Genomic DNA, 57,671 nt, shown 5'->3' on the forward strand with positions numbered 1-57,671 from the left:
GGGGGATGATGCTGCGGCTGCGCCGCGTGGCGAGTCCGCCAAGGAACGGTGAACTTCCGCAGAAGAGTGACACCACTCGGCCTTGAATGTCATGCGCTGGTCAAATGATCGGCTTGAATTGACCATGCAGGGCAGGCAAATCGGACCGCACGACCCCCATTTCGGCCGTGTCCCGGACGGGACGAACAGCGGCAGCCGGCACCGCGATCCGCTCGCCTTCGCCGGCCACGTCCTCGATGACGAGCGGGGACAGGCCCGAGAACACCGTCCCCACCAACGCGCCGACATCCTCCGCACGAATGTCGCCGACGCCTTACGACGCTCCGCCACCACCTGACCCGACGCGGACCGGAACCCGGGCAGGACGGGAATCAGGACAGGGACGGCTCTGCGCACGTGTAGACCGTCAGGGACGGCTCGGGACGGTCGTGGAGCATGGCCATCGCCAGTTCCAGCCGCGACCGGTAGCCGGATCGGGAGAAGAGCCTGGTCAGCCGGGACTCGATGCTTCTCCTGCTGACACTGAGCAGCGCCGAGATCTGCTGGTTGCCGAAACCCTGGGCGACCAGCACCGCGAGCAGCCGCTCGTTCTCCTCCACGACCGCCTGGCGGTCGGGCACGGCGACATCGTGTTCCCGCATGAGCGTCCGCATCCGCGCCCGGGCGAGCAGCGCGTCGACCCGGCCCAGCGAGCCGTACGCCTCCCGGAGCAGCAGCGGGTCCGCCGCGCCGACCCGCACCAGGTGCTCGATGGCCACGGCCAGCTCGAACGGCTGGCCCAGCGCGCGGGCGGCGTTCAGGGCGGCGGGGCCGGAGCGCGGGTCGACGACGGCCCGGACGAGCAGGCTGTGCGTGATCGCGCGGTCCGTGCCGAGTTTGCTCGCGACCGCATCGGCTTCGCGCCGGCACATGTCGAGCCGGTCACGGTCTCCGGTCGCGGCGGCGAGCTGTGCGGACGCGAACCAGAGTTCGTCGGTGCCGACCACCGTGTCGCCGTCCGACGCGTCCGTGACGGCCTGGTCGAGGATCTGCCCCACGTGCCGGTGCTCGCCGAGTGCCATCGCGGCGCGTGCCTGCGGGACGGCGAGCAGATGAAGCAGCGGGGTACGGCCGGCGCCGTGACCGCGGTCGACGAGTTCGCCCGCCCTTCTCAACTGGCCGCGCGCCAGCAGGATCAGCGCCGCAGCCTGGATCATGCCGACCCGGCTCGGGTCCGAACTGGGCATCGCGCCGGGTGCGAGGCAGCGCCGGGTGAGCACCAGCGCGCGGGCGAAGTCACCACGGCGTGCGGCCAGTACGGCCTGGTCGGCGAGTGCCAGATCCTCGGAACGGCCGCCGCTTCGGGCCAGTGTCCGTTCGGCCGCGGTCAGCTCCCCGAGCGTGAGGAGCGCTGCGGTGTACGGGAAGCCCCGCTGGTCGGGGCGGGACAGGTGGCCGGTGAAGCGGTCGGGATCGCCCTGCCACAGCGCGGCGAGGGAGCGGAGGACCTCCGCGCGCCGGGCCGGGTCCCCGTGGTGCCCGGCCGGGTCCTGCGGCCGGCCGGAGGCGTCCTCGTGGCGCGGCATGCCGTCGAGGAGTTCGCGGACTTGCTGCCAGTGGCCGAGCGCGTACGACGCGCCCGCTCTGGTCACGGCCTGTACCGCCGGGTCGGGTGCCCAGGGCCATGTCTCGCCCCGGGCCAGCCAGTTGAGCGCGGCCCGGTTGCCGGTGGCGTGCAGCATCGAGATGCGGGCCAGGTGGATGTCGATCAGGAGGGGGGTGCAACCACGTTGCGTGGAGAGGTCGTTGAGCAGCGATTCGACGGTCGCCAGGCCTTCGGCCATCCTGCCCTGGGCGGCGAACACGCGCGCGGACTCCCAGAGTATGCGGACGCGTTCCGTCTCGTCCGAGGTGAGCTGGGCGGCTGCCCGCAACCAGACACCGGCGTTGGCACCGGAGCCCGAGCGGGAGCCGGAACCGGAGGTGAGAGCGACCCCGAAGCCGGGGCCGGGTCGCGAGCCGTAGCCCACGTTCCAGCGGGTGGACGCCCGTGCGTGTGCGAGGAGTTCCGCCTTCGCGCGTCGCTCGTCGAGCATGCGTCCGGCGCAGGCCTGCTGATCGGCGAGGAAGTCGGGGTCGGTGCAGCGGGCCCGGCCCGCCCAGACCGCCGTGACGGCGACCTCGGCGAGGCGGCGGCGTTCGTAGGGGCCGGTCTGGCCGGTCAGGATCCGCTGTACCAGCGGGAGCCGGAAGATCCAGCGTCCGCCGTCCCGCGTCTGCCGCACGATTCCGTTCGTGCGCAGTACGTGCAGGGCTTCCGTGACCTCGGCGTGCGGCAGGCCCGTTGCTTCCGCAACGAGTTCCGGCATGGCGTCGCCGAGTGGATTGAGTACCGCCGCGGCCTTTGCTACGGACCACTTGGCCGCGCCGAGGCCGCGCAGTTCCTGCAGGAGCCGGTGCTGGGGCCGCAGCGTCGGTACGGCGTCCGGGCGGACGAGATGGGTGCGCAGGTCGACGACCCGGATGCCGTCGGCGGCGGTCAGCGCGTCGATGGCGATGCCGACGGCCTTGGGTCTGTTCCGGGTGAGTCTGCCGACGTGGCGCACGAGTTCGGCGGTGGGTTCGGCGCCCGAGCGTTCACCGATCAGCGCGGCGAGTCCGGTGTCGTCGAGCGGTCGCAGCCAGACGACGTCGACGAGCCGGTCATCGACCAGTTCGGCCACCAGGTGGGGTTGGACGGTGGCCGGAACGTCGACCCGGACCGTGCACACGCAGCGCAGACCCGTGTCGGCCGAGGCGCGGACCAGCGAGGTCAGCCGTCTGATCGTGCCGGCGTCGACCCATTGCGCGTCGTCGATCGCGAGCACCGTGCTGGGCCGGTCGGACCGCTCCTTGGGGCGCAGCGCGCGGAAGTTGTTGAGCACGTTGCCGAGTGCGGAGTGCGGCTGCCTCGGCCGCGCGGGGACGAACCAGGTGCGGTCGTCGCCGAACTCCTGGCACACCTGCTTGAGCACGGTGCTCAGTCCGGTGCCGCCGGTGCCGAGGATCAGCACGGCCCTGGGCCCGGCGGGATCGGCGATGGCGTCGACGATCCCGCGTACGAGTTGGTCGCGACCGGATGGTAAGTGAGCGGGTCGGTGCCGACAACGATCCGGCGCTTCGGACGAATCGGAACCGCTTCCTTCTCTTTTCCCAGTGTTCATCGCAGAACTCTTCCATCCATGCAATCCGATACGAGGTATTCTTACTCACCAAGTGGACAACAATCTCTACTCGAAGAGTCATTTCCGTGTACGGAAAGCCCACCGCGCCCGACTTTGTACGGATGTGAAGCCATGATCTCCACCGATAAGAGACCGGTGCAGCTCGTCGAGTTCACCGCGATGCACGGTGTCCGATACAGCGTCACCCTCGGATACCTGAAGGCGGCATCGGTCGCCGACCCCACTCTTGACAACGCCTGCGATTTCCGTATCAGCGTGCGCGAACAGAGCGGCGGCGGGCAGGCGACGACGGAGTTGCTCGACTCGTGGGACGAACCGTTCGTCGTCGCGCTGACCGTGTTCTTCTGGAACCGCGCGCAGTCCCTGGAGTTGGCCCGCCAGGTGAAGGAGCGCTGGCCGAACTGCCGCGTGGTCGTCGGCGGCAACGACGTCAGCCACCAGCAGGAACCGCTGTTCGCCGAGGCTCCCTGGGTGGACGTCCTGGTGCACGGCGAAGGCGAACTGCGTTTCCGTGATCTGTTGCACTGTTTCCTGGCCGAAGGAGACCTTGCCACGATTCCCGGAATCAGCTATTGGGCCGACGGAAACCTCGTCACCAATCCCGATGCGGATCGCATTACCGATCTCGAGCAGATCGTCTCACCGATCCTCACGCCGGTGTATTCCGACGAGGAAATCACCGGCTCGTCCATGATCGTATACGAGACCAACCGCGGCTGCCCCTACCGGTGCGCGTTCTGCTATTGGGGCGGCGCGACCAACTCCAAGGTGCGCCAGTTCGACCTCGACCGGATCTTCGCCGAGCTCGACCGGCTGATCCGGCTGATGCCCACCGACGCCACGCTTTTCATCGCGGACGCGAATTTCGGGATCCTCGCCCGGGACCGGCAGATCGCCGAGCACATCGTCGAACTCAGCAAGCGCTACGACAAGCGGCTCATCGTCAGCACGAACTGGGCGAAGAACAGCAACGAGCGCATCGTGGAAATCGCGAGCATGCTGCACGCCGCCGACCTCACGGGCGCGATCACGCTCTCCGCGCAGTCCTTCGACGCCGAAGTGCTGAAGATCGCCAACCGCTCCAACATCCGCACCGACCACTACCGCCGGCTGCTGACCCGGTTCCGCGAACTCGACGTGCCCACCTACACCGACCTGATCTGGGGCCTGCCCGGTGAGACCTACGACTCCTACCTCAACGGGGTCGAGGAGGTGCTGAGCGCGGGCGGCTCGCCGGTGATCTATCCGCTGCTGCTGCTCAACAACACCGAATACTCACGGGAGTCCTTCCAGGACGAACACGCGCTCAAGACCCGCTGGATGCCCGGCGACATCACCAATCCCGAACTCGTCGCCGACGTCGTCGTCGCGCACGAGGCCATGACCCCCGAGGAGTGGGTCAACGGCATGGAGTTCCGGGTGGCCATGACGCTGTTCCAGAAGATCCTGTTGCGCTGCGCGCTGCGCGTCATCCACGCCACGACGGGTGTGCGCATGGTCGAACTGTGCACACGGCTGCGGTCGTTCCTGCTCGACGACTGCCCCGACCCGTTCCTGCGCGCCGTCGCCCGCAACATCGCCGTCGCCTACCAGGAACCGGCCGAGCTGGACATGCCGTTGCTGAAGACGGTCATCGGCGACCAGATCATCGTGCCCGAGGAGGTGCACTTCCAGGCGCTGCTGTGCCGTGCGGTCTCCACCGAACGCGCCACGGCGGACCTGCTCAACGCCGCGGTCGACCACCTGTGCGCGTGGTTGGCCGACTCCGGTTTCGAGGTCGACCGTGTGCTGGTCGACGGCGCGCTGTCGCTCGACATCGCGGCGACGACGATCCTGCGGGCGAGTCTGCGCGGCGAGCTCGTGGAGGCGGAGTTCGCGGTGCCGGAGCGGGGCTGGAACCTGCTGGTCGCGTCCGGTGACGTACCGTCGAGTCTCGACACGAGCGGACAGGGGAACACCGTGCGCGGGACGGTGTGGGCGCCGCCGCGCTGGGTGCACTACCCGATCAGCGTGTACGCGCTGTCGATCTGGCACGGAACCGGCCGCCCCCTGCACGACCTGCAGTTCGCCCTGCGCGACACCCAGTTCGTACTGCCCGACCGGCTCCCGGCCCTCGTCGGCTGACGAGGTGGCCACGGCCCGGGATCGGTCCGGCGCGCCGGACCGATCCCGGGCCGCTTCACGCCGGCCTAGAGCCAGCCGCGGGTCTGGGCCGTTCTGGCCGCTTCGGTCCGGTTGCGGGCGCCGAGCTTGGCCATGACGGTGGACAGGTAGTTGCGTACGGTGCCCTCGGCCAGGAACAGCCGGCCCGCGATCTCCGCGTTGCTCGCCCCGTCCGCGACCGCGCGCAGCAGTTCGCGTTCCCGCTCGGTCAGCGGATCGGCCGCGTCCCACGCGGCCATCGCCAGTTCCGGCGCGACCACCCGCTCGCCGGCGTACACCCGGCGCAGGGCCGCCGCCAGTTCACCGATCGGCGCGTCCTTGAGCACGTAGCCGGCCACCCCCGCGTCGACCGCCCGCCGCAGATAGCCACTGCGCGCGAACGTGGTCACGATCAACACCCGTGTGGGATCGCCCAGTTGGTTCAGATCCGCGGCCAGGTCGAGACCGGTGCGGCCGGGCATCTCGATGTCGGTCACCAGCACGTCCGGCCGGTGCTCGCGGACCGCGGCCAGCGCGTCGCCGCCATTGGTGGCGGTCGCCACCACCCTGATGTCCGGCTGCAGGTCCAGCAGGGAGGCGAACGCGCTCAGCACCATGCCCTGGTCCTCGGCCAGTACCACCCGGATCATCCGGCCGCCTCCACCGGCACCGTGATCGAGAGGGTCGTGCCGGCCGAGCCGGTGCGCTGCACCGCGCCGCCGAGTTTCGCGACCCTCTCACGCAGCCCGGTCAGCCCGGTGCCCTCCGGGGCCTCACCGCCGATCCCGTCGTCCGCGATCACCAACCGCACCCGTTCCTCGTCCGCGTCCACGCCGATGTGGCAGGCGGACGCGCGCGCGTGCCGGGCCACGTTCGTCACCGCCTCCCGCAGCGCCAGCCCCAGTTCGTGCTCGGTCGACGCGACGAGGATCAGCTTGTCGTCGTAGGCCACCCGCAGGCTCACCCCGGACCCGGCCAGCACGCGCCGCGCCGCCTCCAGTTCGGTGCGGATATCGGTCTGCCGCCAGCCGGTGACCGTGCTGCGTACCGCGGCCAACGCCTCCCGCGCATTGCGTTCCATCTCCTCGGCCTCGGCGCGCGCCCGCCGCGGGTCGGCGAGCACCAGCTCCTTGGTCAGCTGTGCGCGCATCACGACCGCGGTCAGCGAATGCCCGAGCAGATCGTGCAGATCACGTGCGATCCGTTCGCGTTCCGCGATGGTCGCGAGGAGTTCGACCTGCGAGCTGCGCAGCCGTTCGTTCTCCTGTTCCTGCCGCCGGTCGTGCTGCCTGAGTTCGAGCAGCCCGATCACCCAGATCAGGGCGAGCGGCGGCACGAAGCCCCACAGCCGGTAGGGCATCGGGACCTGCGACACCAGGACCGTGACGCCGTCCAGCGCGGTGAGACCGACGAACCACAAGCGGGCGGCATGCCGCGGCAGCGTGTTGCCGGCCGCGGCGGCCGCGTAGATGAACAACACGCTCGCGTTGGTGTTGAACGGCGTGGCCAGCGCGCCGACCAGGGCCATCGGCACGATCGACGTCCAGATCTGCCGCACGGACCGGCCCCGCAGCAGCGCCAGACCGTACAGCACGGCCGTGACCAGGCACACCGAGATCGCCAGCGGCCACTCCCACCAGTCGGGATCCGGTGTGAAGTACGGTTGCGCCAGCACGAACAGCAGGTAGCCGAGATAGACCCACTCCCAGGTCAGCAGCCGTTCGGCCACGGACCCGCGAGCGGAACCGGAAGCGGCGAAGGCCCCTGTGCCCGCACTCTTGTCTGCGACGGTGCTCATGTCCGCGACGGTACCCATGTCCGCGGCCGCGCTCATATCCGAGCGTGGCGATAGGACAGCGCGGCGACCCCCGCCGCCACGACCGTGGTGATCAGCAGGGCGAGGACATGGATCATGGTGGTGCCGTGGCCCAGCTGCGCGAGTCCGAGCTGGGCCAGGTGATAGGTGGGCAGGAACTTCGCGATCTCCCGTACGACCGAGGGCAGGAACTGGATCGGGACCCACAGCCCGGACAGCATCGCCAGGGGGAACAGCACCGCGTTGAGGAGCGCGATCGCCGCACTCGTACGGAACCGGAACCCGACCGCCACGCTGAGCAGCGTGAACGGGACGCTGCCCAGCAGCAGCACCAGCGCGACCCGCAGCAGCGCCCCCACCGAGGCATGCAGGGTGCCGAACGCGGCGGCCCCCACCCCCATGAGCAGCAGCACGCCCACCCCGTACAGGAGCGCGGCCGTGGCCTTCGCGACGAGGCTGATGCCGATCGGCACCGCGGACACCCGCTTCATGCGCAGCCAGCCGATGTCCCGGTCCTGCGCCACCCCGATGCCCGGCTGCATCGCGGCCACCGTGATCACTCCGTAGGTGCCGAACGTCGCCACCATCGCCGTACCGGCCGAAAGACCCTGCGTGGTGTCCTTCCCGTACAGCAGGTTGAACAGCACGAAGAGGCCGACCGGCATGAGGATGCCGAAGAACAGCGAGGTCGGTTCTCGCACGATCGCCCGTAGTTCGTCGCGCAGCTCGACCCCGAAGACCCGTCGCATCATCCCGCTCACGCGGCCATCTCCTCTTCGGCGGTCAGCGCGACCACGGCCTCCTCCAGGCCCGCGTCCTGCACCCGCAGCTCGGACAGTGCCGGGTCCCGGTCGAGCAGCACGCGCAGCAGGTCCTCGGGCGAACGCGTCTGGATCTCCACCAGGCCGTGCTCGTGCTTGACCGACAACACGTCCGGCAGCCGCTCCAGTTCGGCCCGGCCCATGCCGGTCCGGGCGGTCACCGTGCGGTCCGGCAACCGTGACACCAGCTCCTGCGGGGGCGCGTCCGCCAGTACCCGTCCGCGGTCGAGCACCACCACGCGGTCGGCGACGGCGGCCGACTCCTCGATCAGGTGCGTGGTCACGAGGACGGCGGTGCCCTGTGCGCGGCGGCCCGCCAGGATCTTCCAGAAGTGCCGTCGGGCCACCGTGTCGAGGCCGACGGTGGGTTCGTCGAGTATCAGCAGGGCCGGCTCGGTGACCAGCGCCATCGCCAGCTGCACACGCTGCTTCTGGCCGCCGGAGAGCTTCGACACCCGCCGGGGCGCAAGCTCGGTCAGCCCGAGCTCCACCAGGATCGGACCGGCGGCGGCCGCCCGCCGCCCACCGCGCACGGCCGCACCCGTCACCAACTCGCCGACGGTCAGGGTGTTGGGGAACCCGAGCGTCTGCTGGGCCACGCCCAGCCGCCGGCGGGTCGACGCGCGCCGCGGATCTCCGCCGAGGATCCGTACGCTCCCGTGCTGCGGCACGAGCAGCCCGACCGTGAGCGCCACCAGCGTCGACTTGCCGGCGCCGTTCGGCCCGAGCAGCGCGACACACTCGCCCGGGTCGACCCGCAGGTCCACGCCGTCCAGTGCGACCGTCTCCCCGTACCGGTACCGCAGCCCTTCGGCCGTCAGCACCGCCTGTGTGGTTCCCATGGTCACCAGACTCCCGTCCGGGGACCGTCGACCGCTAGTGATGTCCCGTCATGGGCCCGAGATGACAAATGTCAGCACCTGCGCCGACCGGCCGCCGCCCCCTAGGCACCGTGCCCTACTCATTGACAGATTTTTGCCGTACGGCCACGCGCTCGACGCAACGGGGCGCCCGGTCCTCCCCTCATGTGGAGGGGGACCGGAAACCGTGAAGGTTCGGTGGAGTTGTTCTCGCGATGAGGAGGAACGTTGTCCCGGGAGCGCGGCGGACTGATCGGCAGACACGAGGAACTGGCGGCCATCAGCGGACACTTGGGCAAACCCGTACCGGTCGTCGTACGCGGACCGCGGGGCGCGGGCAAGACCGCGCTGCTCGACGAGGTGGCCTCCGAATGCCGGGACCGCGACATCAGGACCATCACCGTCGAACTCACCTCGTCCTCGCCGGCGTCGTCCGACGAAAGCTGGGATCTGTTCGGTGTGCAGGCCGTCCTGAGGGCGCTTCGCGCGGGCTTCACCGACCTCGGCGGTTCCCGGCTCGCGACCGCGCTGGCCACGGTCAACCAGCTGTGCACACCCGCGTCCTACGATTCGCCCGCCGCACGCGGCCGGCTGTTCCACCAGTTCCAGCGGCTGTTCGACATCTTTCACGACGCGGCCGCGGCGGTCGTGCTGCTCGACGACGTCGACGCGGACCCGGCCACGGTCATCACCACGGCCTGCGCCGCGCTGCGGGCCGGATGCACGGTGGTCGTCGCGTGCGACGACGAGGCCGTGGCGCTCGAACTGACCGCCTTCGGCGACGTCGCCGGTCATGTCGTCGAGCTCGGCCCACTCGGCGACCGGTCCGTCGGTGAACTCATCGCCGCCGCGACCCGGCAGCAACCCGACCCGGCCGTCACGCCGGCGATCCAAGCGGCGCTCGGATCCCTGGCCGGGAATCCCGGCGCGGTACTGGCCCTGTGCGACCTGCTCATCGGCCAGGGCCGGCTGACCCCCGTCGGCGGCGCCCTGTGCCTGGCCGATCCGGACGCCCCGATCGCACTCCCGGCCGGCCACTGGCTCGTCCGGCTGATCGGGCGGACCCGTACGTTCGGCCTGCGACTGCTCGCGCTGATCGCGGACTCCGAGTGGTTCGGCATGGACGACGTGGTCGTCTTCGCCCACGCTGTCGACGGTGAGCCGGGCGAGTGCGGGCGCGCGATCGACGAGCTCACCGACCTCGGCGCCCTGCGCTGCACCCCTGACGGCGTCCTCACCCTCGCCTCCCCCGCCCTCGGCGCGGCAGCGGTCGACGCGGTCGGCAGGGACGGACTGCGCGCCCTGCACCTGGCCTTCGCCCGCCACCTCGTGGCCCTCGGCAGGGGCCCCGCCCATGCCCTGCTCCCCCTCGCCGACCACCTGGCCGCGGGTGCCGTCGACGGCACCACGGACATCGGCAACGTTGTCGGCATGGAGGCCGGAGGCTTCGGCGCGGCGGCGCTGCTGGAACGCGCGGCCCGCCGGGTCCGGACGGTGAACCCGACGCTCGCCGCGCGGTGGCGCCGAGCCGCACTCGCGCACTGCGCACCCACCGACCACGCACGCCTGCTCGACGCCCTGATACGGGAGTTGATACGGATCGGCCGGTACGACTGGCTGGGCGAGGTGGTCGCGGAGGCGAGAGCTGCGCACGGCGAGACCGCCGCCGGCCCGACAGTTGCCCGCGCCTCCCGCGAACTGGCCGCCGCGGCCTGTCTGGCCGCCCTGCACACCGGCATCCCGTCAACCGCGGGCATCGGTGACGCGCCGACCGGGCCGCCCCGGGCCGCCGGAGCGGCGGCCCTCATCGTCGGCCGTTGGTTCGGCACGAACGAGCCGTTCCGCACCTCGGACCTGGCGGCCGCCCTGGCCCCCCTGGGCACCACGTACGATCCGCCGGCGACCCGGCAAGCGCTGCCGGGCGACGGCTGGTTCGACCCGATCGGCATGTTCGAGTCGATCCTCGGACCGGCCTACGGCGCGCCCCGGCACGGCCCCCTCGCACTGTGCCGCCGGATCGTCGACGACTACCGGCGCGGGCAGTGGGACGACGCGCTGTCCGGCACCCGCACGCTGACGGCGACCTACCCGGCGGCGACCCCCGTCCACGAACTGGCGCGGCTGCTCGCCGCGGAGATGTGCATGTGCAGGGACGAACGTGAACTCGCCGAGGGCTGGTTGGGCGAACCCGACGGGCGCAGCGCGTTCCCCACGCTCCGCAGCAGGGTCGAGATGGGCCTGCTGGACCGCAGGGGCCAGGCCGACGCGACGCTCGCGTTCGGCCAGCGCGCCTGCGCGGCCGCCGTGCGAGAGGCAAAGGCCGGTGACACGACGGGCCTGCACCTGCTGATCACCCGGCAGGCGTTCGTGGCCTCGAGCTGCGGCGCCGGCGAGGACCTGGCGGAGGTCCAGGAGGCGGCCAAGGCGTGCTGCGCCCACTCCGCCGAACGCGAGCCCAGCGTCACCGACCTACTGGTGACCGCGATGGCGCAGAACTCGTTCCCGGCCGCCCGGGCGGCCGCCACCGCGCTGAGGGCGGGGGGCTACCGGACCGAGTTCGCGACCGCGTGCCTGGTCGCCGCGCGCACGTCGGACGAGCCACGCCCCTGGCTCAGCGCGGCCGACGAGATCGCCGAGCAGCTCGGCGACACCCGGCTGCGGACGTACATCAAGTCGCTCGCCCGTACACGCGGCGTGACCCTGCCCCGGCGCACCACGGGTTCGCGCTCCAGCACGGAGGTCGAGACACGCATCATCCAGCTGATCCGGCAGGGCATGACCAACAGGCAGATCGCCGCCGTCATCCGGTTCAGCGAGAAGAGCGTGGAGCGCCATCTCACCAGGTTGTTCGCGAAAACGGGCTGCCGTTCCCGACTGGACCTCGTCGCCGCGTACGAACGGGGGGTGCTGGCGGGCGCCTGACGCACACATGGTTCGAGGTCAGGGGCTGTTCGGGCCCGGTGCCCGGTCTGCGCTCCCGGCGGGCCGGGCATCGCGACCGGCCGGGCCCTGGCCGACATCGCGCTACCGCCGGCCCAGCGCCCGTGCCATGAAGCCCGTGATGCCGCACGCCGCGGCGAGCGCCAGGGCGAGCAGCAGCACCAGGGTGTCCGTCCACAGGGGAATCGTGTGGAGCCCGGGCAGGGTCGCGGCGCGCAGGCCCTCACTGACGTAGGTCAGCGGATTGACCGCGGAGATCACCTGGAACCACTTGAGGTGGCCGAGGGACGACCACGGGTACTGGACGGAGCCGGTGAACGTCAGCGGGGCCAGGACCAGGGAGAACGTCACGCTGATCCGTTCGGGCGGGACGACCGTGCCGAGCGCCAGTCCGATGCCGGCGCCCGTCGCCGAGCCGAGCAGCAGGATGAGCAGCACGCTCGGCCAGGCGGTGAGCGGCCAGCCCGTGGTGCCGAGCACGAGGAATCCCATCGGCGCCATGACCAGGCCGGCGAACAGGCCGCACAGCGTGCCGAACACCATCTTCGCGACGGCGACGAGGGGACCCGGCAGCGGGGCGAGCAACCGGTCCTCGATCTCCCCGGACCACGAGAAGTCCATGATCAGCGGCATCGCGGTGTTCTGCAGGGAGACGAGCAGCGCGTTGAACGCCATGACGCCGGGCAGCAGCGTCGCGCCGAAGTCTCCGTGGGTGTAGCCGGCCTCGCCGAGCACCTTGCCGAAGACGAAGAACAGCAGCAGTGGCTGGACGATCACCTGCACGAGGAACGAGGCCGGCCGGCGGGCCGTGGTGAACACATCGCGCCACAGCACCGCGAGGAAGGTCCGCGTGACGGGACCGACGTACTGCCACCGTCCCGGGACGGCGCTGTCGGGGCTTGGCTGCGGACCGGCTGGTTCGGTCAGGGTGGTCGTCGGGGTGGTCACCGCAGTTCCCTTCCGGTCAGGCTGATGAAGACGTCCTGGAGGGTGGGCCGGGCCATCGACAGGCCGACCGGCTCCGCCCCTTGGTCCAGGAGGGTGCGCAGCACATCCGGCAACAGGGCCGAGGGGTCCTTGTCGGTGCGCACCCGGAAGCACTGACCGGGGCCAGCACCGGGTCCGCCGTCGGCCCCGGTGCCGCGCGGCGCCGGGTCGTGTTCGACGTCGCCGGCTCCCGGCAGCTCCGTCAGCGCGGTGACGATCTTTTCGGCGGCGGTGCCGTCCGTGCCGCGCACCTGCGCGGTGATCGTGGTGCCGCCCGGAAGCGCGTCGGTCAGCGCGCCCGGTGTGTCCAGCGCGAGGAGCCTGCCGTGGTCGACGATGCCGACGCGGTCGGCGAGGTTCTCGGCCTCCTCCATGTCGTGGGTGGTGAGGACGACGGTGACCCCGCGCTCGCGCAGTTCGCGGATGCGCTCGTGGAGGAAGAGCCGCGACTGGGGGTCGAGGCCGGTCGAGGGCTCGTCCAGGAACAGCACCTTGGGCGCGTGCATCAGCGCCCGCGCGATGATCACCCGCTGCGCCTGTCCGCCGGAGAGCCGCTCGACACGCTGGCCGGCCTGGTCGGTGAGCCCCATCAGGTCGAGCAACTCGGCGGCGCGGGCGGTCCGTTCGTCCCGGCCGATGCCGTGGTAGCGGGCGTGGAAGAGCAGGTTCTGGCGTACGTCGAGGGAACGGTCCAGGTTCTGGCGCTGCGGTACGACCGCCAGCAGCCGCTTCGCCCGGGCCGGGCGGGCCACCACATCGGTCCCGAAGAGGAGACAGCGGCCCGAGGTCGGCAGCATCCGGGTGGTCAGCACACCGACGGTGGTGGACTTCCCCGCCCCGTTCGGGCCGAGCAGGCCGAAGACCTCGCCCTGTTCGACCGCGAAGCTCAGACCGTCCACGGCGGCCGGTGCGTGCGGGTGGTAGCGCTTGACGAGTTCGCTGACGGTGACGGCGTCACTCATGCGTTCTCTCCCTTCTACAGGCGACCGCCGTTGTCGACGAAGCCGATCAGGTCCTGGATCCGGTCCATCGCGCGCACTCCGTGCACGTCCTCGACGGCCCGGGAGACCACATGGCAGACGAGGTTGCGTTCCAGCTCACCGATGCCGAGCCGGTACATGTTGAGGTAGAGCCAGTTGAGGACGATGCGGTACTGCTGGAAGGTGTTCCAGTCGCCGAGCTGGTCGGCCGCCGCCCGGTGGCCGCCGAGCACCCGGTGGAACGGGCTGCGGTCCGACCATGCGCTCCAGGTCGACCCCCACTCCTCCGGGTCGCCGTTCTCGTCCGTGTTGAGCGTCAGCTCACCGGACGTGATCAGCTCGTTGGCCTGGTTGCGGTAGCCGAGCAGAGTGTCGAGGAGGCCGGCGAAGCGGATCACGTCGTGGTGGTCGTCGGCCGTGGTGATCTCGACGACCCTCCGCCGGAAGCGGTCCGCGTGACTCTCGTAGACGCGGTCGAACCGTGCGCGCAGGCCGTCGGGCGTCTTCGCGAGGAACGCGTCGGCGTGGCCGCGGAAGGACAGGTAACCGTAGGTGACCGGTGGCAGGAACCGGTGCGCCGCCCCGATGAACAGGTCGACCGCGAGCGCCATCTTCGAGCCGCCGCCCCGGACCCAGTCGAGGATCTCGAACACGATGTCGTTGGTGTCGACGTAGTAGCCGGTGAGCAGGTCCGCCGCGGCCGGTCCGCCGAGCACGTGCAGCCGCTGGTCGTGCGCCTCGATCTCGACGGTGTTGTCGGGCGCCCAGGGAGTCAGCGGTCCGCGTTCGCGTTCCTGCTCGGCGAGGCGCAGGTGCTCGGCGTGCGCGGCCCGCTCGTCGAGGGTCACGGTGGACGGATGCGCCCGGAGGTACTCCTCCAGCACGTCGGCGACGGCCGGCCTGACGACGTCGTCGAAGGCCTCGGGAGTCGCCTGGACGGGGATGCGGACGTGCGGGCCGCGCCGCCAGTGCGGCCGGTAGTACGCCCTGGACACCGCGGGGGCCACCGTGGTGAGGAACGGGCGTACGGCGTCGAGCAGCAGATCGGTGCGGTCGCTGTCGTGATGGAAGACGTTCACGCTGCGCCACGAGGGCTCCGTCATTTCTCTTCTCCCTGAGAGTCGGGCTCTCCCCGGCGGTCGTGCTGTGCCCGGCAGTCGAGCTCGATCACGTACTCGGTCACTCTCGGCACACCCCGGTGGTCGACGATCGCGGTCTCCGGCTCGGGCGCGACTTCGTAGAACAGCGCCGCGCCGGCCGGGTCCCCGGCCAGTCGCTCGAAGGCCCGTACGAGGGGTGGTGAGCCGATGTCGACGTACATCGGCTTGCGGGTGCGGTCGCCCGCGAGCGCACCGGCCGCGATGGCGCGTGGCCGCAGCACGGACACGAAGAACCGCGGCGGGATGCCGTGTTCGGCCAGCCAGGCCGTCATCGCGAGCAGGAAGTCCGCGTCGGACTGACCGGCCGGGCGGCACGGCAGTGTCCCGGCCTGGGCCACCCAGGTGGCCCGGCGGAGCACCACGTGCCCGATGGTCAGCCGGGGCGCGCGCAGCACACGGCCCGCCCCGGTGCCGGCGCCGGCGTCGTGCTGCAGCGGCTGGTCGGGGCGCAACAGGATGGGGTTCTCGCCGAAGCCCTCGACCAGCAGCGCCATGACGGGGGGCAGCTGCCGCTCGTAGGAGAGGCCGCCGTGGACGGGCCGGACGACCGATCCGTCGTCGAACAGGGCCGGCAGCCCGTCGTCGTCCACACCGACCGCCAGCCGGGCGCTCGGCGGGTAGTCGAGCCGGTCGGGGAGGGCGAGCTCACGCTGGTTGAGCGAGGTGGCGAGGGTCTGGGGGAACTCCGCGTAGGTCGGCGCGCCGGGGTGCCGCGCCGATGCCGCCTCGCCCCGGTGCTCCGGGGACGTGGGCGCGCCCGGATAGGCCGTGTCGACCGGGAGCGGATCGTCCATGACCTGGCGCAGCAGCCGGCGCACCTGCGCCCGGCCCCTGCCGAAACCGGAGTTCACGGCGTTGACGATCAGCTGTCCGCCGTCGTGCTGGGCGTACACGGCGACCGAGCCCGCCGGGCGCACCCAGGACGGCGCCTTGTCGAGCACCCGCTCGATCCGCTGCCGGTCGGGCAGCGCGCGCCGGATGTCGGCGATCAGGGCGACGAGTCGGCGTACCTCCGCGACCGGGCTCGCGGCCAGCGTTTCGGCCGACCCGGTCATGTCGAAGGCGACCGCGGCGGGGTGCAGCCGCATGACCTCGTCGCCGTCCCGTACGAGTTCGGCGTAGAACCGGTCGAACGGCACCGGTGTCCCGGTGCCGAAGCGTTCCCGGACGAACGCGGCGATGGCCAGTCTGAACGGCAGGGTGCAGTCGAAGACGGCGAGCAGCCGGCAGGCGACGGCGAGGTCGTCCAGGGGCTCCCGCCAGGACGGCAGGCCCGCTTCGAACACGATGCCGGGGACTACGGACTGTTCGGTGACGACGTCGCGTAGCTTGCCGCCGACACCGAGGCCGAGCAGCCGCTCGCGCAGCGCCGTGCCGAGCGCGATCCGCTCGGTGCCGTCGGCGCCCGCGTACTCGTGCAGCGCCTTGCGGACCGCGTCCAGTTCGGGGAGCCGGTCCGTCAACTGCCCCAGCGGGTCGAGGCCGTGCTCGTCGACGTCGGGGTCCGGCCGGAGCAGGAGCAGGCCGCTCGCCACGAGCGAGCGCAGATATCCGGCGGCCTTCTCCGGCGGCGCGGGGATGCCGGCGGTCAGCCCGGCGAGGGTCGGCTGCGCGGCGGCGGCGCGCAGACAGTGCCGCAGTGGCCGGGTCAGGGGCAGCGTGAGGAGTTCCTCGGCCGGTGCCGGGCCGAGGAACTGGACGGTGTCGGCCACCAGGCGCGCGCTCGGGTTGATCCGGACCCTGGCCTCGGTCAGCGGGGCGGTCAGCGGAGCGAGAGCCGACAGGTCCAGCTCGACGACCGACCGCGCCGGCTCGGTCGCCGTCCACCGCAGGACCGGGCCGTGAGGGACGAACCGGCCGAGGCCGCTCGCGGTGAATGTGCTGAACGGGCTGGTCTTGACGGCGGCGCGGGTGACGTAGACGGCCAGCCGGATCAGCTCCTGCCGGCCGGGTTTGCGCCGCAGCACCTCACGCAGGGTGGGGCTGGCGTGGGCGAGGCCCTGGTCGAAGCGGGGGTCCGCGCCGATCTCGCGGAGCCGGGCGGTGACGGACCGGTCCGCTTCGGCCAGCACCGCGGGCAACTCCGCCCGCGCGGCCCGGTACCGGACCAGCTTGCGCGCGAACTCGCCCACGTCCGAGGCGAGTTCGCTGCCGAGAGCCGCCGCGACCGGCGGTTCGGCGAGCAGCCGGGCCGGATCGCGCAACTGGTGCACGGCCCGCCGCAGCGCGACCAGCTTCGGCTTGGCCGCGGTGGCGTGCGGCGCGCCGATCACGTCGTGGCAGCGGTCGGACAGTGCGGCGGCTTCGGCCGTCAGCTCGGCGGCCGTACGGGACGTCGTGAGCAGCGCGTGCCGCAGCCGCTGGTCGACGAGTTGGCTCGGCACGGTGGCGGGCAGGGCGGCTACGCGTACCCCGAAGGTGGTGGCGTGGCCGCTCATGGGAACGGGTGGGGGTGCGGGTTGAGGTCGGCGTCGGTCAGCGGCCGGGGCGCGTGGCCGAGCCGGTGGGGCACGTCGCGCAGCCGGGGCAGCCCGGTGGTCCGCCGGTTGCGATGCCCGAAGGTCATCGACAGGGCGCCGGGCGCGATCACCTTCACGCAGCTCAGGCCGGCGGCCTCGTGCAGCGGCGAGGTCTGGTCGACGACCACGACGTCCATGCCGCCCGCGAGCATCCGGTCGACGGCCTCGGTCAGGTCGTCCCGCAGGTCGGTGTGGGCGGGCCAGGGCCGGCGGCCGAGCCGGTCCCAGCCGATGCGGCGGTCGCCGGAGAGCAGGAAGGAGAAGCGCTCGAACGCCTCCGGGGTGGCGTTGCACAGCGCGTGGTCGGTCATGACGCGCACCAGTTCGGGATCGGCGGCCATCCGCCGGGCCCGCTCGGCCTCGGCCGGGTATCGGCGCGCCTCCTGCTCCAGGATGGGCGCCAGTTCGCCGAGTGCGGTGAGTACGGCGGCGGCCGGGTCCAGCGCCGATCCGCTGGTGCAGACGACCTTCGGCCGGGTGTCGTCGCCGGTGGTGTCCTGTGCCAGCACCCAGAACGCGGGGATGGCCTCGGTCAGGGTCATGTCGAAGACGCGCAGCCGGTAGCCGGTGCGCTCGATGCGTTCGACGACGAGCCGGATGCGCGGGTCGGGGGCCCGGGCGAGGTCCACCTCGGGGACGGGCATCCTGGCGTACCAGGTCATCAGGAACGCGTCGCGTTCGACGATCTCCAGGATCCCGTGCAGGATCGCCTCCTCGACGCAGCCGCCGAGCGCGCAGCCGTTGGAGATCTCGAAGGTGAAGGGCTTGTCCGGCGTGGCCCCGGTCCCCGGCTGCCAGGTGGTCCGGTAGTACGCGTACGTCTCGGGGACGAGCACCGGCCGGGCCTCGCGGAAGGAGTACGCCCACACCCAGGACACCACGGCGTCCTCGGTGAACGGCTGGTAGGGGCAGTCCGGCTCCTCGTAGCGCCCGGCGGGCAACAGGCCGAGGGAGCGCGGGTCGAGGGCGTCGGCGGCGAGTTCGGCGTAACTGCCGCGCACGGTCGTCCGCTTGCCCCAGGGCCACTGGCCGCCGAGCCGTTCCAGGGCCTCGGCGACCGCGGTGGCCCGGCACGAGGTGAAGTCCCGGGCCCGCCCGAAGCCGGCCTCGCCACGGTAGCCGTACTCGGCCAGAACCGCCTCGGCCAGCGGGAGGAGCGAGTCGCGCAGCCCCTTGGGCGGGGCGACGACACCGGTCTCGGCATCCACGTACAGCTCGGTCAGCCGCGGCTCGGAGAGTTCGCCGATCCTGGTGGCGCGCGCCGAGGTCTTGGGCCGGGGCAGGGGGGCGATCCGGGCCCGGTCGGCCGTGTCGTCGGGCAGCGCGCCGCAGACCGGGCACAGCGGGTCCGGCAGGAACGTGTGCCGGGTGAGGGACAGGTCGCGCAGGCCGAGGTACCAGCACCGGTCCTCGGCGACGCCCGAGTGCACCAGCTCGCGCACGGTCTCGGCGGCGGGGCCGGACAGCCAGTCCGACGGCCGGGCCGCGATCCTCTCGTCCGAGCCCAACCGGTCGGTCCACGGGTCGCGTTCGGGCGCGCTGGACCGCCACTTCTGCAGGCACCAGACGCAGCCGCGCTCGCCGGGCCGCACCAGCGGGCCGATCACGACCCGGTCGAGTTCGGTCCACACCGGCAGCCAGGGCTCGCCCCGGTCGTGCGCCGCGGCCCAGTCGCCGGTGTCCCAGCCGTCACGCGCCACCACCAGCATCGACGGCGGCCGCCGGGCGATGGCGTCGGCCAGCCGGCCGTCACCCAGTACCGTGTCGCTCACCTGCGGTTCTCCCTCACCATGTCAGCCGGAACTCGGGGCGCAGGCCGCCGGGGTGTTCCGTGCCGAACTGCGCCACCAGCAGGCTCCGTCGGCGTCCGGTCAGGCCGAACCAGGAATCCAGCAGATGCGTGAGCACGTCGTTCTGGATCCGGCTCGCCACGTCGACGGCCGCGCCGGCGAGGCAGGCCCGGTGCAGCGCGGCACCGGCGGCCGCCTGCTGCACCCGGTACCAGCGGGTGCCGAACCGCTCCTCGGCCGCTGCCGCGTCGCCCACCGGCAGCAGCCACACGTTCGCCGTGCGCGCTCCCTGCTGGGTCAGTGCGGCCAGCGCCGCCTCGCGCAGCCGCTGCCGGGGATCGCCCTCGCCCACCAGCTCCAGTTCGTGTGCGTCGGGGTGGTAGCGGTAGGCGCCGGCCGGGACACCGGTCACGTCGGCGACGACGCAGTAGAAGTCGACCAGGTTCGCCGGCAGGTCCCAGCGGGCCCGCTGCCCGTAGGCGGTGAGAATCGTGGCCAGCGCGCCCATCGACATGGTCTCGCCGTTGAAGCCGCGCATGGCCGCGTGGCGCGTCCGGGTGCCGGCCGCCAGATCCGGTGCCGCATGCGGCAGGCTGATCCGCTTGCCCTCTCCCGGGGGCGTGGCCGGCAGCGGTTCCGGGTCGGGGCGGCTCTGCGCGAGGACGGCCGCGTGGGCGGCGTACGCGCGCGGGAACGCGGCCAGCGAGGGGCCACCGTACCCGGCCGGTACCGGCGGGAGCAGTTCGACGACCGCGTGCGCCCCCTCCTCCCTGGGGTCGAGGCCCAGCACGTCGCTGACGTCGGCATCGGGGAAGCACAGCCGGGCCGTGGCGTTCTCGCCGCCCGCGGCCACGAGGGCCTGTGCCACCTGGATGCCGGCCTCCAGGCAGGCGAGGCGGTAGTGCATCTCGCCGTACTTGGCGGCCAGCCGCCAGAACACGTTGGTCTGTACGAGGACCGTGGTGGCCGGCCGGGACGCCACCCAGCCGCGGTGGTCGCCCTCCCGCAGGCGCACCAGGTCGTGCCGGGCCGGGTCGTAGTAGTGGACGCCGGTGGGCACCTCGGAGTCGGGGCCGGCGATCACGTACCACTCGGCGCTGTAGCGGGCGCCGCCCGACGGCGTCGGACGCCGGGTCACCAGCCACTGCAGCGGATCGGCGTCCGGGATGGCCTCGAAGCTGTCGGTGAAGGGCAGCATGTCCAGCGGGGTCAGCCACTGCGACCGGGTGATCCCGCCGAGGTCGGCGAGCAGTCCGCCGAGCCGGTGCGCGGACCGCTCCGGCGGCCAGGGCAGCGGGTGGCGCGGCGCGCCCGGGTAGCTCTTGACGACCAGGGGCGGGTACGCCTCCGGGTTCGCGACCTCGGTCGGCGTGTGAACGGTCTCGTGATAGCGCGTGGTCTCACTGGTGATACGGCTCATCGGGCTCGCGGGGGCCGTCAGATCCCCGGCCGTCACAGGAGCCGCCGGGGCCGAAGGATCCGCAGGGGTCGAAGGTTCCGCGGGGGTCGAAGGTTCCGCGGGGGTCGAAGAAGTCACGGCGCTCGTGGGACTCGTAGGGCTCATCAGATCACACCGCACACAGGTCGAACGCGGTTCTGGTCAGCAGCAGCCGCAGATGCGACTCCTGCGCCAGACTGATGCCGAGCCGGTTGCACATCAGATGCGCGCAGCGCTCGACGATCAGCTGCGGCACCAGGTGGTTGATGTGATCCAGGACGTCGGCCGGCGCCTCGAAGGCCGGATAGGCGTCCAACTCGCCCAGCAACTCCAGTTCCACCAGGGCGTCGTTGAGGTCCCGCATGGTCGTCAGCCACGTGCTGGCCACGGACGCGTCCGGCAGCGCCACACCCCGCGTCGACGCCCACACCGCCTCCAGGCTGGTGCGCAGGTGCGCCTTGTTCGCGTCGAAGTGCTTCTCGAACTCCGCCGATTCCAGCAGCCGTGCCGCCCCGCCGCCGCTCTCCACCAGGAACCGTGCCTGGTAGGCGAGTTCGGGCAGGATGCCGGTGAACAGGGTGCGGTTGGCGGCCAGCATGGCGAAGGCGTCCATGGCGCGCCGGCCCGGCGTGCGCCCGCGAGCGATCAGTTCGACGGCCAGCACACTGGCCGCCATGAGCTGCTTCTCGACCGCCTCCAGCGAGCGGCCGGTGCCGAACACGTCGGTCTCCGGCACGTAGTCGATGAACGCGACCGAGTTGTCCGGGTGCAACTCCGTGTCGTAGTCGGTCATGTGCTCCAGCTTGGCGAGACCGGGTGCGGACTCGGCGTACTCCTGTGCCGACATCGACGACCGCGACGGCGACGTCCGGTAGAACTCCGCGGCCGTCTCCTCGATGACCGAACGGACCTCCTGGACGTGATCCGGTGAGGTGAGCACCCGCAGTCGCAGGTGCGGGCCGCCCTCCCAGTAGCGGAGGAAGAAGAAGCCGTCGGCGAGTGCGGCCCGGCGCAGCCGTTCGGCCGCGGGCCTGACGACACCGACGATCGCGGCATCCTGATCGCCGTGGTAGAAGAGGTGGGCGCTGACCCAGCTGCGCTCAGACATAGGTGACTCCGGGCTCGTTCAGTTCCACGATGTACTCGGCGACGTGCTCGCCGCGGACGTGACCGGGGTCCGGCACCATCTCGCTGATCTGCACGATCGCGTTCGGCTCGGCGAGCCTGCGTTCCATCCCGAGCAGCAGCAGCATGCTCGCGAAATCCACGTAGTTCGGTTTGGTGTCGTTGTTCGGGCCCTGGCCGCTCTCGCCCCGGCCCAGCGCGGTCGGGTCGAGCAGGGTGACGAAGCACCGCTCGGGGATGCCGTGTTCGGCCAGCCAGCCGGCCATCCTCAGCATCCAGGCCGCGTCGGTCGTGGCGTCCGCGCGCCGGGGCAGCCGACTCGCGCGGGTCATCCACATGGCGCGCCGCAGCACCACGTCACCGACCATCAGCCGGGGCAGGTGGCGTACGCCGTTGTCCGCGCGCGGGTCCGACGTCATCCGCAGTTCGGTGTGCGGGCCGAACCAGGTGTTGGACTCGCCGAACGCCTCCAGCATGAAGCGGGCGGCGGGCGGCAGCAGCCGGTCGGCGCCCAGGCCGGGGTGGACCGGGCAGATCCGTCTGCCGAGCCGCCGCGACACCAGCGTGAGCAGCCCGTCTTCACCGCGCCGCACATACAGGTCGTTCACCGGCAGCAGGGCGTCGACCTCGCGCACGCTGCGCACCCCGGGATAGTCGACGACCAGCGGGACGCCCGGCTTGCGGACGTTGACCGCGGACCGGGCCACGGCCTCGAACTCGGCGAACAGCACATCGCCGCGGCTCGCCGCCAGCCCCGGTTCGGCGGGCAGGTCGGCGCGCAGATCGAGGACGTCCAGGATCTGCCGTACCCGGTTGCGGCCGCGGCCGAAGCCGCAGCCGATGTTGTTGACGACCAGTTGCGGACCGTGTCCGGCCTCGGCGAGCTGGCAGTAGACCGCGACGGAGGTCGGGGTGCGGACCCAGTCCGGCCAGTTCGCGGCGAGTGCGCGCACCTCCTCGGGCCTGATGCGGACCACACCGTCCCGGTCGGGCGTGCGCTCGCCCAGCAGCCGCTTGGCGGCGGTGCGCAGCCGGTACAGTTCGCGCACCGCCTCGACCGGGCTGTCCGGACGGGCGAACCGGCTGTGTGCGAGTACGGACGGCCCCGCCGGTGCCGGATCCGGCCCGGACCCGGCGGACTGCTCGGCCAGGACGTCCCGGTAGAACACCAGCAGCGGCACCTCCGCGCCGTCCGCGTACCGGCTCTGGAACAGCGAACCGAGCGTCAGCTTGAAGGGCAGGTCGGGCCCGATCAGGCCGAGCAGCGTGCGCACCGCGTCGAGGTCGTCCAGCAGCGGCTGCCAGCTGTCGCGGTCCAGCACGGCCGTCGTACCAGGGTGCACCGCGTTCTCGTAGAAGCTGTACCGGGCGAACTCCTGGGCCAGTTTGGGGTTGTCCGCGTGGGCGTGGTCGCCCACCTCGCGCAGTGCCGTGTCCAGGCCGCGGATCACGGCGTCGCGCACGGCGACCCGGCCGGCGGGCGCGGCGATCGTCGGGTAGGTCGCCAGCGCCTCGTGCACCCCGTGCAGGGTCCGGTCCAGCCGTTCCAGACCGGGCTGCCGGCGCTCGTGCAGCCAGGCGCGCAGGTCGGCGACCGGGTCCGGGGTCTGGTCGGCGAGCGGCGGGACCAGCTCCAGCAGGCCCAGCGCCACCAGCCGGCGCAGGAACACCTCGACCTGCTGCCCGTCGCTCGCCAGGGCCCGCAGCTTGCCCCGCAGGTCGTCCAACGTGGTCTCGTGCGTGGTCAGTTCCCGCACCCGGCGCAGGATCGGAGTGAGGGCGAGGGTGTGCACGTATTCGACGGGACGGCGGCCCAGGAACACCAGGGCGTCGTCGACGGCCGTGGCGCTGGGGTTGATCCGCACCCGGCAGCCGCCCTCGAACTCCGGACGTTCGCACAGGGCGCGCGCGATCCGGTGCAGCGATCCGACGCTGATCTCGGTCGCGGTCGCTGCCACGAGCCGGTCCCCGGCCGGCCGGCCGGACCACTCCACGAGGGCGTCGGTCCGGCCCCAGGCGGCCAGGCCGCTGCTGGTGAAGGTGGAGTACGGACTGGTCTTCGCCGCCGACCGGGCGAGGTACTGCGCGAGGCGCAGCACGCTCTGGCGCTGCGGGGCGCGTCCGGTGGCGAACCACTTGCTCAACGTCATGAACATGTCGGGGTTGGCGTGCACGAGGCCCAGCTGGAACGCGGGCTCCCGGGCCGCCTCGCGCAGCGACTCGTAGGTCGCGGCCCAGTCCTCCTCGAGCCGGCCCGGCAGCACCGTGAGCAGACGGTCGCGTTCGGCGACCCGGGCCGTCCACTCCCGGACCAGCGGCAGTACGTCGGCGGGTACGTCGGCCAGCCGGGCGGGATCGACACGCCGACCGCGGTGCACGGCTCGGCGCACCGCGACCAGCCGAGCCTTGAGCTCCCCCTCGCCCGCGGCGCCGATCGCCGTGTGCAGCAGGTCCGACAGCACGCCGGTCGCGCCGGCGATCTCGGCGCGCAGCCGCACCAGCTCGCGGGCGGTGTGCCAGCTCCGTGCGCACCGCAGCCCGTCCAGCACGGCGACCGGGCTGCCGGCGAGCCGGACCACGGCGGCCGGGCCGAGCACATACCCCGCCGCGTCCGGGCGGGCTTCCCACAAGGTGTCCATCAGTTCACCGCCTCGGGCTCGACGGGTACGATCACGCGCCCGCCCGGTCCCGTCCTGGCCAGCAGGATCTGGAAGACCGGGGTGTGGCGTCGCTCGGTCAGTCCGAGGGCCTGGCGGACCCCCTCGGCGTGGTAGGCGTTGACGATGCGGCCGGACATGCCCTGGGCCGCGGCCGCCACGCACACACGGTGCGCGAGCAGCCCGGCCTCCTGGCTGATCACGCGGTAGCCGCGGTCGCCGAAGGTGTCGAACGCCCAGTCGCGGTCGCCGACGAGATGGACGACGGCGTTCATGTGCTGGAAGACCGGTCCGGGGATGGTGACGCGTTCGATCGCCGTGATGGCGTCGGTGCCGGGGTCCGCGGGGCCGGTCGGGTGCAGCGCGCCGGTGTCCTGGTCGAGGCGGTAGCAGCCCGCCGGTATCCCGGTGAGGTCACCGACGGTCAGGTAGATCTCCAGCGGGACGGGCGCCCCCGACGGCACCGCGTCACTGGTGACGTCGGTCCGGGCCCGGGCCAGTCGGGTCCACAGTTCGACGCCGTCGACCCGCGAGGCGACCGGCCGGAAGACCCCGGGACCGGAGTCCCGCGCCCGCAGTACGTCGGCCAGGTCGGCCTCCGGGACCTCGGCCGGGGGCAGAGGCAGGGGCAGGGCACCGGGTGCGCCGGATTCCGCGGTCGCGCTGGGCGCGTCCGGTGCGGCCGTCGCGAAGGTCGCGGTGTGCGTGCGCAGGGACGCGCGGTTGACCTGCGTCAGTGTGGGGCAGGCCTGCGCGACCTTCAGTCCGCCGGCGACCACGTCCGGCTCGATCGGGTCGATGGTCGCGGCCAGCGCGGCGGCGCTCTGCGCGGCCGTGGCGCGCCGGATACCGGCACCGGCACCTCCACCGGCGACGTGGAGCGGCAGCATCACAAGCGCCGGTTCCTCGTCGCCGTCGAGGCCGAGCAGTTTGTGGACGGGCTCGTCGACGAACTGGTGGTGCACATGGGCCCGCACCCCCATGGCCCGCGCGACCAGGTCGATGTTCCCGGTGAGCAGACCGGCCTCCTGCGTGCACAGCCGGTAGGCGTAGTCGCGGTAGATGTAGGCGGTCTTGGCGAACAGCCCGGAGAGCACCAGCACCGCCTCCGGCGGGCCGCCACCGGTTCCGGCCGCCTCGGCCAGCAGCCGGCGGTGATCGCCGTCCCGCAGCAGCACCAGCGCGTGGTGCGGTGCGTCGTAGTGGTAGACGCCGTCGGCCAGGCACACGTACAGCTGGACGCCGAACAGGCAGCGCGCGGAGGCGACCATCCGGTGGTAGGGCCAGGTCCCGTCGGTGTCGAACTCCTGCCGGGAGATGCCGTAGCCGTAGCGCAGCAGGGTCGACAGCGCCGCTTCGTCGAGCGCCGTGACCTCCGTCAGCCTTCGGGGCACCCTGGTCGTCAGCGGACGGCGGGGCCGACCCCGGTAGATCTTGAACTTCAGCGGTTCGTCCGGGTTGCCGTACTCCGACTGCCGGGTCTCCATCGCGACGGCGAGATCCTCCAGGCTGACCCGCCAGAACTCCCGGCCCGCGCCGTCCTCGCGCCCGGTCACGGAAACGGATGCGGGTGCGGGTTGCGCACCTCGGGCAGCCGGGGCAGTCCGGTCACCCGCCGGGCCGCGTGTCCGAAGGTCATCGGCACCGAGCCCGGTGCCATCACCTTGACGCATCTGAAGCCTCCCGCTGTCTGTTCCGTGGAGGTCGTGTCGACGGCGACGACGTCCATGCCGGCCGCGGCGAACCGCCGAACGGCCTCGTCGAGATCCGCGCCGATGTCGGTGTTGCGCGGCCACCGCCAGCGGTCGAGTGCCTGCCGCCAGCCCAGCGTCCTGGGGTCGTCGAGCAGGAAGGAGTACCGGTCGAAGGTGGCCGGGTTCGCCGCGCAGAGCAGATGGTCCGCCATCGACACGACGTCGTCCGGATGGTCGGCCAGGTGCTGGGCGCGGTCGCGCCAGCCCGGGTCGAGCGCGAGGACGGTGACGTACTCGACGGTCTGGCTCAGCTCGTGCAGCGCGGCGAGGATCGCCTCGGCCGGGCGCAGTCCGCTGCCGCCGGTCGACACGGCCCTGGGGCGACCGGTGCCGGTGACGTCCTCGGCGAACGTCCAGAACGACGGGATTCTGTGGTCCCGGGTGGTGTCGAAGACGTGGACCCGGTAGCCCTGCCGTTCGATGCGCTCGGCGACGAGCGGGATCCGGCGGTCGGGCACGGTGGCCAGGTCGATCTCGGGCAGCGGTGTCCGCCCGTACCAGGCCGTCAGGAACGCGTCGCGCTCGGCGACTTCGACGACCCCGTGCAGCACCGCCTCCTCGTAACAGCCTCCGAGCGCGCAGCCGCTGGAGATCTCGCACGCGAACCCGTGGCCGCCGCCGGACGACTTCGGCAGCCGGTAGTAGACGAAGCTCTCCGGCACCAGTACCGGCCGGTCGCGGCCGAACGAATAGCCCCACACCCAGTTCGTGACCGCGTCCTCGGTGAACTCCCGGTACGGAAAGCCCGCGGTCGAGAACCGGTCGGGGGGATACAGGCCGAGCGAGCGCGGATCGACCGCGGCGTCGGCCACGTCGGCGTAGCCGGCCGTGACAACGGTCCTTTTGCCCGGCGCGTACGCGGCCAGCCGTTCCAGCGATTCCGCCACCGCGATCGACCATGACGAGTCGAAGTCCCGGGTACGCCCGTAGCCGGCCGCCTCCTTGGAGACGCCTGGCACGGCCATGACGGCCTCGGTGAACGGAAAGGAGTGCTGGGTGTAGGAGGTGACCGACGGAATCAGACCGCTCTGCCCGTCGACGTACGCCGCGGCGAGTGCGTCCCGGTCCAGCGGACGGACACGGCTCGACTCGGGCGACAGCTTGGGCCGCGCCTGCCTGCGGGGCTTCGCGCCCTGCTCGGTGTCGGCGGGTGGGGCCGAACAGCGCGGACAGCGCGGGTCGGTGAGGAAGCCGTGCCGGGACAGCGCGAGCGTGGCCCTGTCGACGATCCAGTACCGCCGTTCCTCGGGCCCGGCCGAGGCCAGCCCGGCGACGGTGTCCGCGAGGAAGGTCGGCAGCTCCCGCTCCGGCACCTCGGCGGCCATCTCGGCGGCGCGCTCGGCCGACGCGGCGGCGGCGCGCCGCGTGTTCAGACACTCCGGGCAGCCCGGCGCCCACGGCCCGACGACCACCTGACGGAGTTCGACGAGCACCTGCGGCCGATCGAGCACCTGCGGCCGATCAGCCATGGACGACCACGGCTCGCACCACGAAGGGACACGTGCGGGCCAGGAAGGGATCGTGGTCGAGCGGTACGGCGACCACGCGGCCGCCCTCGCGCGTCAGGGCCGCCACGGCCTCTTCGAGGCTCACCGAACCCGGCAGCGCCCGGTTCCCGTCCCCCGTTCCGACGTCGCCGCGCAGGTTCGCCGGGAGGTCGGGCACCGGTGGCGGCGCGTAGCCGGGCTGGTTCGCGGCCTGGGACTGGTAGGCGAGCAGCGTCCGCTCCAGTCCCTTCTCCAGGGCGGCACCGGGCTCCAGGTCGCTCACGTAGGCGACGGTGCCCTTCGGGGTGGTGAACGCGAACGTCGGCAGCCCGAGGGGGCCGGACAGATCGTGGACCTCGAACGACTGCCCGACGATCTCCAGCAGCTTCAGGTAGCGCGCGCCGCGCGGGGTCAGCTCGGCGCCGTCCATGTCCAGCCGGTGAAACGGCTCGGCCGCGGACGACAGCGCCGCCTCGACGTTGTCACCAGCCGCCGCGACCACCGCGGCGCGCACGGCCTCGGGCCAGTCGCTCCCGGAGACGGCCCTCGGCGCGGTCCCCGCCGGGAAGACCGCCGTCGCGTCGACCGCGACCGGTTCACCGGTCAGTACGTCCAGGCCGTGCAGCCGGTCGCCCCTGCGGGGGTCGGCCATGACGGCCGCGTAGCGCTCCAGCGCGTGCCGGACCGCCCGCTGCCGCGACTCGACGACGCTCTCGCCCCAGCCGAACACCGGGAACGGGCCGCCGGCCAGGCCGACCGGGTCGGAGACCCTGACCTCGCTGACGAACAGGGGCAGTTGCTCGTAGTCCCGCTCGGTGATCTCGGCGAACACGCCGGTCCGCGGGTCGACGCAGTCCACCGCCCGCCGGGCCAGCTCCTCGTCGTCGACGGGCGCCGCGGCCGCCAGCGCGGCCAGCCGGGCCGGGTCGTCGGGAACGGCGGGCAGTGCGAGCGGGTGGGGCAGGAAGGCGTGGTTCGAGGTTTCCAGCGTCTCCAGGTCGAACCGGACCAGCTGATCGGCGCCCGTGGACTCGTCGATGCCGGTGAGGTGCCGGAACGCGGCGAAGCACAGGTGGTTGGCGACCAGCGCGACCGTGGGACCGCGCAGGAACTCGCTCGGCGCCGCCTCCGGGTGGTCGCGCAGATCCGCGCCGACGCTGCCGGGTGCCAACGCGCACAGCCGGCGCCAGGCCGACTCCCAGGCCGCGGTGTCGCCGTCCTTGCCGGTCACCGGGCCGATCCAGGCCTCGTCACCCGCCACGACCACCTGAGCGGACGCGGCACCCGCGGCGCCGGCGGCCGCGGACAGCAGCCGGGCGCGTTGTGTCATGGGGCGGTCGGCGACGTGCAGCACCATGGCGGCGCCGGCCGCCACTTGGTCGAGGTGCCCGTCGTCGACGTCCCGGTAGGCGATCCGCTGCTCCGGGTCCTGCGCCCGGGCCACGGCGAGGTGCTCGGCGACGCGGTCGCGGTCGAACGGCGACTCGGCGAACGGCGCGAGCACGGGCGTGCGCACACCGGCACGCAGCTGGGAGTTGGCCAGGGCCTGCAGCAGCGGGCCGGACCCGGCCAGCACGACGGTGCTGGCCCGGTAGCGCTCGAAGCGCAGTTCCGGCGAGTCGGTGAAGTACTCGATGAAGGCGATGTTGGCCGCGTACGTCTTGGCCAGGTCGGGGGTCAGGGTGTGCGGACGGTCGTCCAGCACGTTCTTGACATACCCCTTGCCGTGCAGGAGCAGGATCAGCTTGGCCAGGGCGGTGCGGCTGGACTCCGGCACGGCCGCGCACAGTTCGCCCAGGGTCCTGGTGCCGTCCAGCATCGGCGCGATCCGCTGGATCCACTCGTACGTCGACGCGCCCTTGAGCATCGACCCGCCGAGGTTGCTGCGGATGTACGCGCCCTCCTGGACGCGCATGACGTAGACGTCCCCGCGCAGTCGCGGCCGCACCCGTTCGACATCTACTTCCATGACCACCGCTTCTTCATGAATTCGTTGGTGACTGGTCAGCAGGAGGACCGAGAGCCACCCGGTCCCCTTTCACGTATACGCACCGGCTAGAGCACATGTGCCGGGAAAAGCAGCACCCGGATCAGGTGCAGGAGCAGCACGGGCAGCAGCAGCAACAACTGCTCTGGCCGCCGGAAGCGGACAGCTCCGTGAGGCCGTAACCGGCCGTCACCGAGGCGGGCACCACCTTGCCCAGGTCCACCAACTCGAAGGCGCTGTCATCCAGCACCAGCTCGTCGAATTCCTCCATGTCTTGCACCCCCTTTCCTGCTCCGTGCCAACAAGGGAAAGTCCGCACCGGAAACAGCCGCCGGCTCAGGTGCAGGAACAGCACGGGCAGCAGCAGCAACAGCTGCTCGCACCGCCGGAAGCGGACAGCTCCGTGAGGCCGTAACCAGCCGTCACCGAGGCGGGCACCACCTTGCCCAGGTCCACCAACTCGAAGGCGCTGTCATCCAGCACCAGCTCGTCGAACTCCTCCATGTCTTACACCTCCTTCTGCATTGCGTACTTTTGGACAAGTGAAATCGCTACGACAGCCGCTTTCGTGTCACAGCGCTTTCACCTCGGGCAGCACCTTGTCGCAGAAGAGCTCCAAGGTCCGCCGAGCCTCGGGGAGCGGCATCGCGCCGAAGTCGATCTGCCACAGGATCTGGTCGACGCCGCCAATGTGGTCGTTGAAGGCGCGGATGCGTTCGATGACGGTCGCCGGAGACCCGACGATCGCGCCGCCCTCGGTGTAGAGCTTGGTCGGCTGCAGACCGCGCAGCATCCAGCCGAACCCGGAGTAGCCGCGGTAGGCCGAGGACTCGCGCTTGTCCCACGGGCTCACGGCCTCCGCCCACACGTCCAGGTAGCGGCGCAGATAGGTCTCGGCGATCTCCGCGGCGCGTTCGTCGGTGTCCGCGACCACCAGCGGCAGGCTGGCCGCGATCCTGGGCCGCACCCCGGAGTCGGCGTGCGTGGCCTGGAACGCGTCGCGGTAGAGGGTGAGGTGATCACGGAATTCGTGCGGTGAGATCAGCGGGGTGATCAGCAGGCCCAGCCCCTCCGTGCCCAGCCAGGTGAAGCTCTCCGGGGTACGGACCGCGGCGCCCCACATCGGCGGATGCGGCCGCTGGGTGGGCCGCGGCAGTCCGGTCACATCACGGTAGGAGAAGAACGGCGTCTGCTCGCTGACCTTTTCCTCGGTCCAGATACGCTGCACCGCGCGAATCGTCTCGCGGAACCGGTCGGTGCTCTCGTCCATCTCCAGACCGAGAGCGTCGAACTCGTCGGGCAGATAGGCCCGGGCGAATCCCACATCGAGCCGGCCACCGCTGATCGCGTCCACCTGCGCGGCTTCCGCGGCCAGTTGAATGGGATGGTGGAAAACCGGCAGTACACAGCCGGTGATCAGTCTGACCGACTTCGTCCGGGCGGCCACGGCGGACAGGAATCCCAGGGGGCTGGGGCAGTATCCGCCGTAGTAGTGCAGATAATGCTCGGTCATCTTGACCGAGTCCAGACCCCCCATCTCGGCCTGGACCGACAAGTCGAGCGCGTCGCTGTAGTAGACCTGCGGAGATTTCATCTCCGGCGTGCAGTCAGGAAGAAAGGAAAGCCCGAAGCGCACCGATACCACTCCTTACCCACCTGATCCCCATCGGACCGACGTGAGATACGAACCCACGCGTTCCCGGGCCTGTCGGCGCCACCGGGGGTGTCTCACGGAGGACGCTACGCCGGGCCGCCGACGCATTTGAGCCGTGGCAACGTTCCCTTTCGAGGATGAGGGTTCTCACGCACGAGTCCCCCAACGGCCTTCACAAGCACGCCGGCGCACAAGAAAGACCCAGGTCAGAAGAGAGCGGCAGGACCTGGGCAACGGCGCAACCTCTTGGGCGGCACAAACGAAACAGGCAACTCCGCCCCCGACGGCTTCCTCGGGCCCCGGATCGCCACCACGCCCGGCAAGCGGATCGGCAAGCAAACGCAAGGGTGCACCATGACGTCCGGCACCGCCGCGAGGACGACGGCCGCTACGTCCCCTGTTGGTCCCTCGTTGCGTACCTGCCGGTGCCGAGCCGTCCCGCGTCGGCGACCTGGCACTGCCCACGTCGTTCACCGAATCGGTGGGCCGGTCGGGCGGTTCCGCTCGGCACACCGGCTCGACGAGGGCGGCTGGAGCCAGGGCCCGGCATGATGTGGCGCTATGCGCGACCCCTCAGGGAGGCACACGTTCCGGGCGGCCCTGGGCAAGGAACGCATGCCGAAGCTGCCGTCGCCGGGCAAGTCCCTCGCCGCGGGGCGCAACGCCGTGCGCGTCACGGTTGCCTCGCTCGTCGGCTTCTATCCCGCAGCGCACCTGCTGGACCGGCCCGTCCTCGCCCTCTACGCCCTGTTCGCTCCCATCGCGTTCGGCGTCATGTCGCCGCTGCCCGGCTCCGGTCGGCGACGGGTCGGCACCCTGCTGCGAGCCGCCCCGGTCGCCGCCGCACTGGTCGTCCTCGGTACGGTCCTCGCGGTGTCGACCTGGTCGGCCGCCGCAGGCGTGCTCCTCGTGGGCGTCGTCCTGACGTTCTGCGCGGCCTGTGCCCCACGGCTCGCGGGCATCGTCCCCGGACTGCAGCTCTTCTACATCCTTGCCTGCTTCCCGCCCTACGCACCCGGCACATTGCCTCAGCGACTGGCCGGGCTCGCGGTCGGGGTGGCACTGCTGATGGCCTGTGAGTCGTTGTTCCCGCAACCACCGCAGCAGACGTACAGCACACGGATCGCGGACGCCCTCGACCTCGCGGCCCGGACTGCGCGCCGCCTGACCCGTCCCACCGCGGACCGCGGTCTCGTGGAGCGGCTCAGGGCGACCGGCCGTGATCTGCGGCTGTCGCAGCAGCCGCTGGGGAGCAGGCCCACCGGAGCGAGCAGGGCGGACCGTGCCATGGCCCAGGCGGGTTCGGCCACGCGCCGCCTGCTCGACCAGCTCGCCGCTCTCGCCGAACTGCCCGGCGCACCCGCGGACTTGGCCTCGCAGACCCTGCTTCGCGACATCAGCGCCACGTGCGCCGACACTGCCGACATCGTGCGCGGACGGCGTCCTGCCCGCGGCCCTGAACTGATGGAGGAAATGACCGCCCAGTTCCTCGCCGCACGCGGCAACGTCCCCCTCGCCCGCGGGCAGGGCCTGCACGCGCTGTTGCGGCGGCAGTCGACGGTCCTGACGGTCGCCGTCTCGGCCGTGACCGTACGCACGGCCATCGCGCTGGCGAACGGTGTGGACCGTTCGGTGCCCGGCCTGCCCCATGAGCAGTTCTGGTACGGCCGGCGCTCGGCCCCCCGGCTGTGGCTCATCCGGATCACCGGCCACTTCACCCCGCGCTCCGTCGTGTTCCAGAACGCCTTCCGCACCGCGCTCGGTCTCGCGCTCGCCCGCGTCGTGGCGGGTTCACTCGACCTGTCCCATGGCTTCTGGGTGCTGCTGGCCGTACTTACCCTGGGCCGTACCACCGCGGGCGCCACCTGGTCCGTCGTCCGCTCGGCGGCCGTCGGCACACTGGTCGGCGCCTCGACCGCCGGGCTGCTCCTGGTCGGGGCCGGCGACTCCATCCAGGTGTACGAATACCTGCTGGCGCCGCTCATGCTGATCGCCTTCTCGGTGGGACCCGTCGGTGGGCCGGCCTGGGCGCAGGGGCTCTTCACCCTGGTCGTGTCCACGGCGTTCGCCCAGATCGATCCCGTGACATGGCAACTCGCGGAGGCCCGCATCGTCGACGTCCTCACCGGCAGCGCCGTCGGCCTGATGTGCGGGCTACTCGCCTGGCCGTCCGGGGCGCACGCTGAGATCCGGCGCAGCGTGGGCGCGCTGTTCCTCGCCGCCGCACCCCTCGTGCGGGCCACCGCCGACGCCGTGGCCGACCCCACACCTCCGCACAACGCGGCAACCCGGGCCCTGCAGTTGACCCTCCATCGGCTCCGCATCGCCCAGGCCGCCTACGCGCAGTACCGGACAGAACCCGCCCCCCGCACGCCCGCGAACGGTCCGGACTGGCTCGCCGGCCTCAACTACGGCTCCCGCGCACTGGTCGGCGCCTACTGGCTGCCGACCTCGCCCAGCGCAGCCGCCATTCCCCCAAGTGCCGTGCGATGGGCCCGCGAAGCCGCCGACGACATTGCTACGGCAACGCGCCGCGCAGCCGCCTTCCCAGCAACGGGTATCCGGGTCCGAACCACCCCGCTGCCGCCTCGCATCGCGGCGCAGATCCCCCTTGAGGTCCTGCCCCTCCTGGTCGACCTCGAGGTCTGGCTGCAGGCCCTCGCCACCGACCTCGAAACGGCGGTCGGCGCCCACGGCCCTGCCGACAGCCAGACCGTTACGCCCCTCAACCATCCGAGTCCGGGCTGAGCCGGTTGGCCCGGTCGAGGGTGCTGCCCGATCTTCGGTTCTGACCGATCTTCCGGTAGACGGGCACACCACTGTCGTACGACTCGCCCGTGTTCGAACAGGTCGGCTCCGGGCGGGGCATGACCGCGTGCCCGGCGTGGCCGTGGACAACCACCGGATCGGCAGATCTCACCACGTCGCCATCGGGCGGCTGGATGAACAGCGGGGTGCACGCCATCCGACGGGTCTGGATCGCCGCCGCCGCCTCGGGGTCGAGGTGGCGGCGGCGAGGCCGCGCACCATGCGCAGGCCAGGACGGGGCCTACCGCCGGTGCCCAGCGGCGAAGCGAACGGGGCAGTCGCGCATCTGCCAGGTCACCGCCGTCGAGGAGGGCCTCGACCCGTCCTCGATGACGGTGTTCCGGCCGCCGCGCCCACCGTCTGCCGCCGGCCTGGCGCCCGGCCTCACTTCAGGTGCCGGGTGAAGAACTGGGCCGCGGCGTCCCCCGCGGACTGCGGGACCCCGGTGTGCCCGCCCATGTTGGCGTGCAGGGACTTCTCCCTGGAGCCGAAGGCGTCGAACAGGTCGAGGGCCGCCTGCCGGTCGTTGCCCTCGTCGTCCCACTGCAGCAGGACGTGCAGCGGAATGGTGACTTTGCGGGCTTCCTCGAACATGGCGCGAGGCACGAAACTCCCGGCGAAGAGACCGGCGGCCACGATGCGCGGCTCGACCACCGCGAGACGAACGCCGATGGAGATCACTCCCCCCGAGTACCCGACCGGGCCGCCGATCTCGGGCAGCGAGAGGAGGGCATCCAGGGTGGCCTGGCATTCCGGGACTGCCTGGTCGACGAGCGGGAGGATGAGGGCGTCGATGATCTCGTCGCTGACCGGCTCGCCGGCTGCCAGCGCCCGGCGCAGGTCGGCGCGGGCCTGTTCGGTGGCGGGCCGGCGGGGCCGGTCACCGCTTCCGGGGAGCTCGATGGTGGCCGTGGCGAAGCCCTCCGCCGCGGCATGCCGGGCCCGGGCCACCAGTCGGGGGTACATCTTGTGCAGTCCGCCGGGGTGGCCGAGCAGGATCAGCGGCGCCGGTGCGGATGCGGATCCGGGCGTCCACAGGATGCCGGGGATCTCGCCGAGGGTGAACTCGCGCTCGAGGACGCCGTCGTCGAGGCGCTTTTCGGTGATGAAGTGCATGGTCGTGCCTTTCGGGAGTGCGCTGGGACGGCGCTCCCGGACGACCTGTCTATCGTCCGACCGTGACCCCGGAGGGGAGCACCCATGTCGATACTGTGTTCACGGGTACCACCTCTTCCATCGCTCGCACGGCCTCCGGAAAGGTAGCAGTGGCCACCGCGGCCCGGCCAACGGTTTTTCGCCGAGGCCTCGCGGCCGGATGCCGCATCGCGACCTCTGTCCTGTAGGTGGCGGAGGCTCGCTGTCACGACATCTGCCGGCTCCTCCCTCGCACCGGCCGCCGATGGTACGCGCCGGAAGCCGTGACGTGCGCCAATGCGGCGAGTACGGCGTCGTTGGCCTCCCGGCTGCCGATGGTGAGCCGCAGTCCCTCGCCGGGGTAGTGGCGAGCGTGGATGCGGGCAGCGGTGAGGGCCGCGGCCGCATCGTCGACCGGATCGGGGGCGGCGAGCCAGACGGAGTTGGCGTGGCCCGGGCGTATGTGCCAGCCGTGCTGGAGGAGTCGGTCGTGGAGCCGGTCGCGTTCGGCGATGACGGTGTCCACGCGTCGGCGCAGTTCGCCGGTGGCGCGGAGCGAGGCCTCCACTGCCGCCGTCGCCACCGCGTTGATCCCGAAGGGCAGTTGTTGCCGGCGGATTCGTGCCACCAGGTCGGGGGTGCCGAGTCCGTAGCCGATCCGCAGCGCGGCCAGGCCGTACGCCTTGGAGAAGGTGCGCAGGACCAGAAGGTTGGGGTGGTCACCCAAGAGGGTCAGGGCATTCGGCAGCTCGGCGTCACGCGCGAACTCGACGTATGCCTCGTCGAGGAGCACGACGACGTGTGGCGGAACCTGACGCAAGAACGCCGACAGCGCGTCGGCGGTGACCAGGGTTCCCGTGGGGTTGTGCGGATTGCACAGCACCACGACGCGGGTGCGGTGGTCGAGCGCCGCGAGCAAGGCGTTCAAGTCCTGGCTTCCGTCCGCGGTCAGGGGCACGGGGTCGGCGCCGGCGCCGACCATGTCGGCGAGGAGCGGGTATGCGTCGAAGGTGCGCCAGGCGTAGGCCACCGTGTCGCCGGGCCCGGCCACGGATTGCAGCAACTGCAGGGCCACGCCCACCGATCCGCTGCCGATCACGACGTGGTCGGGGCTCACCTGGCACCATGCGGCGACCCGCTCGGTGAGGTCGTCGGGGTAGAACTGCGGATAGCGGTGAGCCTGGGCGACGGCACGTCGCATCGCCTTGCGGACCGACGGCAGCGGGGGGTACGGGCTCTCGTTCAGGGCCAGTTGGTGCAGCGCGGGGAGGTTCATGCGTCAGCCTCGCCCGCCGCGCCAGCGGACCGCCGCGGCGCCCGCGAAGTCGCCCGCGTGGGCGAATCCCCCGAGGACCACCAAGTCGCCGTCCCGCACCTGCTGTGAGCGGATCGCGCGGTCGAGGGTGATCGGGATCGCCGCTCCGAACAGATTCCCGCACTCGTCGAAGGTGTTCAGATGCCGTTCGGCGGGCAGTTGCAGCGCTTCCCGCCAATTCCGCAGGAAGGTGCGGTTGGGCTGGTTGGTGATGAGGACGTTGATGTCGGTGGTCGCCACGCCGAGCCGTCCGCACAGATCTGTGACCACCTCCGGTACGAGGCGGTTGCCGCGTGCCAGGACCTTGGCGACGCTGGCGTCGGTGAACCCGATGCGCAGCTGGGACTCTCCCGGCTCCCAGTACTTGCGGCCGTCGTCGAGCGCCACGGTCATGTCCCCGGCGTAGGCACCGATGTGCCGGGTCTCCACGTCGAGCACCGGGCTGTCGGCCGATGTCGTCACGTAGCCCACACCGCAACCGTCGCCCGGGATCGCGGCCTGGGCCAGCCGGCGCACCTCGGACTGCGTGAACCACTGGCCCGCGGCGCTCTGCGCATTGCAGATCAGCGCGGTCTTCGCGTCGGTGGTGCTCAGGATCTGCCGCGCCAGCTTCAGCATGTACACGAAGGACGCGCAGCCCGAGTTGGCCACGTCGACGAGCCACTCCGGACGCAGGCCCAGCCGGCGTGCCACCTCGGTGCCGGCGCCCACGAAGGGCAGGTCCGGCAGCTGGCTGTGCACCAGCAGTACGTCCACGCTCCGGATCTCGTCCGTGCCGTGCCGTTCGATCAGGGCCTGCACGGCGCGCTCGACCATGTCGGCGTTGGTCTCGTCCGGTGCCACGTGGTGCCGTAACGGGGGGACCTTGAACATGGGGTGGCTGCGCAGCTTGTCCTCGGCTCCGGGGTACTCGGTGTAGAAGTCGGCGGGGACCGGCTCGCCGGGCAGGTAGCTTGCGACGTCGGTGAGGCTGACCGTGGTCACCGGGCCACCGCCTTCACCGGAGCCACGCTGACGGGCAGGCCGTTGCGGTGGCGGTGTTCCAGGATCGCCTTGAGGTTGTTCATCTCCACGGTGTGCCCCGCGTAGAAGAGGTCCCAGTAGTCGCCCACCCAGGGGCGGTCGGGTCGCGGGCTCCGGTCGGGGTGCGGGTTGTTGTCGTAGTAGGGGTGGCGGCAGTTGGTCCAGGTGATGACCGATCCCGGCTTGTCGAGCACCAGGCGCGCCGGTACGACGCGCATCAGGTAGATCATCCACAGCTTCTCGCCCTGGTCCCAGGAGCAGTGGTAGTCCACGGTCATGGCTTCGGGATGCGCGACCACCTTGCAGTAGATCCTGGTGTCGTCCTCGAGCCGATCGAAACCGGCCCACAGTCCCGGTGTGCCGGTGGGGGCGAAGTCCCGCAGGCTGCAGGTCCACTCCTCCAGGTGGTGGCCCTGGCGCAGGTAGTCGTACGCCTGCTCCGGGGGGCAGTCGACGTACTCGTGGATGGTGCAGTACTGCCCGTAGACCTGGTGGTGGGGGTAGACGGCATGGGTGAGTTCCATGCAGTGCGCCGTCAGCTCCTCCTTGCCGGGATTCTCGATCCGTACCAGGCCGGGGATGTCAGCCAACGTGGACGATGCCTCGGTCATCGGAGCTCTCCTTGCGGTCGGTGGCTTCGGAGCCTTTGGTGGGTTCGTTGAAGGACTGAAAGGGCTGGAAGGGAGGGATCTCGGCCGGGTCGCAGTCGACCGCGACGAACGCCGGGCCGCCACCCGCGTTGCTGAGCAGCAGGGCACGGCGCAGGTGCGCGGCGTGTTCGGCGGCCGTGACCTCCAGGGACGGGAAGGCCGCGGCCATGCCGGCGGCGAGGTCGGTGCGGGAGAAGCGGTCGTCGCCGCGGACGCCGCCCTGGAGGTACTCCTCGCGCACCGCGCACATGGCATGGGCCTGGTTGTTGAAGACGACGAAGGTCACGGGTGCGGCGTACTCCACGGCCGTGTGCACTTCCATCCCGTGCATGAAGAACGACCCGTCTCCGGCGAGCACGTAGGCGCGTCGGCCGGTGGCCAGCGCGGCTCCGATGGCGGCACCGAAGGTGTAGCCCATTCCTCCCATGCCGACCGCCAGCACGAAGCGGCCGTGCCGCGGCGCCGGGAGGAGATGGACCGCGCTGGCCCCCGCGTTGCCGGCGTCCACGAAGACGTGCGCGTCGTGCGGGAGCGCGGCCCGCACAGCGCCAACCGCCTGAGCGTAGGGGATGGTTCGGCCCGGGGCGTGAGGTTGCGGGCTCGTCACGACCGTGGGGAGTGGACCGGCGTGCTGCGGGCAAGGGCGTGGTCGCAGCGGGAGCCGGCCGGTCACCGAGCGCAGCGCGTCCGGCAGACGTCCGATCAGCGCGGTGCCAGGCACGAACGGTGGTTCGGGACCGAGACATACGACGTCGGCGGCGGTCAGCGCCCGTTCAAGACCTCCGCGTGCCAGGAGCGGCAGCCGGGTGCCGACCAGCAGGCACACGTCGGCCCGCCGCAGACAGTCCTCGACGTTGGCGTGGCCCATCACCCCGGCTACGCCCGCGAATCGGGGATCACTGTTGTCGAAGACGTCCTTGGCGTCGGGGGTGACGGCGACCCAGGCCCCCAAGCGCCGTGCCAGTTCGGTCAGTTCGGCTCGTGTGTCGGTGGCGGCGACCTCGTCTCCGGCGATGACGAGGACGCGGTCGGCCCGATGAAGGATGTCCGCCACGGTGATGACGGCGTCGGTGTCGAGCCGCGCCGCCGGGGCCGTCGCCGCCGGCACCGACGCCGGCCGTGCCGCGCCACGGCCGGGCACCGGTATCCGTGCCTGCTGCACGTCCTTGGGCAGCAGCAGGACCGCCGGTCCTCGCGGAGCGGCCTGCGCCGCGGCTACCGCCCGGGGCAGCAACTCCGTGATCGAGTCCGCGTCATCGACTCGTGCGCAGAACCGGGAGACAGGTGTGAAGACCTCCAGGGCGTCGAAGGAGCCCGCCGTACCGCTGGTGTCCTGGAACGCTCCATGGCCCTCCTGTCCGGTCGGCGGCTGGCCCACCAGGGCCAGCACGGGAACCCGGGAGGCGTACGCCTCGGCCAGTCCGGGCAGGAGGTTCATGGCACCACCGCCCGAGGTGGCGGCAACGACACCGAGGCGCCTGGTGGTACGGGCGCATCCGTCGGCCATCGTGACGGCGGAGAACTCGTGTTTGGCGACGACACCACGGATGGCGTCGGCGCGGTGAACGGCGTCGTACAGGTCCTCGATGTTCGCGCCGCCGACCCCGAACACGTGGGTGACTCCGGCCCGGGCGAGCTCGCCGGCCAGGTAGTCGACCACGCGTACCGTTCCGGTCTCGGGTAAGTCCCCGGTCGTTGACGTCATGCGGGGCTCCTGTTCGTCTCGTGGTGCGGGTCGATGAAGCCGGATGGCGAGATGAGCTGAAAGCGGTGCCGGTATTCCTTCGGGGTGAGTCCCAGGGTTCGCCCGAAGGAGCGGAAGAAGGTCTCGGGGGCGCCGAATCCGCAGCGGCGCGCTATCTGACTGATCGTCAGATCAGTGGTCTCCAGCAGTTCCCGGGCGCGGGCGATCCGCGTCCGCTCGATGTACTGGCCGGGGGTGGTGCCCGCCTCGCGCCGGAAAACCCGGGAGAAGTTGCGGAGGCTCATGTTGGCTCGCCGGGCGATCTCGGCGACGGGTAAGGGGTTGTGCAGGTTCTCGAGGATCCACTCCTGAGCGGCCCGGATCGGCGGATGGTCGGCCAGCTGGGCGTCGAGGACGGCGCTGAACTGCGCCTGCCCTCCGTGCCGCTTGAGGAACAGCACCAGGAAACGCGCCGTCTGCAGCGCGAGCGCCGCACCGTGATCGGCCTCCACCAGTGCCAGCGCCATGTCGATCCCCGTCGACACGCCCGCGGAGGTCACGAAGGGGCCGTCCCACACGAAAATCGGTTCGGCGTCCACCATCACATCGGGGTAGCGGTGGGCCAACGCCTCGCTGTAGGCCCAGTGCGTGGTCGCACGTCTTCCGTCGAGGAGGCCGGCTTCAGCGAGCAGGAAGGATCCGCCGCACACGGAGGCGACCCTGCGGGACCGGGCCGCCGCCTGACGGATCCAGGAGACCAGCGCCCCGTCCTGAAGCGCGCTGTTGAGGCTCCATCCGCCCGGCACGAGAAGCGTGTCGATCGGCCCCTCCCCCGCCTCCAGCGGACCGGCCTCTAGCGTCATTCCGGAACTCATCCGCACCAGTGGCGCATCGGCGGAGACGTAGTCGATCCGATAGGGGGCTCCCGCCGGGGCGAGGAACCGGTTGGCGGTATCGAACACTTCAATGGGTCCGGTGATGTCCAGAGCCATTGCGCCCGCGTACACCACCACCACAACACGTCGCTCAAACACGGTCACAGCCTGTATCGACGTTGGGACTGGCTGCAATGACAGATCATTGACGTATCCGGCCAACGGGCGCCGAGCGCCTACGGAAAAGCACTGCTGACCTGCGGTTCGACCCGTGAGCGGACCGCCATGGGTGAGGCAGCTCACAGGTCGCCGACCGCGCTGAAGGCCCGCTCCCCTCGCCGGACCACGGGCTGCGGCCGAGCAGGTTGCGCCGCCGGTTCGAGCGAACGCCCCACACGGACACACTCACCGCACGCGCCGGGCGTGCGCCGTGCCGTCGAGGCCGTAGGCCACCGCTCCATGCCGCGCATATCCGGGCCGAAGCAGGGAACTCGGGACTCAAGGAGGGAGACCGGGAGTAAAAGGGGCACAGCCATGGAATGGTGGATCTGGCTCATCATCGCCCTCGCGGTCGTCGCGGCCGGCACCGCTTCCCTCATGTCCCTGCAGGCACGCCGCCGCTCCGGCGGCGTCATAGCACAGGGCCGTCGGCCTCCTCGGCGAGGAGGACAGCCATGAGCGTCTACATACGAGCCGGCGAGATCATCAAGAAGCCGGTGGTGACGCTGGCAGGAGAAGACATCGGGCAGGTCAAGGACATCGTCTTCGACGCTCCCACGGGCAGCATCCGCTGCTTCACCCTGGCCGGCCGTGGACTGCTCTCGGGTCCCCTGCACCGCGCCGTCCTGTGGAGGAACGTCCACGCCCTGGGGCCGCAGGCGGTCATGGTGCGTGACGAGTCCGCGCTGGAGGAGGACGATGCGGCCGCCCGGTCGCGTCCGGACGATCCGGGCGGGGCCAACGTGCTGGGCGTAGAGCTCACCACCCGAGGCGGGACACGGCTGGGCACCGTCACCGACGCCGTCGTCGAGACCGGCCGGACTCCGGCGGTGGCGGGCTACGAGATCGAAACCGCGGAACAGCGCCAGATCCTGCTGCCGGTGGCCGGCCCCATCACCGTCTCCCGGGACCGGATGCTCGTACCGGACGCCACCGCCGAGCACAGCGCGGGCGACCTGGGAAGTTTCGGCACCGCTGCGGACAGTCTGCGCGACCGGCTCCGGCACCAGGCGCGGGAGGACTGACCACGATGCTGTTCAACAAGGCCCAGGGCCAAGCCGTCGTGGACCTCACGTCGGCCGAAACCGTCGGCACGGTCACCGCGTGCACGGTCGCGCCGTCCCCCGCCCGCATCGCGGGGCTGCGACTCAAGACCCGAGGTCTCGGGCACCACACCCTGGAATGGGCGAACGTCCACGCATTCGGCCCGGACGCGGTCGCCGTCGAAGAGGCCGGCCGGCTCCGGGACGAGCGCACCATCGAGCCCGCCGACCCGGCCCACGCGACGCACGACCCCATCGGCAAGACGGTGCTGACAGAGACGGGGAGCGGTATGGGCACCGTGACCGACATCGAGTTCGACGAGGAATCGGGCCAGGTCCGTCACCTCTTGACGGACGAGGAGCAGATTCCCGGCGGGGCGCTCCTGGGAGTCGGCAGCTACGCGGTCGTCGTCACCGCACCGGAGTGACTCCGCGGAGCCCGCATCCACAGCGCCACGTCCGCGCCGTCCGCCTCATCCCGTCATCCCGTCCTCGTCCCGTCCGCATCCAGCCCACCGATCGCCGGACGCCTCGGCTTCTCCCGGAGCAGAAGCCACGGCCGGCGCGTGCCACGCTGTCGGCGGCCGGAGTCAGGGCACGAGGACGTCGAGATCGATGTCGAGCGGGAAGGGTACGGAGATCTTCAACCGCCCTCGGTGGATGCCGGTGGGCACGTAAGAACTCGTCATGGAGTCGAGTTCGTACGTATGGACGACCGGGGCCCCTGCCTCGTCCTCGACACGCCAGAAGTGCGCGGTCTTGGCCTGCCCGTACTTGAAGGGCTTCAGGGAGCGGTCCCGGTCCGCCGACTCTTCCGAGACGACCTCGACGACCAGGCTGACGTCTTCGGGGGCATACCACGTGCGGTCGGGGTCGTAGGCGGTGGTGGAGATCAGGGCTCCGTCGATGAGTTCCGTGTGCCGCGGGGCCTGGGGGAGATGGTCGAGGTCGTCTGCCTCCCAGCCGCTCGGCCTGGGCGGAGTCAGCCAGTCGGGGAGATCGGCGGTCACCGCTTCCTCCAGACATCTTCGGCGGGGGGCACGACCCTGGGGCATGTCCACGGCCACGCAACTTGGTGACAGCCAAGTTGAGATCGTCGCATGACAACCCGCTTTCCAAGGTCACCAGCGAGCCGACGATCACGCCCTGGTGCTCCCGGCGGGCGAGGGGCAGGAGAGCGGCAGGAGAGCGTCGGGCGGGAACGAAGGGCCGCGCGTACGCCGCGCGCAGTCGCCGAGGCGAGGTTCCGCCGACACTTCGCCCACCCTCACACGGACGGCCAGGACCGCTGCCACACGGCCTCGGCGTCCCGCAGCTCGGTCCGGAGTGCCTCTCCCCCGCTGCCGAGCGGCGCGCTCACGCTCCTCAACGGCTTCCCAGGTACCGGTGGCCGTGCTGCCGCGGACGGCAGCGGTGCGCGGCCGGGAAGTTTTTCGTACGGGACACGCATAGTGGCGGCAAGCTGCACGCGTCATAGGGGACGGAGAGTGCGGGCACGGGGTCCGCCTTGGGGAAAGCGATGGTGAGGATGGACGCCGAAGCGCAGGACCGCTTCCGGGAGTTCGTGGAGCACCGTTCGTCCGCGCTGCTCAAGACGGCGGTACTGCTGAGCGGCGGCGACCGGCACACCGCTGAGGATCTGCTCCAGAACGCGCTCATCAAGGCGGCCGGTCGCTGGCACCGGATCGACGAACCGGAGGCGTACGTACGGCAGATCCTCTACCGACAGCAGATCAGTCGCTGGCGGCTGAAGTGGCCCAGACGTGAACTGAGCGTCGCCGAACCGCCGGAGGCCAGGGCGGGGCCGGACAGCTCTTCCGAAGCCGACCTCCGCCTGCTGATGCGCGGTGCGCTGGCCCGACTCAGCGCCCGCCAGCGCACCGTGCTGGTGTTGCGCTACTTCGAGGATCTGCCCGAGGCCGACGTGGCCCGGATTCTCGGCTGTTCGGTCGGCACCGTACGGTCCACGACCCACCGCTCGCTCGCCCGGCTGCGCACACTCGCGCCCGAACTCACCGCGCTCGGCCGAGCCGACGCCGCGTACTCGTCGTCTGCCCGTGACCACTCGTCCGTGGAGGTACGCCCGTGAACGTCGAGGAACTGGTGCGCGACTCCCTGCGGGAGCTTGCCGCCGAGGAGTCCGCCACAGGGCCCGGGTTCGCCGACCGGGTGCTGGCCGCGGGCCGGCGCCGCCGCGCCCGCAGGCTTGCCTCTGCCGCCGCCGCGACGGCCGCCGTGGTCGCCATCGCCGTGGGGGTACCGCTGCTGGCCCCGGGGAGGGACGGCGCGCGTCCGTCGAGTGTGCTGCCGCAGGACGGGATCGACGCGCACCCCGACCAGTCCCCGCCGCGCGACATGATCGGTGCCGGGAACGTGGTGCTCGCGGCGTACTCCACGGTGAGGAGTGTGCCGCGGAGCGGGACGCAGGGGACCAGGGTGCGGACGTACTCGCTGCTCGACCCGAAGACGGGCACGTACAGGAAGGACACCCGCTGGTCCTTCGTCGCCGTCGCCCCGGGGCTGAAGACCGCCGCCGTGCTGGAGCAGAGCCTGCCCGTTCATCGGATCGGCCTGCTCGATCTTGCGACGGGCAAGGTCGGGCGATGGATCCCTGTCGCCCACGGGGTCGGCGGCCTGGCGTTCTCCCACGACGGGCGCCGACTCGTGGCGACGACGTACGCCACGAATCCCGATGCGCTCGTCAAGGAGAAGGTGCGATACAAGGACCAGGAGAAGTGGACGTGGATGTCACCGTTCGGCAAGTCCAGCAGGACCGGCTTCTACGACCTCGACGTGGCATCCGGCCGTGGCTCTTGGACCGCGGTCGCCCCTGACCGGAGTGTCAACGCCCGCCAGGACTTCTCCTTCAGCCGCACCGGCGAGCTGGTGTACGCGCATGTCGTCGGCAGCAGGGACGGCATGCAGCAGTTCTACGACCACAAGGGCGACAAGGTCACCGCCCCGGCGAACGAGAAGTACCTACGGACGGACGTAGAGGCGCGCCTGTCCCCCAACGGCAGGCTGGCCGCCCTCGGCCTGTCCAAGGAAGTCGCCGGTCACCCGGGCAAGTCGTACTCCTCCATCTGTGATCCTCGGACGGGCAAGGAGATCACCAAGGTCCGCGGCGGACACCTGCTCGCCTGGGTCGACGACAAGCGGCTCATCGCCTGGGAGCGGGTCACGAGTCTGGACGAGACGTACCGGCCGCAGCTGGTGCTGGTCACGATCGGCAGCGACAAGGCCGTTCCACTGAGCGGCGTCAGCGAGCAGAACTCCGAAGGAGGGCTGGAATGGCAGCCCGTCCTCGCGGATGAGCGTTGATCACGTCCCAGACGGTCGTGTACGGCTGATCGGCGTCCGGCATGGCCCTCTGCACGATGGTGACCACTTCACGTCTGGCGTCCGGCGGCGCGCCCGCGCCTCGGTCGTGCCGACCCTGGCCGGTCTTCATGTGCCATGCTCCGCCCGATGACGGCTCATGGCCGTTCGCCGATGGGGTCGGGTCCGGCAGGGCCGAGTGCTTCAGCCGAGGGCCCGGTCCAGGTTGTACGCCGCGCTGATCAGGGAGAGGTGCGTGAACGCCTGGGGGAAGTTCCCCTGTTGCTCGCCGGTGAGGCCGATCTCCTCGGCGTACAGGCCCAGATGGTTGGCGTAGGTGAGCATCTTCTCGAACGCCAGGCGCGCCTCGTCGAGTCGGCAGGCCCGGGTCAGTGCCTCGACGTACCAGAACGAGCAGATGGAGAAGGTGCCCTCGTCACCGACGAGGCCGTCGGGGCTGACTGCGGGGTCGTAGCGGTAGACCAAGGAGTCGGAGACCAGTTCCTCGATGAGCGCGTCCAGGGTGGACAGCCATTTGGGATCCGTAGGGGCGATGAACTTGGCGAGCGGCATCATCAGCAGCGACGCGTCCAAGACGTCTGCACCCTCGTACTGGACGAACGCAGATCTACGCTCGGACCAGCCTCGGTCCATGATCCTCCGGTACATGGCGTCGCGGGACTGCCGCCAGTGCGGCAAGTCGGCGGGGAGCCCCCGCCGCACGGCCAGCCGGATGGCTCGCTCGACTGCCACCCAGCACATCAGCCGGGAGTAGAGGAAGGTGCGGCGGCCGCCGCGGGTCTCCCACACGCCTTCATCGGGCTGGTCCCAGTGCTCGCACACCCAGGTGACCAGGTGGCACACGTCGTCCCATTGCCCGCTGGAGATGGGCTCGGCCCACTTGTCGTAGAGATAGATGGAGTCGATCAGCGCACCGTAGATGTCCAGCTGAAGCTGATCGGCAGCGGCATTGCCCACCCGAACCGGTGCGGAACCGAGATGCCCCTCCAAGTGCCGCAGCTCGTGTTCGGGCAGCTCCGTGCGACCGTCGATGCCGTACATGATCTGCAGTGGTGCGGAGCCGCCGCAGCCGGGACTGATATGCGTGGTGAGGAACCGCATGAAGGCCTCGGCCTCACCGGTGAAGCCGAGGCGGAGCAGCGCGTACACGGCGAAGGCGGCATCACGCACCCACACGTAGCGGTAGTCCCAGTTGCGCCCTCCGCCCAGCCTCTCGGGCAGGCTGGTGGTGGGAGCGGCAACGATGGCGCCGGTGGGCTCGTAGGTGAGGAGCTTGAGCGTGAGCGCGGAACGATGCACCATCTCCCGCCAGCGGCCTCGGTAGCGGGACTGGTGCAACCAACGCCGCCAGTAGTCCACCGTGGCCTTCAGCTGATGCTCGGCCTCCGCGTGGGCGCAGCCGCGCGGAGTGATGACGTCGTCCACCTGGTCGAGGGCGAACACCGCGCACTCGCCCTCGCTGAGCTTGAACTCGGCGCGCGTGTCCCGTCCCACGCATTCCATGGCGACGGTGGCAGTGAGCGCGAGCGACTGGCCTGCCGACTCGAACAGAACGAAATCGCCTACGGTTCGCACGGTGTGGGCAGCGGCGCCGTAGTCGAAGCGGGGAGCGATCAGTGCGCGGAAGGGGACCGTGCCGCGGACGCACACAACCCGCCGGATGAGCCGGTGTCGATGCGCCGCACCGGGAGTCTCGGCGTCGACGGGCATGAAGTCCTGCACCTCGCCGACCCCGTCCTCGGTGAAGAACCGCGTGATCAGCACGTTGGTGTCGGGAAAGTAGAACTGCTTCGTACGTGCTCGTACGGCGGCGGCCAGCTCGAAGCGGCCACCGCGTTCGGCGTCCAGGATCGCGGCGAAGACGCTTGGTGCGTCGAAGGACGGACTGCAGTACCAGTCGATGGTGCCGTTGCTGCCGACCAGGGCCACGCTGCGCAGATCACCGATGAGTCCGTGTTCACAGATCGGCAGGTAGCGCGAGTCCTGGGGCGAGCCCGCGGGGAACGGAGTTTCGGCCATGGCCGACCTCCCGGTACGTGGTGCGCGGTGTTACCACCCTACGGGCGAGCGGCGCGGGCCACACGCTCAGCGCTCCCTTCCGCTGGCGACGCCGTCCCCGGAAACGGTCATCGCACCGCGTCCCCGTCCTCGCGATTCGAGGCCGCAAGGATGAGATCTTTGCCGTTGGCGGCGCAGAGGCGTTCCGGCGTGACGCGGCGGTCTGCCTATCCGGCGGTCCGGCGGTCCGGCGGTCCGGCGGTCCGGCGGTCCGGCATTGCAGGGGGCCGAGGTCCTGGGAGGCGTAGAGAGACGACGAGTGCGTGGCGGCTCGGCGAACTCGCCCCGGTGCTGTTGAAGGGACCGCCCATCCGGCAGGTGCTGTTTGCCGACGCCGGGTTCGTCGTCGGCAAACAGCACCTGAACAGCGGTGGGAGCCGCTTCGTCAGGCTCAGTCCAGAACGGCGACGGCGATCGTCTCGGCCAGCTCGGCAGGCATCGACAGGAAGGCCGAGTGCCCCGAGGGCAGCTGATAGGACTGGCCGGACCGGGCTGCCATCCCCTGCTGGAAGTCCAGCGGGAGAGCGTTGTCCAGCTCGCAGACGATGTAGCGGGATTCCACGTCCTTCCATGCCGTGGCGGTCAGCGGTTCGCTGAAGGACTTGATGCTCTGCGGCACGAGCCGTTCCGCGGCCCAGGCCGCGTCCTCGTCCGTCGCACCGTTGTAGAAGGACTCACGGTGCTCGGGGTTCCAGGGCAGGGTGCCGGTGTCGCCGGTCGGAAGGGCGCCGCCCGCCTGGCCTGCCAGTGAGTCGCCCTCTTCGAGCTGGAACGCCGCCAGGTAGATCAGCCGGGAAACGTTGTCTGCTCCGGCGGCCGCTTCCGTGGCGGGAATTCCGCCGTAGGAGTGTGCGACGACGGCCACAGGCCCGGAGATCCCGGCCAGCTTCTCGCGGATCACCGCGGCGTCGTCGTACATACCTGCCGTGTGCTCGGCCGCGGCGGAAGCGCTGGGAAGATCCACCGTCGCGACATCCCATCCTCGCGACTCCAGCTCCGGAACGAGCTTGTCCCAGCACCAGGCACCGTGCCAGGCTCCGTGAACCAGCAGGATGGTGGGCTGACTGTTGCGGTCAGCAGGCATGCGTCGTCCCCTCGGGTCATTATTCCCTGATGAATTCCATGAATGCCCGAAAGGGTCTGCGGCAGCCGTCGTCCGGCAGAGGCCACGGAGCATATGCTACGCCCACGGCAGTGCGGCACCCTTTCAGCACGGACCACGGTAGACGGCCGTATCGGCACGGAGAATGCTCAGGAGTCCGCAATATGTGCGCGAACGTTCTGGATCAGCGACGAGGAATACATTCGATGCGGCGGCATTCCCACGCCAACTGAATGACGGCTTCCTGGGCCAGGTTTTCAGGAACCATCGAGTGATGGCGGTGACAGGGCCACCGGGTACGACGACGGCACGATCATCCTCACGCCGAAGTGATCCTCACGCCGATGTGATCCGCACGACCGACTTGCCCGCTCCCGGAGCCGTCTGCCCGGCGATCATCTCCGGCACGTCCTGGAAGTCGTACACATGGCCCACCGATGTGCGGATGGCTCCCCTGTCCGTCAGATCCGCGAGGCGGTCCCACACGGCTGCCTCCGCCGCCGTGTCCTTCGGAGTGGCAAGGACCCCCACTGCCGAGTAGTTGCGCATCAGCATGTCCATCGCGTCGAGCGCTACAGGTTCTCCGCTCGCCAGACCGATGAGCACCAAGCGTCCGTCACGGGCGATCGCCTGCAGCGCCGCGAGCGCCGTCCCGCCGCCCACAGGGTCGAAGATGACATCTGCCCCACGGCCACCGGTGAGCTCCCCGACGCGTGTGGGCAGGTCTTCGGAGCGGTGATTCACCCCATGGTCAGCGCCATGACGGATGCAGAAGTCCAGCTTCTCCCGGCTCCCGGCGACAGCGATCACCGTCGCTCCCAGCGCCTTGCCGAGCTGCACCGCGGCCCCGCCACTGCTGCCGGCGGCGCCGAGCACCAGCAGCACCTGGCCGGCGTTCACGGGTGCGCGGTCGATCAGCCCGGCGTATGCCGTGCGGAAAGCGATCGGGAAGCCACCGGCCTCCTGGAGGGTCATCCTCGCCGGGATTCTGATGGTCGATTCCTCGCGCAGGTACGTGTACTCGGCATAGCCGCCCCACCCGTCGAGAAACCCGGTGATGCCGGTCACTTGATCGCCGACGGTGAACCGCGAGCCCGGCGGCACCGCCACCACCTCCCCCGCGGCCTCCTCACCGAGGCCGAAGGGCGGCTCCCCCAGCAGCGGGAAATGACCCGCGGCCATCATTGCGTCCGGATATCCCGCCCCGGCCGTGCTCACGCGGACCAGCACCTGCCCCGGTCCAGGCTCGGGCCAGGTCATCTGCTGGAGTTCGATGGATTCTGCCGGTGCACCGAACTTCACCAGTCGCCATGCTCGCCCGGAAAACACTCTGCGATCATCTCCCTTGATTATCCTGCCCGTGCCAGCCAATCATCCTGCCTATATCAGCATCACACGGCGCCAGCACCTTCTTCACCGATCGTTGGGGCAAATTAGATTTTCTGGACGCGTCAACATGAAATTCGGAGCGGCAAGCATGAAAGATCCCGGTCGGGGCGCCGTAGAGCAGTACCTGTTCCAGCCTCAGAGCGGGGGGCAGCCCGCCGACCGGGGTTGGGTGGACGGATGGGAGATCATCCCCGTGCGCGAGCCGGAAACCGGGCTGGTGGTGGCCGTGGCCGCCGGCGAGGACGCGCTTCCGGCGTTCTCGATGGGACTGCCACTTCCTCGGCCAGGCCCGCATCGAGTTCACGGCGCCGCAGACCGACACCAGGCTGGAGACGCCCGACCGGCGCGAGGAGGCCACCGCGGCGCGCCATCGCCCTGCGTGTCCCGCTCAACCGACCTCCTTGCCCGCGACACCGACCCGGGACCGGTGTTCGTGCCCGGAACAGACCTGGCCGACGGCGAGTTGGGACGGGAGCTGCTACGCCATATCAGCAGCGGCGACAGCCTGGAGATCTGGCGACTGCGTATGCCCGCCGGGACGCGCCTGGACGGCGTACCGCACGCCACTCGCACCGTCGAGCACCTGCTGGTCTCCGTCGGCATGCTCATCGCAGGTCCGGCCGACAACCCCACCGAGCTGCGTTCGGGCGACCTGCTCGCCTTCGCGGGCGACGCCCCGCACGTCTATCGCACGGATGCGGAGGCAGCCGATGTCACCGTCGTCATCGCGTCCCCCACCACCGGTTGAATGGCGTCTCGCGCCCGCATCCGTCTGCACCCCGACGGCAGGACGCGTGGGGGCGCCCCGGGTCGTCGTGCCCTCACGGACCGCTGCTCCGCAGGCCGCTCGAGGACGCGTGGCCGAGCCGGCCGGCAGCCGCAGGATTTCGGTGTCTCGATCGCGAGGGTTGTCACTGCCGTCGGTTCGTCAGGATGACCAAGGAGTGCACGTGTGTTGGACCTTGCCTGTGGCGTTCGGTCCGTGAGACTCGTGGCATGAGTGAGGAGAAGGCTTCCGGGGACTACCGGGAGAGGGCCGGACACGTCGTGCTGTTGGCCGTCGTCGTCGCCGTCCCGGCGCTCAAGCTGGCCTGGACGCTCGGCGGCGGGGACTCGGCCAGGGACGCCCTGATCGCCATGGGGCCGGGCAACTGGGCCGACATCCTGATCGGCATGTTCCTCAACGAGGCGCTGTTGGCCACGGTGCTGGCCGTGACCGTCTCGCGCGCCAGCTACGCCCACTTCGCGGCCAGGGGCGGCGCCCTCAGACATCGGGACACCCCCATGGCGGTCACCGCGGCCACTGCCGCCGTGGTTCCGCTCGCCCTGGGGGTGGTGGTCGGCGCGTTCAACGGCCTGGGCTGGGGCCTGGCCACCGGCCTGGCCTCCTACGTAGTGCGGGTGGGGGTCATGGTCGAGTACAGAACGGGCCGCCGTGAGTACACTACGGGCCGCCGCACCGGCAAGCCGGCGGAGACCGTCCCTCAGCGTGGCGCCGACGCCTTGTGGATCGCCGGGCTGCTGCTCGGCGGCATCGTCCTGCCCGCCGTGGCGATCATCGCCGCCCTGGACGGGCACTCGTGGACTAGTGTCGAGACGTGCGACGTGAACACCGGCAGCGGAACCCACCGCGCCCGCCTGGTGGAACTGGCCCGGCAGGGCAACGGCATCGTCGGCTGGGACCTGGCCGACTCGGAGGTCGTCCACGGCGTCAACTGCGCCGCCGACGCAAACGAGACCATCCGACCTCCGTGGTGGCGAGACGCCTGACAGCAACTCATCGGGCTCCGGCCGGGACGCCGACGAACAGGGGGGTTCCAATGAGACTTCGGGCATCGCTCGGCGCTCGGCGCTCGGCGCTCGGCGCTCGGCGCTCGGCGCTCGGCGCTCGGCGCTCGGCGCTCGGCGCTCGGCGACACAGACTGGCGCTACCGCCCGGGGTGTTGATGCGAATCGCCCGGACGTGGGTTCTCCTAATTCGTCGTGAAGACGGTCGACCTGCGAGTAAGGATGGGGAGGGATGCGCGACTTGGGCCCCACCGGTCCGGTCGGGCAGACGCGGCGTGGGAGGGCGACCTACGGCAGGTCGACGTACGCGGTCGGTCTACGGCGGGTCGGCGTAGACGGTCGGTCTACGGCGGGTCATACGCAGGCGAGAGCTGGTGGTGGCGCAGCACGGGCCGGGCGGAGGTGCTCCGGCCGGCGCGGAACGATGTCGCGCTGAAGCGCCGGCTCGGCGCAGTACCGGGCATCGCGGACGAGAGCTCGCATCACGGGTCCTCCCGCTCCATGCGGTGTCCGACGGCCGGCCAGCAGCAGGCGGTCGACGGCCTCGGGATCCGCTGTCTACCTATCACCGCCGCCCTTCATCTCAGGCGACATCGAGCAGTGCAGCGCATGGTCGACCCGCGGCAGTGCCGTGGGATGCACCGTTCGACTCACCGACCCGTCCCACTCAAGCGCCCGCGGCGTCACGAGTCCAGCAAGACCACCGCGGACATCCGGCAAGCTGCCTCACGGCTGCACTGGAGGAGAACCACGGCAAAGATCGGCGTCGGCACCATCGGAGCCAGCCACAACAGATGGGCAGCAATGGCTCAGGTGCCCCGGCCGTCCTCGACGCAGGAAAGGCCGACTGCAGCGAATGGCCCCTGGGGGCCGACCGGGGCGGGTGCGGCCGCGGTGGCGAGGGCGATGGAGTCGGCTCAGGAGGCCGCTGCGGGAACGAGGTGGTCGAGTCCCTGTGCACTGCCCGACGCGGCTTCGATCGAGCGCGGCAGCATGACGCTCTCGTAGGCGCGAACGGCGCCGTCGACGCTGGATTCGGTGACGAGGGCGTGGGCGAGGTCGGAGCCGTCGAGCATGGCGAGATTGGCGCCCAGCCCGACCGGGGGCATCAGGTGCGCGGCATCGCCGAGCAGCGTGACGCCGGGAACGTGCTCCCAGGTGTGCGGGGCGGGCAGGACGAACAGGGACCGGTTGATGAACCCGCTGTCACCGTTGCTCACAATGTAGCGCAGGCTCTCGTCCCAGCCGTCGAACACCCTCAGCAGGTGCGTCCGCACGGCTCGCTGGTCACCGAGGTCGACACCGGCTGCCACGTGCCAGTCCTCCGGCGCACGGAGGGCGATGTAGGCGCGGATGTGGCCGTTGCTGTTGCGCTGGGCTACCAGGGACCTGCCGGCACCCTTCGCCAGCAGCGATCCGTTGCCGACCAGCCGCGCGAGGTCGGGGTGGCGGGTGTCGCAGTGGTCGAATCCGGTCTCGACGAAGGTGACGCCGGTGTAACGGGGTGCGGCACGCGACAGGGCCGGGCGGACGCGCGACCAGGCGCCGTCGGCGCCGACCACCAGGTCGAAGTCCTCGGCGGTGCCGTCACCGAAGAGCAGCCGGCAGCCGCCGTCCGCGAGCGGGGCGGCTTCGGTGACGGCGCGGTCCCACCGCACCGTGCCCTCGGTGAGCGAGTCCAGCAACAGGCTGCGCAGTTGGCCGCGGTCGATCTCCGGCCGGCCGCCGTCGGCGGTCGGCCCCTGATGCGCCAGGAGGGAGGCGTCGGCGAAGTCGAGTACACGCCACTCCTCTCCTTCGGGGCGGGCGAGGGCTTGGAATCGGTCGAGGAGTCCCGCCGCGCGCAGGGCGGCCTGACCGGTGTCGGCATGCAGGTCGAGGGTGCCGCCCTGCGGGCGGGCGTCCGCGGATGCCTCGCGTTCGAAGACGGTGACGGAGCGGCCGTGTTGCTGCAGAACTCGGGCGCAGGTGAGGCCGCCGAGACCGGCGCCGACAATCGCGATGCGGGGATCACGGGCAGGGTTCATGGAAGGTGTCCCTCTGGTGGTGGGTGAGCTGCCGGAGGTGCCCGGCTGCACCAAGAAAGCACACTCACCAAATAAGTGCAACGACTCAACTTTCATAGTGACTGCGCACTGCGCTAGGGTGGGTGCGTGACCGAACCGACCGGGCGCCGCGAGCGCAAGAAGGCCCAGACCCGCCAGTCCCTGGCCGACGCCGCACTCGAACTCTTCCTCGACCGCGGCTACGACCGGGTCGGCGTCAAGGACATCGCCGACGCCGCCGACGTCTCGGTGACCACCCTGTTCAAGCACTTCTCCGGCAAGGAGGCCCTGGTCTTCGATCAGGACGACGACTTGGAAGCGGCGCTGGTCGCCGCCGTGCGCGACCGCACCCCCGGCCAGTCGATCCCGCAGGCGCTGCGCGAGCACATCCTGCGGAGACAGACTCAGTTCGCCGTCCATGCCACGGACCCGCGGTTCGCCGACTTCACTCGCATGGTGCAGGACACCCCAGCGCTGCGCGACTACGCCCACCGCATGTGGACGCGCCATGAAACGGCCCTCGCGCGGGCCATCGCCGAGGCTGTCGGCGCCCCCGAGGACGACATCAGCTGCGCCGCCCTGGCTCGTTTCGCCCTGGAGTCCCGCGGCCTCATCCTGCGGCACGCCGAGCCGCACCGCGCCGCCGACGAGGCCTTCGCCTTGCTCGAGCACGGCTGGGCGGCCTCCCACCCCGGCGGCTGATCCGGCCTGCGCGGGGCTGTTGCGTGCGCAGAACTCTGGTCTACGTGACTCCCCGGTCTACGTGACTCCCTGGGATGCGTGACTCTCCGGGGGCGTGGACGCGACGCGCGCGCCCTCACAGGTTCAACCTCAGCAACTCCGCTGCCACGCAGGCCGTCTGATACGGCATCTCGCCATCCGAAGCCTCTCAACGGCACTGCCCTGCCCAGCAGGTGACGGGCCCTCACGGGCAGACGCCAACGCCCCCAAGACGCACCCGGCAAGGATCGTGCAGGTGCAGCGACAACCGCAGACAGCGGCCCCGCGCGATTTCCCACCGCCTCGGTGCGCACCGGGTCAGTGGAGCCGGGCCTGCCTGCGATATCGGCCGGGAGCCTGTCCGATCACGCGCTTGAAAGCGTGGCTGAAGGCGCTTTCCGAGCCGTATCCGTATTGCCCTGCGATCGAGGCGATCGTGCGGTTTCCGGTGCGGAGTTCGCGCGCCGCAGAGCGGATTCGCCAGGTGGCAAGGTACTCAAGGGGAGGCGTGCCGACAAGATCGCTGAAGCGTGCCGCGAAGTGGGAACGTGACATTCCTGATTTGGTCGCGAGTTCGGCCACCGTCCACGGGTGGGCGGGATGCTCGTGCATGAGGGAGAGCGCCGTGCCGACGGCGGGATCGGCCAGGGCGGTCAGCCATGCCCGGCCTGTGGAGCCCCGGGCCGCGACGTAGCTGCGGAGCACTTGGACGAGAACGATGTGAGCCAGCCGTTCGACGATCAGGGCGCTGCCGATCTCAGGGGCAGCGGTCTCCTGGCGCAGCATGTCCAGCGCGGTGCGGATGGCACCCGCCTCACCCCTGTCGGCCGCAATGTGCACCAGTGGCGGCAGCACGTCCAGGAGTACGGCCGCGTTCGCGGTGTCGAGGTGGAATCCGCAGCCGACAACGACGCCCTCCGGGACACCTTCCGAGGGACCGACACGGACACTGCTGCCTTCGACGAAGCCCTTGAAGACCTCGCTGCTCGGCTGGGCAGGAACCGCGGGGTCGCTGGAGAGCCGGTACGGCCGGCCGTTGCCGAGCAGATAGCAGTCGCCCTTGACGGCCCGGACAGGAGGAGCGCCTTCGGTCTCCACCCAGCACTCGCCTTCGAGAACGGCGCCCAGCTTGATGTGCTGGTATCCGGCGAAAGAGATCGCCCATGCGCCTACCGCTTCCAGCCGCGCGAAATTCGCGCTGCGCATGTCCAGAAGGGCGAGTACATCGTTAAGGGGATCCATCGGTTCTCTTATCAACGTGCGGCAGCGCCTCGGTGAGGAAGCTTCGATCCAAGTGAGCAGTGGCGATGAGCCAGGATATGCCAGTAGCGACTCCCGGTGATCCGAAGCAGGATATGTGAGTTACCCGCCTCGCTGCCTAAGAGTTGCGACAGGCGTGGCGGATCGGTGGAAAACACAACCCGATGGCATAATGCCCGAATTCTGACGTGGAAGGTTCTGGCGGGCAATGTGCCAGGCTCCACCATCGGTGCGCCATCGTCCTCGATCACCGGCCCGGAGCCGCACACCGTCTGAGGCCCCGCACCGACGGAAGCGCCCTCAGGGGCGCAACCGCGAACAGACGGCCCGTGCCCACTCATGACAATCGAGTGCGTGGAGTGCACAGGGACCGCGGAACGCGACCAGGTGCCCGCCCACCGGGTTCGACGTCCAGTCGACGGAGTTCCGCCATGTCCGTCCCGCCTCCCCCTTCTCGTCATCGACGGCGAACCGCGGGTGGAGGTCGACGGCAAGGCTGACCTCGTCCACGAGCAGCCGCCTGGCGCGTCGGAGCCCTCACCAGCCTGGGCAATCCGAAGGTCGCCGTCTGCTTCACCAGTGTCTTCGCAGCGATCCTGCCCGCCGACCCTCGGCTGGGGACAGCGAATCGCAGCCGGCCTCACCCTCATCGTCGTGGCGGCCGTTGTGGTTCCCGGTGGTGGCCCGTGTCTTCTCCCTGCCCAAGATCGCTGCGGGATACCGTCGGGCACGCCGCCACATCGACGGCGTCACCGGAGTGCTCCTCGCGGGACTGGCCGTCCGCATCGGCCTCGAAGGCTGACTCCCCCGCCAGGGATGAAGTGCCACCGCCACGTCACCCGGCCGCATGAGGAGACACCTCTTCGAGGCTTCGGTGCTCCAGCGGCAGCCGCCACCGGAGCACCCGCATGAGTTGTGCAGAGCCCTCGCAGACCACTCCCCCCACACTCCCCTCCTCCCTGCGCAGCCCCGCCCTCGAGGCGTCCCGTTGCGTCCGCCGACGGCCTGTTCCCGATGCAGTCGGCCACGACCAACTCCTGGCACCCCCTGGTACGGCCCCGGCGTGACGGCGATTGCACCTCAGCGGACTTCATCCATGCAGGTCACCGCCCCCGCCCCGCAGGCTCGGAGGGGTGCGCGGTTCCTGGTTGACGCTTCACTTGCCCTCCTTAATCGAACGTACTAGTCTGTCTGATTAAGGGGACCGGCCACGCCGGACCTACCGAAACCCGCTTCAACCACGCACATCCGAAGGTGACACCATGCGTGCAGTAGTCCTGGAAGAGTTCGGCGCCCCCATGGCGCTGAAGGAGATCGACAAGCCCGTGGCCGGTCCCGGCCAGGTACTGGTCCGGATCGAGGCGAGCGGCGTCAACCCGCTCGACATCAAGATCGCCGCCGGGCAGGCGGCGCATGCCAAGCGGACGCCCCCTGCGGTGCTCGGCCTGGACATGGCCGGCGTGGTGGAGCAGGTCGGCCTGGGCGTCAGCGAGTTCGCACCGGGCGACGAGGTCTACGGAATGACCGGCGGTGTCGGCGACCTGCAGGGCTCACTCGCTCAGTACGCGGCCGTCGACGCCCGCCTGCTGGCACACAAGCCGAAGTCGCTGGACATGCGCGAGACCGCCGCGCTTCCTCTGGTGACGATCACGGCGTGGGAGGGACTCGTCGACAGGGCACAGGTGAACTCCCGCCACAAGGTCCTGATACACGGCGGCGCCGGCGGTGTCGGCCACGTGGGTATCCAGCTGGCACGCGCGCGTGGCGCCGAGGTCTTCGCGACCGACGCACCGCACCGCCTCAAGGTCGTCGAGGCGCTCGGAGCGACCGCGATCGACTACACCACCGAGACCCCGGACCAGTACGTCGCCCGCCTCACCGACGGTGAAGGCTTCGACG

At 70.9% G+C, this 57,671-nt stretch carries 44 protein-coding genes (1 of these 44 only partly in view); 12 read left to right on the forward strand and 32 right to left on the reverse strand.

The window, feature by feature from the left end; genetic code table 11:
- Positions 1-100 precede the first annotated feature (100 nt).
- Entirely contained in the window at positions 101-274 is a 174-nt protein-coding gene (locus tag ACIRPX_RS28875; RefSeq protein ID WP_404200622.1) for a hypothetical protein, read from the reverse strand.
- A 97-nt stretch (positions 275-371) separates the two neighbouring features.
- Positions 372-3,032 (reverse strand): hypothetical protein, encoded by a 2,661-nt coding sequence (locus ACIRPX_RS28880; protein ID WP_404200624.1) that lies wholly within the window; start codon positions 3,030-3,032, stop codon positions 372-374.
- A 282-nt stretch (positions 3,033-3,314) separates the two neighbouring features.
- On the opposite strand from ACIRPX_RS28880, the gene ACIRPX_RS28885 reads away from it, so the two are divergent.
- On the forward strand, positions 3,315-5,327 hold the full coding sequence (locus ACIRPX_RS28885) for a radical SAM protein (protein ID WP_404200626.1): 2,013 nt from the start codon (positions 3,315-3,317) through the stop codon (positions 5,325-5,327).
- A gap of 65 nt (positions 5,328-5,392) precedes the next feature.
- On the opposite strand, the gene ACIRPX_RS28890 is transcribed toward ACIRPX_RS28885, so the two are convergent.
- The 4 genes from ACIRPX_RS28890 to ACIRPX_RS28905 are packed head-to-tail and all read right to left on the reverse strand — an operon-like array spanning position 5,393 to position 8,824.
- Positions 5,393-5,995 (reverse strand): response regulator, encoded by a 603-nt coding sequence (locus tag ACIRPX_RS28890; protein ID WP_404200628.1) that lies wholly within the window; start codon positions 5,993-5,995, stop codon positions 5,393-5,395.
- The gene (locus ACIRPX_RS28895; RefSeq protein ID WP_404200630.1) at positions 5,992-7,143 is read right to left on the reverse strand and encodes a histidine kinase; all 1,152 of its coding nucleotides are present in this window, start codon (positions 7,141-7,143) and stop codon (positions 5,992-5,994) included. Before ACIRPX_RS28895 ends, ACIRPX_RS28890 begins: the two co-directional genes overlap by 4 nt.
- Before the next feature lie 32 nt (positions 7,144-7,175).
- Positions 7,176-7,913, reverse strand: a complete 738-nt coding sequence (locus tag ACIRPX_RS28900) for an ABC transporter permease (RefSeq protein ID WP_404200738.1) — start codon at positions 7,911-7,913, stop codon at positions 7,176-7,178.
- Positions 7,914-7,918: 5 nt separating this feature from the next.
- Positions 7,919-8,824: an ABC transporter ATP-binding protein gene (locus tag ACIRPX_RS28905; RefSeq protein ID WP_404200632.1), complete on the reverse strand. Its 906-nt coding sequence runs from the start codon at positions 8,822-8,824 to the stop codon at positions 7,919-7,921.
- Between the two features lie 246 nt (positions 8,825-9,070).
- On the opposite strand from ACIRPX_RS28905, the gene ACIRPX_RS28910 reads away from it, so the two are divergent.
- The gene (locus ACIRPX_RS28910; RefSeq protein ID WP_404200634.1) at positions 9,071-11,764 is read left to right on the forward strand and encodes an AAA family ATPase; all 2,694 of its coding nucleotides are present in this window, start codon (positions 9,071-9,073) and stop codon (positions 11,762-11,764) included.
- A 102-nt stretch (positions 11,765-11,866) separates the two neighbouring features.
- Here the strand turns inward: ACIRPX_RS28910 and ACIRPX_RS28915 are convergent, their stop codons facing one another.
- The 14 genes from ACIRPX_RS28915 to ACIRPX_RS28980 form a co-directional block, all read right to left on the reverse strand.
- On the reverse strand, positions 11,867-12,730 hold the full coding sequence (locus ACIRPX_RS28915; RefSeq protein WP_404200636.1) for an ABC transporter permease: 864 nt from the start codon (positions 12,728-12,730) through the stop codon (positions 11,867-11,869).
- Positions 12,727-13,731, reverse strand: a complete 1,005-nt coding sequence (locus tag ACIRPX_RS28920) for an ABC transporter ATP-binding protein (RefSeq protein ID WP_404200638.1) — start codon at positions 13,729-13,731, stop codon at positions 12,727-12,729. Before ACIRPX_RS28920 ends, ACIRPX_RS28915 begins: the two co-directional genes overlap by 4 nt.
- Before the next feature lie 14 nt (positions 13,732-13,745).
- Complete coding sequence (locus ACIRPX_RS28925; RefSeq protein WP_404200640.1) at positions 13,746-14,852, reverse strand: thiopeptide maturation pyridine synthase; 1,107 nt, start codon at positions 14,850-14,852, stop codon at positions 13,746-13,748.
- Positions 14,849-17,347 carry a lantibiotic dehydratase gene (locus ACIRPX_RS28930; protein ID WP_404200642.1) on the reverse strand — a complete coding sequence of 833 codons (2,499 nt, stop codon included), beginning with the start codon at positions 17,345-17,347 and terminating at the stop codon, positions 14,849-14,851. The genes ACIRPX_RS28925 and ACIRPX_RS28930 overlap by 4 nt, the downstream gene beginning before the upstream one ends.
- The gene (locus ACIRPX_RS28935; RefSeq protein WP_404200644.1) at positions 17,344-19,200 is read right to left on the reverse strand and encodes a TOMM precursor leader peptide-binding protein; all 1,857 of its coding nucleotides are present in this window, start codon (positions 19,198-19,200) and stop codon (positions 17,344-17,346) included. The genes ACIRPX_RS28930 and ACIRPX_RS28935 overlap by 4 nt, the downstream gene beginning before the upstream one ends.
- Positions 19,201-19,213: 13 nt before the next feature.
- The gene (locus ACIRPX_RS28940; protein WP_404200646.1) at positions 19,214-20,638 is read right to left on the reverse strand and encodes a nitroreductase family protein; all 1,425 of its coding nucleotides are present in this window, start codon (positions 20,636-20,638) and stop codon (positions 19,214-19,216) included.
- A 148-nt stretch (positions 20,639-20,786) separates the two neighbouring features.
- Positions 20,787-21,764, reverse strand: a complete 978-nt coding sequence (locus ACIRPX_RS28945; protein WP_404200648.1) for a lantibiotic dehydratase C-terminal domain-containing protein — start codon at positions 21,762-21,764, stop codon at positions 20,787-20,789.
- A complete protein-coding gene (locus tag ACIRPX_RS28950; protein WP_404200650.1) occupies positions 21,757-24,420 on the reverse strand; it encodes a lantibiotic dehydratase in 2,664 nt (887 codons plus the stop codon). Before ACIRPX_RS28950 ends, ACIRPX_RS28945 begins: the two co-directional genes overlap by 8 nt.
- On the reverse strand, positions 24,420-25,994 hold the full coding sequence (locus tag ACIRPX_RS28955; RefSeq protein ID WP_404200652.1) for a SagB family peptide dehydrogenase: 1,575 nt from the start codon (positions 25,992-25,994) through the stop codon (positions 24,420-24,422). Before ACIRPX_RS28955 ends, ACIRPX_RS28950 begins: the two co-directional genes overlap by 1 nt.
- On the reverse strand, positions 25,991-27,661 hold the full coding sequence (locus ACIRPX_RS28960) for a TOMM precursor leader peptide-binding protein (protein ID WP_404200654.1): 1,671 nt from the start codon (positions 27,659-27,661) through the stop codon (positions 25,991-25,993). Before ACIRPX_RS28960 ends, ACIRPX_RS28955 begins: the two co-directional genes overlap by 4 nt.
- Positions 27,654-29,648, reverse strand: coding sequence for a hypothetical protein (locus tag ACIRPX_RS28965; protein WP_404200656.1), 1,995 nt, complete (start codon positions 29,646-29,648; stop codon positions 27,654-27,656). The genes ACIRPX_RS28960 and ACIRPX_RS28965 overlap by 8 nt, the downstream gene beginning before the upstream one ends.
- A 121-nt stretch (positions 29,649-29,769) precedes the next feature.
- Positions 29,770-29,937, reverse strand: a complete 168-nt coding sequence (locus tag ACIRPX_RS28970) for a thiomuracin/GE37468 family thiazolyl RiPP peptide (RefSeq protein WP_159027190.1) — start codon at positions 29,935-29,937, stop codon at positions 29,770-29,772.
- Positions 29,938-30,002: 65 nt separating this feature from the next.
- On the reverse strand, positions 30,003-30,170 hold the full coding sequence (locus tag ACIRPX_RS28975) for a thiomuracin/GE37468 family thiazolyl RiPP peptide (protein ID WP_107067791.1): 168 nt from the start codon (positions 30,168-30,170) through the stop codon (positions 30,003-30,005).
- A 67-nt stretch (positions 30,171-30,237) separates the two neighbouring features.
- Positions 30,238-31,311, reverse strand: coding sequence for an LLM class flavin-dependent oxidoreductase (locus ACIRPX_RS28980; protein ID WP_404200658.1), 1,074 nt, complete (start codon positions 31,309-31,311; stop codon positions 30,238-30,240).
- Between the two features lie 624 nt (positions 31,312-31,935).
- Between ACIRPX_RS28980 and ACIRPX_RS28985 the strand changes: the two genes are divergently transcribed.
- The gene (locus ACIRPX_RS28985; protein WP_404200660.1) at positions 31,936-34,068 is read left to right on the forward strand and encodes an FUSC family protein; all 2,133 of its coding nucleotides are present in this window, start codon (positions 31,936-31,938) and stop codon (positions 34,066-34,068) included.
- Between the two features lie 444 nt (positions 34,069-34,512).
- Here the strand turns inward: ACIRPX_RS28985 and ACIRPX_RS28990 are convergent, their stop codons facing one another.
- From ACIRPX_RS28990 to ACIRPX_RS29015, 6 genes are all read right to left on the reverse strand, one after another.
- Positions 34,513-35,244, reverse strand: a complete 732-nt coding sequence (locus ACIRPX_RS28990; RefSeq protein ID WP_404200662.1) for an alpha/beta hydrolase — start codon at positions 35,242-35,244, stop codon at positions 34,513-34,515.
- Positions 35,245-35,488: 244 nt separating this feature from the next.
- A complete protein-coding gene (locus tag ACIRPX_RS28995) occupies positions 35,489-36,538 on the reverse strand; it encodes a histidinol-phosphate transaminase (protein ID WP_404200664.1) in 1,050 nt (349 codons plus the stop codon).
- A 3-nt stretch (positions 36,539-36,541) separates the two neighbouring features.
- Complete coding sequence (locus ACIRPX_RS29000) at positions 36,542-37,561, reverse strand: 3-oxoacyl-ACP synthase III family protein (protein ID WP_404200666.1); 1,020 nt, start codon at positions 37,559-37,561, stop codon at positions 36,542-36,544.
- Positions 37,558-38,211: an SRPBCC family protein gene (locus ACIRPX_RS29005; protein ID WP_404200668.1), complete on the reverse strand. Its 654-nt coding sequence runs from the start codon at positions 38,209-38,211 to the stop codon at positions 37,558-37,560. The genes ACIRPX_RS29000 and ACIRPX_RS29005 overlap by 4 nt, the downstream gene beginning before the upstream one ends.
- On the reverse strand, positions 38,183-39,955 hold the full coding sequence (locus ACIRPX_RS29010; RefSeq protein WP_404200670.1) for a thiamine pyrophosphate-binding protein: 1,773 nt from the start codon (positions 39,953-39,955) through the stop codon (positions 38,183-38,185). Before ACIRPX_RS29010 ends, ACIRPX_RS29005 begins: the two co-directional genes overlap by 29 nt.
- Positions 39,952-40,974, reverse strand: a complete 1,023-nt coding sequence (locus ACIRPX_RS29015; RefSeq protein ID WP_404200672.1) for a GlxA family transcriptional regulator — start codon at positions 40,972-40,974, stop codon at positions 39,952-39,954. Before ACIRPX_RS29015 ends, ACIRPX_RS29010 begins: the two co-directional genes overlap by 4 nt.
- Positions 40,975-41,483: 509 nt before the next feature.
- Between ACIRPX_RS29015 and ACIRPX_RS29020 the strand changes: the two genes are divergently transcribed.
- Both ACIRPX_RS29020 and ACIRPX_RS29025 read left to right on the forward strand, forming a co-directional pair.
- Complete coding sequence (locus tag ACIRPX_RS29020) at positions 41,484-42,053, forward strand: PRC-barrel domain-containing protein (RefSeq protein WP_404200674.1); 570 nt, start codon at positions 41,484-41,486, stop codon at positions 42,051-42,053.
- A gap of 5 nt (positions 42,054-42,058) precedes the next feature.
- Positions 42,059-42,499, forward strand: coding sequence for a PRC-barrel domain-containing protein (locus tag ACIRPX_RS29025; RefSeq protein ID WP_404200676.1), 441 nt, complete (start codon positions 42,059-42,061; stop codon positions 42,497-42,499).
- A gap of 162 nt (positions 42,500-42,661) precedes the next feature.
- Here ACIRPX_RS29025 and ACIRPX_RS29030 read toward each other — a convergent pair whose 3' ends face one another.
- Positions 42,662-43,126 (reverse strand): Uma2 family endonuclease, encoded by a 465-nt coding sequence (locus ACIRPX_RS29030; protein WP_404200740.1) that lies wholly within the window; start codon positions 43,124-43,126, stop codon positions 42,662-42,664.
- Between the two features lie 473 nt (positions 43,127-43,599).
- On the opposite strand from ACIRPX_RS29030, the gene ACIRPX_RS29035 reads away from it, so the two are divergent.
- Positions 43,600-44,160, forward strand: coding sequence for a SigE family RNA polymerase sigma factor (locus tag ACIRPX_RS29035; protein ID WP_404200678.1), 561 nt, complete (start codon positions 43,600-43,602; stop codon positions 44,158-44,160).
- A complete protein-coding gene (locus tag ACIRPX_RS29040; protein ID WP_404200680.1) occupies positions 44,157-45,392 on the forward strand; it encodes a WD40 repeat domain-containing protein in 1,236 nt (411 codons plus the stop codon). The genes ACIRPX_RS29035 and ACIRPX_RS29040 overlap by 4 nt, the downstream gene beginning before the upstream one ends.
- A gap of 201 nt (positions 45,393-45,593) precedes the next feature.
- Here ACIRPX_RS29040 and ACIRPX_RS29045 read toward each other — a convergent pair whose 3' ends face one another.
- The 3 genes from ACIRPX_RS29045 to ACIRPX_RS29055 form a co-directional block, all read right to left on the reverse strand.
- The gene (locus tag ACIRPX_RS29045) at positions 45,594-47,429 is read right to left on the reverse strand and encodes a glycoside hydrolase family 15 protein (protein ID WP_404200682.1); all 1,836 of its coding nucleotides are present in this window, start codon (positions 47,427-47,429) and stop codon (positions 45,594-45,596) included.
- 430 nt (positions 47,430-47,859) lie between these two features.
- A complete protein-coding gene (locus ACIRPX_RS29050) occupies positions 47,860-48,552 on the reverse strand; it encodes an alpha/beta hydrolase (protein ID WP_404200684.1) in 693 nt (230 codons plus the stop codon).
- 354 nt (positions 48,553-48,906) lie between these two features.
- A complete protein-coding gene (locus ACIRPX_RS29055) occupies positions 48,907-49,872 on the reverse strand; it encodes a zinc-binding alcohol dehydrogenase family protein (RefSeq protein WP_404200686.1) in 966 nt (321 codons plus the stop codon).
- A gap of 466 nt (positions 49,873-50,338) precedes the next feature.
- On the opposite strand from ACIRPX_RS29055, the gene ACIRPX_RS29060 reads away from it, so the two are divergent.
- Positions 50,339-50,707, forward strand: a complete 369-nt coding sequence (locus ACIRPX_RS29060) for a cupin domain-containing protein (RefSeq protein WP_404200688.1) — start codon at positions 50,339-50,341, stop codon at positions 50,705-50,707.
- A 248-nt stretch (positions 50,708-50,955) separates the two neighbouring features.
- Positions 50,956-51,729 (forward strand): hypothetical protein, encoded by a 774-nt coding sequence (locus ACIRPX_RS29065; protein WP_404200690.1) that lies wholly within the window; start codon positions 50,956-50,958, stop codon positions 51,727-51,729.
- Between the two features lie 935 nt (positions 51,730-52,664).
- Here ACIRPX_RS29065 and ACIRPX_RS29070 read toward each other — a convergent pair.
- Positions 52,665-53,774, reverse strand: coding sequence for an FAD-dependent oxidoreductase (locus ACIRPX_RS29070; RefSeq protein WP_404200692.1), 1,110 nt, complete (start codon positions 53,772-53,774; stop codon positions 52,665-52,667).
- A gap of 126 nt (positions 53,775-53,900) precedes the next feature.
- Here ACIRPX_RS29070 and ACIRPX_RS29075 point away from each other — a divergent pair, with 126 nt between their 5' ends.
- Positions 53,901-54,494: a TetR/AcrR family transcriptional regulator gene (locus ACIRPX_RS29075; protein ID WP_404200694.1), complete on the forward strand. Its 594-nt coding sequence runs from the start codon at positions 53,901-53,903 to the stop codon at positions 54,492-54,494.
- Positions 54,495-54,830: 336 nt separating this feature from the next.
- Here ACIRPX_RS29075 and ACIRPX_RS29080 read toward each other — a convergent pair whose 3' ends face one another.
- Complete coding sequence (locus ACIRPX_RS29080) at positions 54,831-55,754, reverse strand: AraC family transcriptional regulator (RefSeq protein WP_404200696.1); 924 nt, start codon at positions 55,752-55,754, stop codon at positions 54,831-54,833.
- Between the two features lie 694 nt (positions 55,755-56,448).
- Here ACIRPX_RS29080 and ACIRPX_RS29085 point away from each other — a divergent pair.
- Together ACIRPX_RS29085 and ACIRPX_RS29090 are read left to right on the forward strand one after the other, a co-directional pair.
- On the forward strand, positions 56,449-56,574 hold the full coding sequence (locus tag ACIRPX_RS29085; protein WP_404200698.1) for a hypothetical protein: 126 nt from the start codon (positions 56,449-56,451) through the stop codon (positions 56,572-56,574).
- 460 nt (positions 56,575-57,034) lie between these two features.
- Positions 57,035-57,671, forward strand: partial view of a zinc-dependent alcohol dehydrogenase family protein gene (locus ACIRPX_RS29090; protein WP_404200700.1) — the 5' portion only. It continues 350 nt past the right edge of the window; 637 of the gene's 987 nt are visible here — the first part of the coding sequence; it begins with the start codon at positions 57,035-57,037; the stop codon falls past the right edge of the window.

Origin of the sequence: Streptomyces sp. NPDC101225, assembly GCF_044767585.1 — a bacterium.
GTDB lineage: Bacteria > Actinomycetota > Actinomycetes > Streptomycetales > Streptomycetaceae > Streptomyces.

Bases quoted from the DNA above. Each gene is read 5' to 3' on its own strand.
- ACIRPX_RS28885 (WP_404200626.1), top strand. From the start codon at position 3,315: ATGATCTCCACCGATAAGAGACCGGTGCAGCTCGTCGAGTTCACCGCG.
- ACIRPX_RS28890 (WP_404200628.1), bottom strand. From the start codon at position 5,995: ATGATCCGGGTGGTACTGGCCGAGGACCAGGGCATGGTGCTGAGCGCG.
- ACIRPX_RS28895 (WP_404200630.1), bottom strand. From the start codon at position 7,143: ATGAGCACCGTCGCAGACAAGAGTGCGGGCACAGGGGCCTTCGCCGCT.
- ACIRPX_RS28900 (WP_404200738.1), bottom strand. From the start codon at position 7,913: ATGATGCGACGGGTCTTCGGGGTCGAGCTGCGCGACGAACTACGGGCG.
- ACIRPX_RS28905 (WP_404200632.1), bottom strand. From the start codon at position 8,824: ATGGGAACCACACAGGCGGTGCTGACGGCCGAAGGGCTGCGGTACCGG.
- ACIRPX_RS28920 (WP_404200638.1), bottom strand. From the start codon at position 13,731: ATGAGTGACGCCGTCACCGTCAGCGAACTCGTCAAGCGCTACCACCCG.
- ACIRPX_RS28925 (WP_404200640.1), bottom strand. From the start codon at position 14,852: ATGACGGAGCCCTCGTGGCGCAGCGTGAACGTCTTCCATCACGACAGC.
- ACIRPX_RS28930 (WP_404200642.1), bottom strand. From the start codon at position 17,347: ATGAGCGGCCACGCCACCACCTTCGGGGTACGCGTAGCCGCCCTGCCC.
- ACIRPX_RS28940 (WP_404200646.1), bottom strand. From the start codon at position 20,638: ATGAGCCGTATCACCAGTGAGACCACGCGCTATCACGAGACCGTTCAC.
- ACIRPX_RS28945 (WP_404200648.1), bottom strand. From the start codon at position 21,764: ATGTCTGAGCGCAGCTGGGTCAGCGCCCACCTCTTCTACCACGGCGAT.
- ACIRPX_RS28950 (WP_404200650.1), bottom strand. From the start codon at position 24,420: ATGGACACCTTGTGGGAAGCCCGCCCGGACGCGGCGGGGTATGTGCTC.
- ACIRPX_RS28960 (WP_404200654.1), bottom strand. From the start codon at position 27,661: ATGGCTGATCGGCCGCAGGTGCTCGATCGGCCGCAGGTGCTCGTCGAA.
- ACIRPX_RS28965 (WP_404200656.1), bottom strand. From the start codon at position 29,648: ATGGAAGTAGATGTCGAACGGGTGCGGCCGCGACTGCGCGGGGACGTC.
- ACIRPX_RS28970 (WP_159027190.1), bottom strand. From the start codon at position 29,937: ATGGAGGAATTCGACGAGCTGGTGCTGGATGACAGCGCCTTCGAGTTG.
- ACIRPX_RS28975 (WP_107067791.1), bottom strand. From the start codon at position 30,170: ATGGAGGAGTTCGACGAGCTGGTGCTGGATGACAGCGCCTTCGAGTTG.
- ACIRPX_RS28985 (WP_404200660.1), top strand. From the start codon at position 31,936: ATGCCGAAGCTGCCGTCGCCGGGCAAGTCCCTCGCCGCGGGGCGCAAC.
- ACIRPX_RS28990 (WP_404200662.1), bottom strand. From the start codon at position 35,244: ATGCACTTCATCACCGAAAAGCGCCTCGACGACGGCGTCCTCGAGCGC.
- ACIRPX_RS28995 (WP_404200664.1), bottom strand. From the start codon at position 36,538: ATGAACCTCCCCGCGCTGCACCAACTGGCCCTGAACGAGAGCCCGTAC.
- ACIRPX_RS29005 (WP_404200668.1), bottom strand. From the start codon at position 38,211: ATGACCGAGGCATCGTCCACGTTGGCTGACATCCCCGGCCTGGTACGG.
- ACIRPX_RS29010 (WP_404200670.1), bottom strand. From the start codon at position 39,955: ATGACGTCAACGACCGGGGACTTACCCGAGACCGGAACGGTACGCGTG.
- ACIRPX_RS29020 (WP_404200674.1), top strand. From the start codon at position 41,484: ATGAGCGTCTACATACGAGCCGGCGAGATCATCAAGAAGCCGGTGGTG.
- ACIRPX_RS29025 (WP_404200676.1), top strand. From the start codon at position 42,059: ATGCTGTTCAACAAGGCCCAGGGCCAAGCCGTCGTGGACCTCACGTCG.
- ACIRPX_RS29030 (WP_404200740.1), bottom strand. From the start codon at position 43,126: ATGCCCCAGGGTCGTGCCCCCCGCCGAAGATGTCTGGAGGAAGCGGTG.
- ACIRPX_RS29035 (WP_404200678.1), top strand. From the start codon at position 43,600: ATGGACGCCGAAGCGCAGGACCGCTTCCGGGAGTTCGTGGAGCACCGT.
- ACIRPX_RS29045 (WP_404200682.1), bottom strand. From the start codon at position 47,429: ATGGCCGAAACTCCGTTCCCCGCGGGCTCGCCCCAGGACTCGCGCTAC.
- ACIRPX_RS29050 (WP_404200684.1), bottom strand. From the start codon at position 48,552: ATGCCTGCTGACCGCAACAGTCAGCCCACCATCCTGCTGGTTCACGGA.
- ACIRPX_RS29065 (WP_404200690.1), top strand. From the start codon at position 50,956: ATGAGTGAGGAGAAGGCTTCCGGGGACTACCGGGAGAGGGCCGGACAC.
- ACIRPX_RS29070 (WP_404200692.1), bottom strand. From the start codon at position 53,774: ATGAACCCTGCCCGTGATCCCCGCATCGCGATTGTCGGCGCCGGTCTC.
- ACIRPX_RS29080 (WP_404200696.1), bottom strand. From the start codon at position 55,754: ATGGATCCCCTTAACGATGTACTCGCCCTTCTGGACATGCGCAGCGCG.